The organism is Arthrobacter sp. NPDC058288 (assembly GCF_042880995.1).
In the GTDB taxonomy this organism is placed as follows: Bacteria; Actinomycetota; Actinomycetes; order Actinomycetales; family Micrococcaceae; genus Arthrobacter.
Map to the genome: position 1 here is coordinate 167,438 of NZ_JBHVYH010000006.1, position 56,721 is coordinate 224,158.

A 56,721-nucleotide genomic window follows, 5' to 3' on the forward strand; every position below is an offset into this window, starting at 1 on the left:
CGACGCCGCCCAGTAAGTGCTCGTGGACGGCCATTGAGCCCCCGCGCCTCATCCGATATCGTCAAGTCCACAGGACCGGCCCGGGGTCAGCTGGGCGTAGTCACCAGCCACCAGAGAGCAGCCTCCCGTGTCTACCGAGCACTCCTCAACACTCTCCGCCCAAGTGTCCGCCGCCGCGGTTGCCGACCAGCGTCCGCCGCTCGAACAGCGCCTTGATCCGCGGATCCGGAAGCTCGCAGTGGGCGTCTGGACGGCGGAGCTGATCGGGGACGAACTGGCAAACATCAGCTACGGGGGCCGTCCCGTGCTCCGTGCCATCAAGGCGGTGGTGCGGGACCACGAATGGCGCACCTTTGCGCCGTCGGTACGGGATGTTGCGGAACTGAAGGACGACGACGGCATCAGCCTGCGGATCCACGTTGACTACGCAGCACCCGGCACGGCGGAAGTCGCGGACACGCCCGGCGCTGGCCCGGCCTATGAAGGCATGCTGATGCTTCGGATTACGCCGGCCACGGTCGAAGTATCGTTCTCCGGACGGGCGAAAACCGCGTTCCGGCGCAACCGGATCGGCCTGGTTGTCCTCCATCCCACCAGTGAAGCCGGGCGGGACGTCAATGTGGTGTCGCCGGACGGCACCGCCACCAGCGGGGCCTTTCCCACGGATATCAGGCCGGACCTGGTCTTCACGGACATTTCTTCGCTGGAATGGGCCGACGCCGGCACTGCCTTTGACCTTGGCTTCTCCGGCGACATCTTCGAGACCGAGGACCAGCGGAACTGGAGCGACGGATCCTTCAAGACGTACAGCACACCGTCCGCCCTGCCCATCCCGGTGGACGTTGCCGCCGAGGACACCGTGCAGCAGTCGGTCAGCATCGAAGCCCTCAGTATCGAGACTCCGGACAACCCCTTCAGCGAAAGCCACGCACCGGCGGCCTTCACGGTGGGCGAGCCCGCGGGAACCGTTCCGGCGCTGGCCGCGTCCGTTGACTCAACGGAAGCGGACTCTACGCAGGCGGCCGCCGCAAACATCGGGCAGGGACCACAGCTTCCAGGCCTCGACGCCGTCCTGGTGGAACTCTACGAGCCACGGGAACTGTGGCCCGGCAAGCTTGCCGCCGCAGCCGGGGAGGCGGACCGCCACGGCGCTGCGCTGGACGTGCGGGTCGTGTCCGATTCCCCCGACGGCGTCGCGGACGCTCTTGGCGGCGCCCTGGGCGGCCAGCTGTCGCGGATTGTCCGGCTCGGACTGTTCCACCCCGGCACGCAGTGCACCGACCCGGCAGCGTTGGGCACTCTGAAGGCTTCCCTGAACGAGGCAGGCTTCAACGGGCAGCTTCTGGCCGGCACCCGCTCACATTTCACTGAACTCAACCGCTGGATTGCCGGCAGCGGTGACGGCAGCCCGGTTCCGCAAGACGCCGACGCGCTGACGTTCAGCCTCGCGCCCCAGGTCCACAGCACCGAGGTTCCCCACATTGTGGAGACTGTCCCTGTGCAGCGGCTCGCCGCGGCCAACGCCCTGAAACTCGGCGACGGGCGCCCGGTGCACGTCGGACCCATCACGCTGAAACCCAGGCTCCACGCCCCGGGCCGGGTGGCCGAGGGAGACGAGCTCCAGGACCACAGCTTCACCGCGGCCTGGACCCTCGCCAGCCTCGCTGCCCTTACTGTCGGGGGTGTGGCCTCCGTGACGTACTTCGAAGCCGGCCGGCCGCGCGGCATCATCGGGGCCGATGGCACGCTCAATCCGGCAGGGGAACTGCTGCAGAGGCTCGCTGCCTGCAAGGGCGCCCCGGTACTGGGCGCGGCCCCCGCACTGTCACACCGGCCGCACGGGCCGAACCCCGTAACGGTCTATCCGGTGCAGTCTGCCGCCGGCCTGCAACTGTTCCTCGGCAACCTCAGTCCGCACGAGGCCGCCGTTCGCGTCACGCTTCCCCTAGGAACTGCTTCGGCTGCGGCTGACGTGACGGTCATCGGGGCATCCGCGGGTGCCCGGGCGCAGGCGGCGCCGGCGGCGGAATCATCAGCGGACGACGGCGCCCTGGCGTTAAGGCTGGGACCGTGGGCCACCGCCGTCGTCACCTTCGGGGACTGACGGCAGGAGGCGCGCCTAACCCAGCAGCGTGTTGACCAGCCGCGCGGCCACCTTGGCCGTGCGCTGGTCGATGTCGAACTTCGGGTTCAGTTCGGCCACGTCCAGGTGCAGCAGTTTGCCACTGGCAGCCACCTGGCGGCACACGGCGCTGATCACGGGCAACGGAACCCCGAACGCGGCGGGCGCGCTGACTCCCGGGGCCACTGCGGCGGGCAGGACGTCCAGGTCGATGGTCAGGTAGAGCACGTCCACGGTGTCCAGGAAGCCGGCCACGAACTGCCGGGTGGCTTCCGCCGTGCAGTCCTCGTCGAGAAGGTACTTCACGCCCAGCCGTTCAGCGGTCTTGAACAGCACTCGGGTGTTGTTGGGCTCGGAGATCCCCACGACGGCGTAGTTCAGGGTGCGTTCGGCCGATTCCTCGGCCCGGGCCATCTGGAGGAAGGGTGTACCGGAGGACGGCTCGGATGCCTCGCGGAGGTCGAAGTGCGCGTCCAGGTTCAGCACGCCCAGCCGCTTCCCGCCACGCACGGCTTCGGAACCGGCCACGCCAAGGTAGCTGGCGAATGCGGTCTCGTGGCCGCCGCCCAGCAGCACGGTGAGGTTGCCGGCGTCGAGCATTTCCGAAACAGCAAGTCCGGCACGGGCCTGGCCGGCCTCCAGCGCGTTGTCCTTGACGGTCACATCGCCGGCGTCGAACACGTCGCGGGGGAGATGGAAGGCGAGTGGCCCCAGCGCAGCCCGGATGGCACCGGGGGCCGCGGCGGCGCCCACCCGGCCCTTGTTGCGCAGCACGCCGGCATCGCTGCTGAAACCGAGAATGACGGCGGGACGGCGGCCGGGTTCAAGGCTTTTCGGTTGCGGGGCGGCCATTTCGTGGCGATACGGCGTGACCGCCTGCCACCAGCGGCGGTGCTCGGCGCCGTCGCCGTCGAAACGGCCCCTCCAGGTGAGCGGCGGGATGTCGACTATGAGGGCTGTGTGAGGCATACTCCAAGCTCACCGCAGCGGAGCCCCGAAAACCAGCCCCGCCGCCGTCGGAGTGTCCCGGATCCCGGACACCATTGCCGCCGCAGCGCCGAGCCTTAGTGGATGCCGAGCGCCTGCTCGATGGGACCGATGCCGAAGAACAGCAGGAACGCGGCGGCAACGGCCCACATCAGCGGGTGGATGTCGCGAACGCGGCCCTGGAACGTGCGGATCAGCACGTACGCGATGAAGCCGGCGCCCAGGCCGTTGGCGATGGAGTAGGTGAACGGCATCAGGGTGAAGGTCAGGAACGCGGGAATCGCGATGCCCCAGTCCTGCCAGTCGATCTTGCCCACCTGGGACACCATCATGAAGCCCACCACCACGAGGGCGGGGGCCACGGCCTCGAACGGGACCAGGTTGATCAGCGGCGTGAAGAACATGGCCACGAGGAACAGCAGGCCGGTGACGATTGAGGCCAGGCCCGTGCGTGCGCCCTCGCCGATGCCCGCGCCGGATTCCACGTAGATCTGGTTGGAGGAAACGGAAGCGCCGCCGCCCACGATCGCGCCGAGGGCGTCCACCTGGAGCACGCGGTCCACATCGGGGATGTTGCCGTCCTTGTCCACCGTGCCGGCTTCGTTGGCCAGGCCCACCATGGTGCCCATGGCGTCGAAGAAGATGCTGAGCAGGATCACGAAGGCCAGCAGCGTTGCGGCTACGAAGCCGAGGTGTTCGAACGCGCCGATCGGGTTGGCCTTGCCGATCAGTGACAGGTCGGGAGCAGCCCACTCGGTGAACTTCGGAGCCACCAGGGACCAGCCCTGCGGGTTGAAGTTCTTGCCGTCGAAGCTGGGGCCGATATGCAGGGTGAACTCAAGGATGACCGACAGGATGGTGGAGGCGATGATGCCGATCAGGATGGCGCCCTTGACCTTGCGGACCAGCAGGCCGATGGTCAGGATGAGTCCGAAGACGAATACCAGGGTGGGCCAGCCCAGCAGCTTGCCGTCAAAGCCAAGGCCCACCGGGACAGTGGTGCCGGCGGCATCCGGAATACGCCGGACGAAGCCGGCGTTGACCAGCCCGATCAAGGCGATGAACAGGCCGATACCCACCACGATGGCCGTCTTGAGGCCATCCGGAACAGCCTTGAACACGGCGGTCCGGAAACCGGTGAGGACCAGGATCAGCATGGTGACGCCGGAGAGGACAACCAGGCCCATCATGTCCGGCCAGGTCAGGCCAGGATTCGTGGCGACAGTGACAGCCACGAAGGCGTTGACGCCCAGCCCGGTGGCCATGGCGAACGGGTGCTTTGCCCAGGCGCCCATGAGGATGGTCAGGATGCCCGCGGCAAAAGCGGTGACGGCGGCGACGGCCGGGAATCCCAGGGTTGTGCCGCTGGAGTCAGGTCCGGAGAGGATCAGGGGATTCAGCACCACGATGTAGCTCATGGCGAAGAACGTGGCAAAGCCTCCGCGGATCTCGCGGGAGAAGTTTGACCCCCTCTCGGAAATCTTGAAGTACCGGTCCAGTGCAGAGCCCTGCTTAAGCATTAGTCCTCCGGGGGAGAGTGTTGGGGATTACTTGAATCCTAGTAGGTTGCCGGGTTGCGACCCCGCGATTTCGCCTAGTCTGTAAGGAAGCCAACAACAGGAGTAGCCCCGTATGCGTTTCATCCGCCCCCTGCTGAGAGCCCTCATCGGGGCACTGCTTTTCACGGCCGCCGTGCTGGCCGCAGCGGCGCCCGCCTCGGCCCACGACGCCGCCGAGTCCAGCAGCCCGGCCCAGGGTTCCACCGTGGCCACTCCGCCGGAGAAGGTTTCCGTGACATTCAACAAGGACCCGCTGGCCCTCGGGTCACAGATCCAGGTGAAGGATGCCGCAGGCACGAACTGGGCAGAGGGCCCCGTGGAGATCGTGGACAACGTGGCGTCGCAGAAGCTCCGGCCCGGGGCCCCTGCCGGAGAGTTCACTGTGGTGTGGCGCGTGGTCAGCTCCGATTCGCATCCGATCGAGGGCACCTTCACCTTCACGGCCACCGCCGCTGCGCCGGGTTCCGGCGCCACCGGCTCAACGCCGGGCAGTTCGACGACGGCGGGGGAGGTCCCCACGGCCGGCACCGCGCAGCCCGGTACCACCAGTGCGCCTGTGCCGGCGCCTGACGCGTCCGAGCCGTTCCCCTGGAGCCTGGTGCTTTTCGCCGGAACGGCCCTGGGCATCCTCGTGGCGCTGGGCGTGCTGGCGAAACGGAACCTCAAGTCCGGTGACAGCGGGGCGGACGCCGGCGAGGAGCAATAGATCAGGAGGCGCCGGCGGGGGGCCGGGCTGTAGGGGATCGGGGCGGCTGCTAAGCCCGGTCAGGTCAGCAGGGCCGGGCCCGGCAGCGCGGCGAAGCTTCCGGTGAGCACTGACGGGACACTGTCCGGATAGACCTTGGCGGAAATAGCCTGCCCCACAACCTTGGCCTGGCGGAGCACTTCCTTGGGCGTAGGAGTGATGAGCTCCCCGACGCCCACGAGGTACATTCCGATGGCGCGCATGGCGGCCGCCAGGTTCTGCCCCAGCGCCAGCCCCAGGTCCGCGAGCATACGGCGCAGCTGGCTGTGCGCGCCCCGGGTCAGGACGATGTGGTGGGCCAGCAGGACTCCGTCCGGCGTATGGACCGCCCACTGGTGCGCGGGAGGCCCGGAGAGGCCGGTACCCAGCAGGTTCAGCTGGACGGCACGGGTGTTGTTGCGGATGTCCAGGTTATGGCTGCTGGCGTAGTTCCTGAGGTGCCGAAGGATTTCGTTCCGCTCCTGCAGCGTGGCTGAATTCGGCGCGTCACAGCGCGGCAGGGACACGGTATTGGCGGACTGGATTCCGCCCAGGGTTTCGAGCGCATCCACGGTGATGGAATCCACGCCGCGCCGCCGGAGCTCGCTGGCGATTGCCAGGCCCGGAAGCCCTGAGCCGATGATCACCGTAGTGGTCTGCTCGGTCCCACCATAAATTGGCATGCTCGACACTGCTCGTTCCTCCTCGAATGGTTCACTGTGCAGGCCTCGTTCCCCTGCACGCTCCGTAACCCCCAAAGTCCGGCCGCCGCGCGTGAAGCTGTCAGTGTGTTCTGAAACACATATCTCAGTTTCGCAACGCCTCGACAATACAGAACTTTTATAGCTCTGGATAGCCCTTGCCGGACATTGGCTACCCCCACAATCTCACACTTGTGATTCGGCTGATCGGAGGTGGGATCTCTATGTTTCCGCGAGGTAAAAAGTGGGAGCTGGCTCGGACGCAAACCGACTCTCCGGAAGCCGCCCGCGCACCCCGAAAGGTGTGCTTGCTTACTGTCCGGCAACCGAGAATAGTGGACATAAATAGCGGATTTTCGGCCAAAAGCAGGTCCTGGTTCCCGGTCCACGCGGCGGACGCCCACTTCTGGCAGAATAGCGGCAACATCAGGCAGTATCGCGAGGAGGCGGACCCCATGGGCCGAGATCAGGTGCACCCGTCAAGGGATGACGACGGCGGTTCTGCCGCCCCCGAGGGGATCGTGGTGGGCGTGGACGGTTCCGACCACAGCCAGTGCGCCCTCGTCTGGGCCGCCCGTGAAGCCGAGCGCCGGCATCGCCCCCTGCATATCGTGACTGCATACTCCGTGCCGATCTTCGCAGCGTCGGGCCTGGACGGCGGCTATGCCACCGTCGACGACTCGGTGATCCGCGAGGGTGCGGAGGCCATCCTCAAACAAGCCCTGGACAAGGTTGCCCCCTACGACATCGACGTTGACGCCTCAGTGGAGAACGGGGATGCCTCCGGCGTGCTGCTGGAAATGTCCGAGACAGCCGAGCTGTTGGTATTCGGCACGCGCGGCCGGGGCGGATTCGTCGGTAGGCTCCTTGGTTCGGTCAGTAGCGCGCTGCCCGCGCATGCGAAGTGCCCCACGGTTACCGTGCCGCTGATCTGCGCAGACCGCCTGGGCGAGACCACGGACGACAGGCACGTCAAGGCCGAACAGGCCAAGTCCGGCCACCAGCCGGTGGAACACGTTGTGGTGGTGGGCGTTGACGGTTCCGAACAGGCCCGGGTTGCCGTCCTCGAGGCCGCGGACCAGGCCCTCCGGCTCGGGGCGCCGCTTCGCATTGTGTGCGCCGTGCCGCAGTACAGCGGTTCACTGGCGTGGGTCCCGGCGCCCATGGACCGGGAGGCCCTGTTTGCCGACATCCGCGTCCAGCTCGATGCCGGGGTGGCCTGGCTGAAGAGCCACTATCCCAAGCTGACCGTGGAGACCCGGATCGTGGATGGTTCCCCCATCGACGTGCTGGTTGAAGCCAGCCGGCACGTGGAACTGGTGGTTGTGGGAACGCGCGGCCGCGGCGGCTTCACCGGAATGCTTCTGGGCTCGACGTCGGATGGAATCCTGCACCATGCCAAGGGGCCGGTCCTGGTGGTTCCGGACCGGGACGACCCCCGGCTCGCGGACCGGCCCAGCTTCGGTCCCATGCTCGGCGCGGCGTAACTCCATCGGCGCGGCGTAACTCCATCCCCACCGTCCAGTCGCTCCGGCCGGGGCATACCCCAGGAGGTCAGCGGTGAACCAGGCCAACATTCCGGACACGTCGGCGGACGGGCTGGTGCTGAACCTGGAGCACATCAACGTTGGAATGTTGCTGAGGGTGGGCGGCAAGGCCGCCAACCTGGGCGAAACGACGCGTGCCGGGCTGCCCGTTCCGCCGGGCTTCTGCCTGACCACGGACGCCTACCGGCGGGCGGTGGGTCCGGCAGGGCTCGAAGGCGTGCACGCTGCGTTGGCCGGCACCGAAGCCCACGAACTGGCGGCCCTCGGCGGGCTGGCGGCCCGGGCCCGGGAACTCATCCTGCGTGCGGACATTCCGCCGGAGATTGCTGATGCGGTCCGTGAGTCCTACGCCGCGATGGGGACGGACATCCCGGTGGCAGTCAGGTCCTCAGCGACGGCCGAGGACCTGCCCTTCGCGAGCTTCGCCGGGCAGCAGGACACGTACCTGAATGTGGTGGGCGCCGACGCTGTCCTCGCGGCTGTCCGGCAGTGCTGGGCGTCGCTCTGGACGGACCGCGCGGTGGCTTACCGGGCCACGCACAGGATCAGCCCGTCAACTGTGGCGCTCGCGGTGGTTGTCCAGCGCATGGTCGATGCCGCCGTGGCAGGTGTCCTCTTCACGGCGAACCCGGTGACGGGACGGCGCCATGAGGCCGTCATCGATGCCAGTCCAGGGCTGGGCGAGGCGGTGGTTTCCGGGGCGGTGAATCCGGACCACTTCGTGGTGGACTCGGCGAGCAGGGAGATCCTGGAGCGGCGGCCGGGGGATAAAGCAATCGCCATCCGGCCGCTCACCGGGGGCGGCACCGAGCGCATCACACGTGCCGCGGATTCTGCTCCTTCCCTGAGCGATGCCCAGCTCCGCGAACTGTCCGCACTGGGCGCCCGGGTGGAACGGCAGTACGGTGCGCCGCAGGACATCGAATGGGCCTTCGACGCCGCGGACAAGCTTTGGCTGGTGCAGTCCCGGCCCATCACCACGCTGTATCCGCTTCCGGACCCCCGCCCCGACCGGCCGGAGCCGGAGGGCACGCGCGTGTTCTTGTGCTTCAGCCTTGCCCAGGGGCTGACCCGCCCCCTCACCCCGATGGGGATGGCCGGCTTCAGCCTGATCGCATCCTCTGTTGCCCGTGCGGCCGGCTTCGACGTCCCCGAGCCGCGCAGCGGACCTGCACCTTTCCGGCCGGCAGGGCAGCGCCTTTTTGTTGACCTCACGCCGGTGGTCCGCAGCAGCGTAGGCCGTGCCATTGTGCCCCGCATCTTCGACATCATGGAGGCCAGGTCCGCCACGGTGCTCCGCGGTCTCTTCGCCGACCCGCGGTTCGCGGTGACCACCAGGTCCCCCCGGGCGATCCTGCAGCACGTGGTTCCAGTGGCGGCGAAAGCGAGGGTCCCGGAGTCGGTGTTCCGGGCGCTGCTTCGGCCTGAAGCGGCCCTCCGCCGCCTGGACGCCTTCGGCGCACGGCACCGGGCCGGCCTCGTGGTTCCGGCCACCGCCACCCCGGCGGAGAGGCTGAACCATGCCGAACGCATCCTCGGCCAGGGCCTCTTTCCTATCGTTCCGGCCGTGCTGCCGCTGCCGGCCCTGGGGTTCGCGCTCCTGGCGGTTGCCGGGAAGCTGGCCGGGCAGGGCCCGGAGTCCGGCAGGCTGCAGGCCGTGCTCCGCGGCCTGCCCAACAACGTGACCACGGAAATGGACCTTGCCCTCTGGCGGCTCGCCACGGACATCCGTGCCCACCCGGGTGCGGCCGCGATCTTTCGTGAGGCCTCCGCGATTGAGCTGGCGCAGCGGTACCGCGACGGCGGGCTTCCCGGCGTCGTGCAGTCCGGGCTGGCGGGATTCCTGGCACGGTACGGACACCGGGCCGTCGCGGAAATCGACCTCGGTATGCCGCGCTGGTCAGATGACCCCGCGCACATCCTCGGGGTCCTGGCGAACTACCTCAAACTTGACGATCCGGCACTGGCGCCGGACCGCCAGTTTGCCAAAGCCGCGGGCGAGGCGGACGCTCAGATCGAGCGGCTGGTGGCAATTGCGGGAAGCAAGGGCGGCCCGGCGGGAAGGCTGCGCGCCCGGATGGTGCGGGGCGCGCTGAAGCGGACCAGGCTGTTTGCGGGACTGCGCGAACTGCCGAAGTACCACGTTGTCGAAGGCCTGTCTTCTGTCCGCAAACAGCTCATGGCGGTGGGGGCGGAACTCGCCGCGTCCGGCAGCATCGCCGAAGCCGACGACATCTTTTTCCTCAACTTTGCCGAGGCGCACCGCGGCCTGGCCGGGGCTTCCCTGCGGGAGCTCGTGTCGGAGCGCCGGGAAGCCTACAACGCCGAGCTCTCCCGCCGCCGCATTCCCCGGGTGCTGCTTTCGGACGGAACGGAACCTGAGGCGCTGCAGGTTGCCGCGCCTGGCGCCGCCGATGGGGTGCTCTCCGGCACGCCGGCATCGGCGGGAACCGTTACCGCCAGGGCGCGCGTCATCCTGGATCCGCAGGGCGCCGCACTGGAACCCGGTGAAATCCTGGTGGCACCGTCAACCGATCCCGGGTGGACACCGTTGTTCCTCACCGCCGGCGGCCTCGTAATGGAAATGGGCGGCCCCAACTCCCACGGCGCGGTGGTGGCCCGGGAGTACGGAATTCCCGCCGTCGTGGGCGTCCCGGACGCCACTTCCGCCATCAGCACCGGCCAAGTGATAACGCTCGACGGCGGGGCCGGCACCGTCGCGCCGGCCGCGCGCTGACCGGCCCCGCTCACGGCAGGACGGGCAGCGCCCCAAGGGGGTGTAAGGGGCGGATCCGAAGCGTACTCTGGAATCAATAAGCTGCAATGTTGGAGCGGAGTTGTCATGACCAGAAAGTGGCTGCGGTGGATGCCTGCCGCCGCCGTGCCTGCTTTTATTGCCGCCGCCGCGCTGGCCGGGTCAGTGCCCGCAAGCGCAGGCGACCCCCTGCCCGCCAAGACGCCGGAAGAAGTCCTGGCGCTCGTAGCTCAGCACGCTGCTCCGTCCCTCTCCGGGACCTTGGAACAGACGTCCCAAATCGGCCTGCCCGAACTGCCCAAGACCGGACCGTCCACTGGAAACGATGCCGCCTCAGCCTTGGAACTCCTCAGTGGCCCGCACACCGCGCGGGTCTTCATGGATGGACCACGCAACGTCAGGGTCCAGGTGCTGGACCGCCTCGCTGAACGCAACGCCGTGCGTAACGGAGACCAGGTGTGGCTGTACAGCTCCAAGGACAACACCGCCACTCACCTGACCCTCCCCGCTGACGCTGGCCAGCACAAGGATTTCAGCCAGTTCAAGCATCCTGGTGCCGGCACCGACCGCGTGATGCCGACGCCTGAGGAGCTGGCCGTGCGGCTGCTTGCCGCCGCTGATCCCACGACTGAAATCGCAGTGCTTCCGGAGGTCACAGTTGCGGGCCGGGCGGCGTACAACCTGATGATCACGCCACGGACCGAAGGTACCCTGATCGGTTCGGTGGCCATCGCCGTTGACGGCCAGAGCGGCCTGCCGCTCAGCGTCGAACTGAAGGCCCGCGGCCAGGCAGAACCGGCCTTCAAGCTGGCGTTCACCAGCCTGTCATTCCAAACGCCGGACGCTTCGCTGTTCGCCTTCAGCCCGCCCCCGGGCGCCACTGTTAAGGAAATTGAGGTGCCGGCCCATGGAACGGAAAGCCGGCCCGGACACGCCACGGAAAGCGGCGCGGTTCCTGATGCGGCAGTTCCCGGTTCCAGGGATCCGGACACCGGGCACCCGAGGCCTACGGTGACCGGTACCGGCTGGGAGAGTGTGGTTGAATTCCCGGCCAGCCCGGGGTCAGCGGGGGCCGGGGCCATGGTGTCCAACGATCCTCTGCTTCAGCAGGCCACTGTTGCGGTGCCGGGCGGGCGGCTGTTCAGCACCGCCGTCGTGAATGTGCTGTTGACCGATGACGGGCGCGTCTTCGCCGGGTCTGTTCCCGCGGAGCGCCTGCTGACCGCTGCCGCCGCGAGGTGACAGCCGCTGGCCGGCGCGTCGATCTGGCCATAGAGACGCGCGGCCTCAGCAAACGGTTCGGCCATCAATTGGCCGTGGACGGCGTCAACCTGGCCGTGCCGAGGGGTTCCGTCTTCGGGTTCCTGGGACCGAATGGCTCCGGCAAGACCACCACCATTCGCATGATGCTGGGCCTCGCCGGAGCCACGGAAGGCACAGTCAGCGTCCTGGGGCTCGCGATGCCGGACCGTTTCCACGAGGTCCTGCCGCGCGTGGGAGCCCTGGTGGAAGGTCCCGCGTTCTACCCGTTCCTTTCCGGGGCGGCCAATCTTCGGCGCCTCGATGCCGCAGACCCATATGCGGCAGCCTCGACGCGGCGTGCCCGGGTGGAGGTCGCGCTGGAACGCGTGGGCCTGACGCACGCCGCCGGGAAGAAGGTCCGCGCGTATTCACTCGGCATGAAACAGCGGCTGGGCATCGCCAACGCGCTCCTCTCGCCCCGTGAACTGTTGGTGCTCGACGAACCCACCAACGGGCTGGACCCGCAGGGAACCCGCGAAGTGCGCTCCCTGGTGCGCTCCCTCGCGGCGGACGGTGCCACGGTCTTCGTCTCCAGCCACCTGCTGGCCGAAGTGGAGCAGATCTGCACCCACGCGGCGGTCATGAGTGCAGGGCGGTTGGTGGCACAGGGAACGCTCGCTGAACTCCGCGACCCGGGCAAGGCCCGGATCCGCCTGGTCACTCCCGACGCCGGCCTGGCCGAGGGTGTCTTCGCCAGCTTGGGAATGTTGCCGGCAGTGGGCCAGAGCAACGGGGCGCTGGTTTACGGCGCCGGCGGACAGTCGGGGGAGGTCGTGGAGCCTGAGGTCGTGGTGGCCGCCCTTGTGGTGGCGGGGGTGCGGGTGCGCGGCTTCGCTGTGGAACAGGGCAGCCTGGAAGACCGCTTTGTGGCGCTGACGGGGGAGGGGTTCGACATTGCCCAATAAAGATGTGGCCGCTATTGCCGTGACCGCCAGCGTGCCGGCCCCGGGGCCGGCACGGGCCAAGGCGTCCTCCGGATGGCCGCTGCTGGCCTCCGAGCTGAATGTTCTTTTCCGCCGGCGCCGCACCTGGGCCATGCTGCTGGCGCTCGCCGCTGTGCCGGTCCTGATGGCCGTCGCTGTCCGGGTTTCCTCGGCAGTCCCGCCCGGCCGCGGGCCTGCCTTCCTGGACAGGATCAGCCAGAACGGGCTGTTTGTGGGGGTGACGGCGCTGCTGGTGTGTGTGCCCCTATTCCTCCCTCTCACTGTGGGGGTGGTGGCCGGGGATACGATCGCGGGCGAGGCGGGCCTGGGGACATTGCGTTACCTCCTTGTGGCGCCGGCCGGCCGCGTGCGGTTGCTGCTGGTCAAGTATGCGGGAGCTGCCGCGTTCTGCATTGTCGCCCCGCTGGTGGTGGCGCTGGCTGGAGCGGGCATTGGAGCGGCGTTGTTTCCGATTGGACCGGTAACGCTGCTGTCAGGCGACGTGATCACCGCCCAGGAAGCTGTCCTCCGCCTGGTCCTCGTAGCCGCCTACCTCACCGTGTCGCTGCTGGGGTTGTCCGCCGTCGGGCTCTTCCTGTCCACGCTGACGGACGTACCGGTGGGTGCCATGGCTGCCACCATCGTGGCGTCCGTGGTGTCCCAGGTTGTGGGTGAGCTGCCCCAGCTGGAGTGGCTGCACCCTTGGTTGTTCACCCACTACTGGTTTGGTTTTGCGGACCTGCTCAGGCAGCCGATTCCCTGGGATTCCTTTGCAGGGAATGCGCTGCTGCAGGCCGGTTACATTGCCGTCTTCGGGGCGCTCGCATACGGCCGGTTCGTCACGAAGGACGTTCTGTCCTAGCCGCCGGAGCCGCTGGTCCTCACGGAGGTGGTCCTAGTACCGGCAGTGCTAGTAACGGGCCACGGTGGGGTGGAGTTGCATTCCGGCCATCCAGGCCAGGTCCGTCACCGTAATGCCGTCTTCCGGGTTGAGGGCCTGGACCACGCGGCCGCCGCCCAGGTAGATCCCCACATGATAGAAATCGGGGGCCGATCCCCAGACCAGGAGGTCACCGGGCTGCGCCTGGGAGAGCGGCACGTGCACGGGCGCCTGGGCGTACTGCTGGGCCGCCGTGCGCGGAAGGTATTTGCCGGCAGCGGCGAAAGCGTTCTGCACCAGCCCGGAACAGTCGAACCCGAGCGGACCGGAGCCGCCGTATTTGTAGAAATAGTGCGATCCCACTTTGCTGAGTGCCACCGAGATGGCGGTCTGGTTGGAGCCTCCGGGGGAGGGGGCCGGCGTCGGGGCCGGAGCCGGGGCCGGTGCGGGCGCGGGTGCCGGAACGGGCGGGGCGGGGGCCACCGGCTCGGGTTCCGCGGGGGCGGGGGCCACGGGGGCGGGGGCCACGGGTGCAGGCGGGGCGGGAGCGGGCGGGGCGGGAGTGTTCGGTGCGGCTGGCGCCGGCCCCGGAGACGCTGCGGCGGGTGCAGCCGGTGCAGCGGGCCTGTTCTGTGCAGCGGAGTTTTGCGTCGCAGCCTGGGAAGCCGCGGCGGCAGTGACGGCCGCCAGGCGTTCCTGGGCACGCTGGCGGTCCAGGGCATCGACCCGGGCGGATTCGAGCGCCACCGTAGTGTTTTTGAGGTTTGCCAGCTGGTCCACCAGCACGGTCCGCTGGGCCTTCGCCTCGGACACGGCCTTGGCCTGGGCGGCGTTGGCGCGTTCGGCATCAACCTTGCGGTCTTCGGCCGACCTGGCAGCGTCATCGGCGGCACGGTTGGCGTCCTCTGCCGCGGCGGTCAGGGACTTTGCTGCCGAGGCGGCGTTTTCGGCCGCCTCGAATGCCCGGCTGCGGCTTGCGGAGATGGCTTCGAGGGTGGCGGCCTGCTGCAGCACTTCGCCGTTTCCACTGACAAAAGTGCTTAGCGCCGGATTGAGGCCGCCGTTGCGGTACAGGTCCCCGGCCAGTTGCCCTACCTGCTTGCGGGTCTTTGCCTGTTCAGCTTCGGCGGAAGCTGCCCTCGCCGAGGCGAGCGTGGCTGCATCCCGACGGATCTCCAAGGTGACCAGGGCATCACCGTAGGCATTGTTGGCCTGCATGGCGGCGGCAAAGCTGGCTTCCTGCGCGGCGGCCGCGTCCGCCAGGATGCGGTCGATTTTGGTGACCTGGTCAGCCGTCGCGCTTTCGCTGGCTTTGGCCGCCGCGATCTCTTCGGGAGAGGGGATTTCCGGTGAGGCCGGAACGCTCACGGCGGGCACTGCGGTCCGCTGAAGTGGTGCGGCGCCCGCGGGCAGGGCGAGGGATCCGAGGAGTACGACGGCGGTGCACAGCACAGCCGCTTTGCGGCCGGATCCGGTCAAACCCATCAAGTAACCTCGCAACAGTCGGGCTGGAGTGAGCGAGGAGTTTGAATTTTCACAGGTGATTGTCACAAGTAAATGCCCCGCTGCGGAGACCCAGCACACCCGAGGCTACGTGGCCAATTGCAACTTTGGCAACACTAGTCACATCAATAACATAAACAACAACAATGTCATTTCGTCACATTGAGGGGCGGCGTGTCGGGAATCGGGCTGCGTCAGGGATCGCTTTTGTGGTGCCCGACTGCTCAGGCGTGCTGGTGCGCCTCGTGTTCGGAGTGGCTCTCGGGTTCCAGCTGGAACGTGCAGTGTTCCGTGTCGAAGTGTGAGCCCAGGCAGGTCGCGAGCTTGTCCAGCACCCGGTCTGCCCCGCGTGCGCTGAGAACGGCGTCCTCCACCACCACGTGGGCCGAGAAGACCGGCACGCCGGAGGTGATGGTCCAGATGTGGATATCGTGCACGGACACCACGCCCTGCACCGACAGGATGTGCTCGCGGATCATCTGCACTTCAACACCCTTGGGGGTGGCTTCCAGCAGCACGTCCACCACGTCGCGGAGCAGGTGCCACGCCCTGGGCAGGATCATCAGCGCGATCACCATGGAGGCAATGGTGTCCGCCGCCTGGAAACCGGTAAACATGATCACCACTGCTGCGGCTATGACAGCGAACGATCCCAGCAGGTCGCCGAGCACCTCAAGGTAGGCGCCACGCACATTGAGGCTTTCCTTCTGGGCGCCGCGCAGAATCAGCAGGGACACCAGGTTGGCCACGGCACCCAGGACGGCGGCGTAGAGCATCACGTCGGTCTGGACCTCCGGAGCCGACCCGATCCGCCGGATGGCTTCGGTGAAAATCACCACGGAAATAACGATCAGCACCAGGGCGTTGGCCAGGGCGGCCAGGACCTCGGCGCGCTGGTACCCGTAGGTGCGCTGGTCGCTCGCGGGCCGGGCGGCAATCCAGGCGGCCAGCAGGGCGATGAAGACGCCGGCGGCGTCGGACAGCATGTGGCCGGCGTCGGCGAGCAGGGCCAGCGAACCGGAAATGACGGCGCCGATGATCTGGATCAGGACCACTGCCAGGGTGATGCCGAGAACGGCAATCAGGCGCTTGCGGTGCTTGCCCGTGGCCGTGATGCCGTGAGAGTGGCTGTGGTCGTGTCCCATGCCTACAAGGCTAGCTAGTCCCAGCCGAGTTCGTGCAGCCGTTCGTCGCTAATGCCGAAGTGGTGGGCAATCTCATGCGTCACGGTGACGGCCACCTCCTGGATGACCTCTTCGCGGGAGGAACAGATTTCCAGGATGGGCTCGCGGTAGATGGTGATGCGGTCAGGGAGTGATCCGGCGTCCCACCAGGAGTCGCGCTCTGTCAGCGGAACGCCTTCGTAGAGTCCCAGCAGCACGGTGTCCGGGTCTTCGCCGGGTTGCGGAACGTAGTCGTCCTCGATGAACACGGCAACGTTGTCCATGGCCCGCGCCACTTCCGGCGGGATGCGTTCCAGGGCGTCGCTGACGGCCGACTCGAAATCTTCCTCGGTCATGGGGAACGGCTCGGCATTCTCCGCCCCGTCCGGGACGATCGGCAGGCCGGGCGGCAGATTGGCGGGCATACCAAGACTCTAGCGGGATTTGCGCCGCGTCAGCCCCACTCCCACCAGGCAGATCACGCCGCCCACAAGACCCCAAACAGTGGGCACTTCGCCGAGCACCAGCCAGGAAATGAGGATGGTGGTGCCGGGCACCAGATACGTGGTGGCAGCCAGCTTCCCGGCATCGATGAGGGACAGCGCGTACGCCCACGTGGTGAAGGCGATCGCCGTCGGGAAGATCCCCAGGTACACCAGCCCCAGGGTGGCCGGCAACGGGGCCTGCTGCAGCTCGCCCACCAGTTGGCCGCTGAAGGGCAGGCAGCAGACTGCACCCACCATGATGCCGAACCAGGTGGCCTGTGCAGCGGGGAACTTGCGCAGAACCGGCTTCTGGATGATCACGCTGACGGCGGCGAGCACAGCGGCCAGGAGGCAGAGCAGCACGCCGGCCACGTCCGCCGTCGAACGCTGTCCCGAACTGAGCGCGATCACCGCGACGCCGGTGAACGCTATCAGGCTGCCGATGATCAGCCAGCGCGGGAAACCTTCCTTGAGCAGAAGGCCCGCCATGACCGCCACCAGGATGGGGTTGACGTTGATCAGCAGGGCGGCAGTGCCGGCGTCCAGCAGATGCTCAGCGGCGTTGAGGGCCACGTTGTAGCCGCCGAACCACATGACGCCGTAGGCGAGGATGGGCCACCACTCCCGGCCCTGGGGCAGCGTCCGCAGCCTGGGCAGCACCACCAGGCCGAGGACGACGGCGGCAATCGCCAGCCGTCCCAGGGTCAGGGACCCGGGCGAGAAGCTTGGTCCCACGGCGCGGATGCCCACGAAGGCGGAGGCCCACAGGACCACGGTGACAGCGACGGCGACGACGCCCAGTTTGTTGACCGGCGTCTTGCCGGGAGAGGAATGCGGGACGGGCGCCTTGCCGTCTGTCGGGGGCTGCGGAGAGGGTGCTGGTGCGGCGTGCGGAGACCCTTCGTGGGGGCCTGCGGACGGCGTGGGGCCGGATTCGGCGGTGGTTGCCATGCTGCCAATCTAGCCCTTGCAGCCGCGGTGGGGCTGGCGGAAATCGGCCACGTCTAGTCGAGATCCTGCCAAAGTTTCCGCGTTGCCCGTGGCGCCAAATCCAAACGGGCGCGATCTAGACTCGAGCCAACATGTCGAAAATCCATCCCGTGGCCGGCAGGTCATGGATGCGGAAGGAGTTCCATGAATCCGATTACGCCCAGAATAGGCACCGTCTTCGTCCCGGTCAGCGACGTGGAAGCGGCAAAGGACTGGTACTGCCGGCTGCTGGGGGTAGCGGCCGACGGCGAAATCCTCTTTGGCCACCTCTATGTGCTGCCGGTCGAGGGCGCCGGACTCGTCCTGGACAGCAGAATCTATTCGCCGGACGTCGTGTTCAAGGTGCCCGCCTTCCATCTCGACACCCAAGACGTTCAGGCAGCCCACGCCTTTGCAGTTGAGCTTGGCGCCGATCCGGCGGACATCCAGCACGGGCAATGGTTCAATTTCCGGGATCCTGACGGCAATGCCCTGATGGTCTGCCAGTGCTAGCTTCCTGCTCGGCGGTGGAGTGCTTTCGGGTTTGTGGCGCTCACCTCAGCACGCGTGCAGCGTCCTGGATGGCGGCGGCCACGCCGTCCAGGACTGCCGAGCCATAACGCCACTGCTGCCAGTGCAGCGGCACATCGACGAAGGACTTGGAAGCCATCAGCCGCAGCGTGCCCTGGTCGAGGTCGTCGCCGATTTCCAGCTCGGGAAGCAGGCCCCACCCCATGCCCAGCCGGATCGCCTCGCCGAACTCGTGTGCCGCCGGCACGTAATGGCGGGGCGGTTGGAGGGATTTCCGGCTGAACCGCCGCAGGTAGCGGTCCTGGAGGTCGTCCTTGCGGTCGAAGATGATGACAGGAGCCCTGGACAGCGACTCCGCAGTCGCGCCGGCGTCGAACCACGATCCGGCGAAGGCCGGAGTGCAGACCGGGAGGTAGCGCATGACGCCGAGCCGGCGCGAAGTGCAGCCCGGGGCCGGCTTTTGGGTGGCCGTGATGGCCGCCGCCGCCGCTCCGCTGCGGAGGAGCTCCAGCGAATAGTCCTGATCCTCGCGCAGGACTTCCAGCTGCACCGTGCCGGCCACCGCGGCCAGCCCGGCCAACGCCCAGGTGTGCAGCGAGTCGCTGTTGATCACCAGCGTCAGGCGGGTGTCCGGGTGCGGGTTCCCCGGCTGCAGTTCATCGGCGAGGTCTGCCGAGAGCATTTCGAGCTGCCGGGCGAAGCGCACCACGGCCTGGCCGGACTCGGTCAGCTCGATGGGCCGCGTCCTTCTCAGCACGGGGCGGCCGACGGCGACCTCGAGTGCGCGGATGCGCTGGCTCACGGCTGAGGCAGTGACGGAAAGGTGGCTGGCCGCGGCGTCGAAACTCCCCTGCGCGACGATGGCCGCGAGAGTTCGGGCCTGATCCGGATGGATGTCGATCATTAGCTCATCTTATCTACTCGCAGAATCTTTAACTGGTTTCATGTCAATGATCCCCATACCGTTGAAAGCGTGATTCTTCCCGTGCTTTCAGGACTGGCCAGCGGCCTGTCACTCATCGTCGCCATCGGCGCCCAGAATGCCTTCGTCCTTCGCCAAGGCATCCAGCGCTCGCATGTGGCCCTCGTGATTGCGGTCTGCGCCGTTTCGGACCTGGTGCTGATTCTGCTGGGCGTGGCCGGCATCGGCGTCGTTATTGAACGCGCGCCGGCGGTCCTCGACGTGGTGCGCTGGGCGGGGGCCGCTTTCCTGGCGGTCTATGGAGCCCTTGCTGCCTGGCGCGCCATCCGCGGGCAGGCGCTTGGACAGCTGGAACCAGCTCGCGGTGTCAGCTGGGCAGCCGTCCTGGGTACAGGCCTCGCGTTCACGTGGCTGAACCCGCACGTCTACCTGGACACCGTGCTGCTGCTCGGGTCGCTAGCCAGTACGCACGGTCCGGACGGCCGGTGGTGGTTCGCCGCCGGCGCAGGCGCGGCCAGCATCGCCTGGTTCACGGCCCTGGGCGTCGGCGCACGGTTCCTGGCGCCGCTCTTCCGGCGACGAAGCTCGTGGCGCATCCTCGATGCCGCCATCGCCGCCGTCATGGTGACAATGGCCGTCCTGCTGGTCAGCTGAGTTCCGCCTGAACCGTCCGGGCCGGCCGTCACTTCCGGGCTGCTACGCTCCGCGTCCGGACCACTCCAGCAAGCGGTCCAGCGGCCACGTGTTGACGATCCGCTCGGCAGGCACGCCATTCGATGCCCCACGCGCTGCGCCGTACTGCAGGAAATCGAGCTGGCCCGGAGCATGGGCGTCGCTGTCGATGCTGAAGAGGCAGCCGGCGTCGAGGGCCAGCCTGATCAGCTCGTCCGGCGGATCCTGCCGCTCGGGACGGGAATTTATTTCGACGGCGACCCCCTGCTCGGCACACGCCGTGAACACCCGCTCGGCGTCGAACTCCGACTGGGGACGCGTTCCCCTCGATCCCTGCAGCAGCCGTCCGGTGCAGTGGCCCAGGACGTTCATGTGCGGATCGCTGACGGCAACCAACATCCGCGCGGTCATGGTGCGCCGGTCCGAACGGAGCTTGGAGTGGACGCTCGCCACCACGACGTCCAGGCGGTCCAGCATGTCCGGGGACTGGTCCAGTGCGCCGTCCTCCAGGATGTCCACCTCGATGCCGGCGAGCAGGCGGAAACCGTTGCTGCCGGCGTTCACTTCCGCAACGACGTCGAGCTGTTCCCGAAGCCGTTCGGCACTCAGGCCATTGGCGATCTTGAGGCTGGGGGAGTGGTCGGTCAGTGCCAGGTACTCCCGGCCCAAGGTGCGGGCGGCATCGGCCATGAGTTCTATCGGGGAGCCGCCGTCGGACCAGTCGCTGTGGCTGTGCAGGTCTCCGCGCAAGGCGGCGTGCAGTTCCGTGCCGCCTTCCGCGAGCGGCTGCTGGCCGCGTTGGCGCAGGCCCTCGAGGTAGTCGGGGACGCTGCCGTCCACCGCCTGCCTGATCACCTCGAAGGTCCGGTCCCCGATCCCCTTCATGCTCTTCAGGCGGCCGTTGCGCGCCCGGGCCGCGACCTCGCCGGGATCGAGAGCTCCGATGATCCCGGCAGCTTTCCGGAAGGCCTGGACTTTGAACGTGGGGGCCAGCTCGCGTTCCAGCCAGAAGGCGATCTCATTGAGGGCATCAACGGCATCCATCAGTCCATCTTGCACCCGCGGAATGCCGATTTTGGATATTCCCGGGGTCTGCCCTACACTTTTATAGTCCAGTTCGGAGCAACTCGAAAGGACAAAAACGAAAGGCTTCGGCCCTTTATTTTTGCCCTGATAGAGCCGGATTGAGTTCAGGCCCCCATCGTCTAGCGGCCTAGGACACCGCCCTTTCACGGCGGCGGCACGGGTTCGAATCCCGTTGGGGGTACGCAAGGAATGTGGTCAAACCGGACCAAAAAGTCTGGTAGGCTAAAGGCCTTGAAAAATTGCAGTAGCGATACTGCAGACAGCAAGAAAATAGCAAGGCCCTGTAGCGCAGTTGGTTAGCGCGCCGCCCTGTCACGGCGGAGGTCGCGGGTTCAAGTCCCGTCAGGGTCGCTCTGATTGCCAGAAGAAATTCCGGCCGTCAAGGTGACATGTCACCTAGGCTCTGTAGCTCAGTTGGTAGAGCGTTCGACTGAAAATCGAAAGGTCACCGGATCGACGCCGGTCGGAGCCACCACTGGGAAGCATCAGTTCTTCGGAACTGGTGCTTTTCTTCTTTAATCAGCCGCCCTGCCCCTCTTGGATCTGCCCGGGCAGGCCGCTCGGCCCTTCGTCATCCCTGACGGAGCCTGGCAGGCCCGCCCGCCGCTGCAGTTCTGACGCGCGAATGTCGCCGCGACGCGCAAATGTCCTGGCGCACCCGGTATTCGGGTGTCGTTGGGACATTTGCGCGTCGCCGGGCGGTTTGTGCGTCATGACTCTCCCGGCGGCGCCCCTTCGGCCATAGAGTCCGGCGCCAGAGGGGCCGTAACCGGCCCGGGGCGCGAGGCCAGGAAAATCCCCACGAAACCCGTTGACAGCATCCTAGTAACGCGCGTAACCTAAATCACACGCTCGAAGTAACGCGCGTTAGTAATGGGTTTCAACTGGCCAGGGTGGCCAGCGCTGGCAAGACTTTCGGAGCATTCAATGGCGAAGAGCACACAGGTAGCGGCGTCGCAGCCGGCCGCGCCGGTACGGACGGCCCCTGCTGTCTCCAAACCCGCCCCCGCACACCGGGGTGTCACCATGGCGGACGTGGCCAAGGCCGCCGGGGTGTCCCGCACCGCGGTGTCCTTCGTCCTGAGCAACCGCGAGAACGCCAGCATTTCGGAGGAGACCAAGCACCGCATCCTCGAAGCGGTCCAGACCCTGGGATACCGGCCCAACGCCGGTGCCCGGGCCCTCGCGTCGCAGCGCAGTGACTGGTATGGCATTGTCACGGAGATCGTCACGGCACCGTTCGCCGTCGACATCATCAAGGGCGCGCAGGACCAGGCCTGGCTGTCCCGCCGGTTCCTGCTCATCGCACCCTCCGACCAGGCCGATGCAACAGGACCGAACCGGGGCATGGAAGATGCAGCCGTTGAAAAGCTACTGGAACAGAGAGTGGAAGGACTTCTTTACGCGGCCACGTACCACCGGGCCGTGCACGTTCCTAAAAGCGCCAGCGAAGTGCCCACCGTCCTCATCAACTGCTTTGACGCGGACGGGAAGCTGCCCTCGATTGTCCCGGACGAGCGCGCCGGGGGCCGCGTCGCCGTCGAGCGTTTGCTGCAAGCCGGCCACTCCAGAATCGGTGTCATCAACCTGGACCCGGACATTCCCGCCGCCGTCGGCCGTTTGGAGGGGTGCCGCGAAGCACTCGCCAAAGCAGGGCTGGAACTAGATCCTGAACTCGTCGTCTCAGGACATGCGACGGCGGATGGCGGCTACGAGGCCGCCTGCGAAATTCTTGACAAATATCGGGCCGGGGCAGGCAGGCCAACTGCCCTGTTCTGCCTCAACGACCGGATGGCTATGGGCGCATACGACGCCATCAAGGAGCGCGGACTCGCCATCCCCCAAGACATCGCCGTGATCGGCTTCGACAACCAGGAACTCATCGCGGCCTACCTCAGGCCCAAGCTGACCACGGTTGCGTTGCCCTTCGAGGAGATGGGTGCGCTGGGTGTCCAGACACTCGCAAGCCTTACAGCCGGACAGCCGATCATTGCACATCAGCAAATGGTCGACTGTCCGCTGCTAGAACGCTATTCAGTCTGACGGCAAATCAACTACTGAACAGCAACCCCAACCACACCTTCAACAGCGAAGACGAGGAAAGAGATATCCATCATGACACAAGCACGATTCCTGAGGTCTGCCCGCATCGCAGCGGCCGGCCTGGCCATGGGCGCCCTGGTGCTCACGGGCTGCTCGGCCAACGCGGGCAACACCGGCTCCGCGAAGGCTGACGCCTCGGCCCAAAGCGCACTCCTGACCATCCCCCGCGAAGACATGGGCACGTTCGTCCGGAACTTCAACCCGTTCGCCCCCACCGTGGCACCCATGACGCAGCAGGCCATCTACGAATCCCTGCTCATCTACAACCCGGCCAACGGCGAAACCACCCCGTGGCTGGCCAGCGAATGGAAGGCAGCCGAGGACGGCAAGTCCATCACCTTCACCCTCCGCGACGGCGTGAAATGGTCCGACGGCCAGCCCCTGGTCCCGGCCGACGTTGTCACCACGTTCGCGCTGCAGAAGAAGATCAAGGGCGGCTACGACTACCTGGACACCGTCACGGCCGAAGGCGCCAACCAGGTCAAGTTCAGCTTCAAGACCGCCTGGTCCCCGGCGCTGTTCGACCTCGGCCAGCTGAGCATCCTGCCGGACCACGTCTGGTCCAAGATTGCCGACCCCGAAAAGGACGCCAACGAAAAGCCGGTGGGCACGGGCCCCTACACCGAAGTGGACACCTTCCAGGCCCAGTCCTTCGTGCTGAAGAAGAACCCCAACTACTGGCAGCCGGAAAAGCAGAAGATCGCCGGCATCAAGATGCTCGCCTTCGCCGGGAACGACGGCGCCAACCTCGCCGCCGCGAACGGTGACGTGGACTGGGCGCCCCAGTACATGCCCAACATCGAGAAGACCTTCATTTCCAAGGACCCGGACCACCGCAAGTACTGGTTCCCGCCCACGGGTTCCATGATCAGCTGGCAGCTCAACACCACCAAGGCCCCGTTCAACGACACGGACGTCCGCAAGGCCCTCAGCATGGCAGTGGACCGGGACCAGGTGACCAAGATCGGAATGAGCGGCTACACCAAGCCGGCGGACTGCACCGGACTTTCCGGCAACTACGAAACGTGGAAGAACAAAGAGGTCCAGGACAACTGCGAGTGGACCAAGCTCAACGTGGACGAGGCCAACAAGCTCCTGGACAAGGCCGGCTACGCCAAGGGCGCGGACGGCAAACGCACCCTGAAGGACGGCAAGCCGTTCGAGTTCAAGATCTCCGTGGGCGCGGCGTCCTCCGACTGGCTCTCCGTGGCCAACGTGATCGCACAGAACCTCGCCGAGGTGGGCGTCACGGCCAAGGTGGATTCCCCGGACTGGGCTGCCGTGGTGGCAGGCTACGAAACCGGTGACTTCGATTCCGGCATCGTGTGGAGCGCCAACGACCCCAGCCCGTACAAGTACTTCGCGGGCATCATGGGCACCAGCACGGTCAAGCCGGTGGGGGAGAAGGCCTTCGAGAACTACCACCGCTTCGGCGATCCGAAGGCCGATGCCCTGCTGACCGAGTTCGCGGCCGCCGCGGACGAGGACACGCAGCACAGGATCGCGGACAAGCTCCAGGAGGAGTACAGCGCGGTTGCCCCGACCGTCCCGCTGTTCGCCGGCCCGGAATGGGGCGCTTATAACAACACCCGGTTCACCGGCTGGCCCACGGAAGAGAACCCCTACGCCACCCTGTCAGTCCGCGCCCCCACCACCGTGCTGGTCCTGACGTCGCTGGAACCGGCCAAGTAAGGCCCCGGCCGGCTCCCGCCCGGCTTGACGGACCCTCCGGGGCCGCTCCAGGCCGCACGCCCGGCGCTGCTTCCAGCGCCGGGTGTGCGCCCTTCCCCATTACCTCCCCAAACCCGCAAGCTCGCTTGGGCCCTTCGGTAACGGGGCCCCATCTCTGCAATTCCCGAATGGAGGGAACCGTGCGCTTTATCCTGCGCCGCCTTGGTTTCTACCTGATCGCCTTCTGGGTGTCCATCACGTTGAATTTCCTGCTCCCGCGCTTTATGCCGGGGGACCCCGTATCCCGCATGTTTGCCCGCACCCAGGACCGCATGCAGCCCGAACAGATCGAGGCGCTGCGCAAGCTCCTCGGCGTCGACGACCGGCCCATCTGGCAACAGTACGTCGACTACCTGCACAACATGGTCACCGGCCAGATGGGCGTCTCCATCTCCCGTTTTCCAACGCCGGTCACGGAAGTGATTGCCTCACAGGTGGGCTGGACCCTGCTGATGGGCGGAACCGCACTGGTGATCGCCGCCGTCGTGGGTAACCTGCTGGGGATCCTGGCGGCCTGGCGGCGCGGCGGGGCCATTGACTCCGCGCTCCCTCCCGTGCTGATCTTCATCGGCTCCTTCCCGTACTTCTGGCTCGCCATGGGTGCCCTCTATTTGTTCGGCGTCACGCTGGGCTGGTTCCCCATCCGGCACGCGTTCAGCGACACCATTGAGCCCAGCTTCAGCTGGGAGTTCATGTCCGACGTCGGGATGCACTTGGTGCTGCCGGCCCTCACCATCGTGCTGGTTTCAGTGGGCGGCTGGATGCTCGGTATGCGCAACACCATGATCGCCACCAATGCCGAGGACTACATCACCATGGCCGAGGCCAAGGGCCTGCGTCCCGGCCGGATCATGTTCCGGTACGCCGCCCGCAATGCCATGCTCCCGTCCGTGACCAGCTTCGGCATGAGCCTGGGCTTCGTGGTGGGCGGTGCGCTGCTGACCGAGGTGGTGTTCGCCTACCCCGGTGTGGGATACCAGCTCCTCAATGCCGTGCAGGGGCTCGACTATCCGCTCATGCAGGGCCTCTTCCTGACCATCACCGCCGCCGTGCTGCTGGCCAACTTCCTGGTGGACATCCTCTACGTCCGCCTCGACCCGCGTGTCCGCGCCAACTAGGAAGGACGGACCATGACCACTTCGATAGCAACCACCGCCTCCACAATGCCGGGGGAGACCCTCGCCGGCGGCACCGGCACCGCCGCCGGAATGCCCGACGGCGGCACCGGACTTCCGCCCGGAGCTTCCGTCCGCAGGCCCAACCGCAGCCTCCTGCACGGCCTGCTAACCAACAAGAAGGCCATGACCGGCGCGGCCATCCTGTTCATTTTCATTGCCTTGGCGCTCCTGGCTCCGGTGCTGTACCCGGACAACCCCTCCAAGATCACCGGGATGGCCTCCCAGGAGCCCGACGCTGAGTTCTGGCTGGGCACCACGGCCAAGGGCCAGGACGTCCTGGCCCTGACCATCCACGGGGCGCGCAGCTCACTGCTGGTTGGCCTGACGGTGGGCTTTGCGTCCACGTTCATCGGCATCCTGGTGGGCCTTGCCTCCGCCTACTTCGGAAAGTTCATCGACGAAGCACTCTCCCTCACCACCAACATCTTCCTGCTCCTGCCGGGACTCCCGCTCCTGGTGATCCTGGCCGCGTTCCTCCCGCCGGGACTCGGCACGGTGATCCTGGTCCTGGTGGTCACCGGCTGGGCGGGCTCGGCACGGGTACTGCGCTCGCAGGCCCTGTCAATCCGGTCCAAGGACTTCGTGGCCGCTGCCGTGGTCACCGGCGAACGCCCGCTGCGGATCATGTTCCGCGAAATCCTGCCCAACATGGCCTCCATCGTGATGGGAACGCTTCTGGCCTGCATCATCTACGGCATCGGTGCGCAGGCCGGCCTTGAATTCCTGGGCCTGGGGGACGTCAGCACGGTCTCCTGGGGCAACAACCTCTACTGGGCCGGGAACGAGGGGGCACTGCTCACAGGCAGCTGGTGGGTGTTCGTGCCCTCCGGCCTGTGCATTGCGCTGGTGGCGTTCTCGCTGTCGTTGATCAATTACGCGGTGGACGAGGTTACAAACCCTCGGCTGAGGAAGATCCACAAGGCCAAGCCGGCCCGCAGGCCTGCACAATCCGGAAAGCGAGCATCGGCATGACCGTCTCCCAGACCTCCTTCGGGTCCGGTGAACCGGTCCTGGAAGTCAAGGACCTCACCGTGAAATACCGCGGCGACACCCGGTCCACCACCGCCGTCGACCGCGTCTCCTTCAGTATCGGCACGGGCGAAATCTTCGGCCTGGCCGGGGAATCCGGCTGCGGCAAATCCACCATCGCCAACGCCGTCATGCGGCTGCTGCGCGACCCGGCGGAGATCGCCGGCGGCAGCATCCGATTCGGCGGCAAGGACGTCCTGGCCATGGGGCCGGAAGAGCTGCGCCGCTTCCGCTGGCAGGACGTGGCCATGGTGTTCCAGTCGGCTATGAACTCGCTGAACCCGGTGATGACCATCGGGGACCAGATTGTGGATATCTACACCACCCACGCCGGCTACACCCGGAAGGAGTCGCTCCGGCGGGCAGCCGAACTGCTGGAACTCGTCCGGATCGATCCCGCCCGGCTGAAGTCCTACCCCCACCAGCTCTCCGGCGGGATGCGGCAGCGCGCCGTCATTGCCATGGCGGTGGCCCTCAAACCGTCCCTGCTGATCCTGGACGAGCCCACCACTGCCCTGGACGTGGTGGTGCAGCAGGAGATCATGGCGCAGATCAAGGAGCTGCAGCGCGAACTGGGCTTCTCCGTCCTGTTCATCACGCACGACATGTCCCTGATGGTGGAGCTCTCGCACCGGATGGCCGTGATGTACGGCGGCCGGATCGTGGAGACGGCCAAGGCCAAGGACATCCACGCCGCCCCGCGGCACCCCTACACGCAGGCCCTGATGGGCGCGTTCCCTCCGCTCACCGGCCCCCGGGTGCCGCTGACGGGCCTTGCCGACGGCGTGAAGTTCAGCAACATCGCCGATCTTGAGGAAGCGTCGCCCGGGCACTTCGTTTCGCCCCTGCGAGTCCTCCAAGGAGCACAGCCATGAGCACCCCCGTTTCAGCACAGCCGGCAACAGCACTCAATACGCCTGATTTCCCGAAGGGCCGGGTTCCCGCCCTCGAAGTGGAAGGCCTGGTCAAGGACTTCCACAGCGGAGGGCTGTTCTCCCGGGCCTCGGTGCGAGCCCTCGGCGGCGTGGACCTCGCCATCAGGAAAGGCGAGATCGTGGCCCTGGTGGGGGAGTCCGGATCCGGCAAGAGCACCCTCGCCCGCTGTATCGCGCGGCTGGAGAAGCCCACGGCTGGCCGGATCCGGCTTAATGGCACGGACGTGCTAAAACGTGACCGCTTCCAGGCATCCAGGGAATACCGGTCGCAGCTGCAGATGGTCTTCCAGGATCCCTTCGGCTCGCTCAACCCGGTCCACCGGATCGAACATTTCCTGACCCGCTCGCTGACCCTGCACGGCAAGGCCGGGACACCGGCCCAACTGCGAGGCCGCCTGGATGAGCTGATGACCACCGTGGGCCTCACCCCGGACATGCTCAACTCGTACCCGCATGAACTTTCCGGCGGCCAGCGGCAGCGCGTGGCCATCGCCCGGGCGCTCGCGGTGGAACCTGAGGTGATCCTCGCGGACGAACCCACGTCGATGCTGGACGTTTCCGTGCGGATCGGCATCCTCAACCTGATGCGGCAGCTGCGGGACAAGCAGGGCATCTCGATGCTCTACATCACCCACGACCTCGCCTCCGCCCGCTATCTGGCTGACCGGATCGCCGTGATGTTCGCGGGGGAGCTGGTGGAGGAAGGCGTATCGCTGGACGTGCTGGCCAACCCGGCCCACCCCTACACCCGGCTGCTGGTTTCGGCGGTGCCGGATCCGGCCCGCACCGGGTCCTACGATCCGCGGGAACGGGCGGCACTGCGCGCAGCGGTGATGGAATCGGCGTCGTGCGCGTTCGACGGCGACCCGGAGCAGCGCTGTTCCGCCACCGAACCCGTCCGGCACCGGGTGGGTGACCCCGCGAATGAGCACTGGGTGCGCTGCCACCTCTACCGGCCGCCGGCCACCGCGGCAAGCCACGCCCTTTCCGCCGAACCGGTCGAAAGCGCCGAACCCCTCCAAACTCCGGAAACGTCGCGAACCGACGGATCCCGCACAGAAAACAAGGCTTCCGCATGACCGAACTGATCCACCCGCTGGCCACTGTGCCGCAGGACGAACTCGTGGCACGGGCCGAGGCGGACCCGCTCCGCCCGCGCTTTCACTTCGTCTCGCCCGCCGGCTGGCTCAACGACCCCAACGGCGTGGGCCAGTGGAACGGCACCTACCACCTCTTCTACCAGTACAACCCGGAGGGCGCCTTCCACCACCGCATCCTGTGGGGGCACGCCACCAGCCCGGACCTGGTCAACTGGACGGACCAGCCCGTGGCGCTGGAGCCTTCCGGCGGGCCGGACACCGACGGCTGCTGGTCCGGTGTGCTGGTAAATGACGGCGGGACGCCCACCCTCGTGTATTCCGGCCGGCACGGCGCGAGCGAACTGCCCTGTGTGGCGGTGGGCTCGCCGGACCTCCTGAGCTGGACCAAAGCCCCGGAAAACCCCGTGATTCCGGCACCGCCGGCCGGTGTGGAGATCACCGCCTACCGCGACCACTGCGTCTGGCGGGAAGGCTCACGCTGGCGGCAGCTGGTGGGATCCGGCATCCGCGGGCGCGGCGGAACGGCGTTCCTCTATGAATCCGCGGACCTCCGCCGCTGGGACTACATCGGTCCGCTTGTCATCGGCGACGCGTCCTCGGGCGACCCGGCGGCCACTGACTGGCAGGGCACCATGTGGGAGTGCGTGGACCTGTTCCGCGCGGGCGGCGGGACGTTGGGCGGCGGGACTTTGGGCGCCGACGCGCCGGGGGCCGGCGCTCTGGCGGATGAGACGCAGGGCGACCCGGAGCCGGGCACGGACGTGCTCGTCTTTTCGGCCTGGCACGACGGCGATACCCGCCACCCGCTGTACTGGACCGGCCGCTACGCCGGCGATTCCTACTCGCCGCGCGATCTTCACCGGCTGGACTACGGCGGCCGCTACTTCTACGCCCCGCAGTCCTTCGCGGACGAGTCCGGGCGCCGGGTCATGTTCGGCTGGCTTCAGGAGGGCCGGACCGACTCGGCCATGGTGGAGGCCGGCTGGTCCGGCGTGATGAGCCTGCCGCGAGTGGCCACCCTGGATGCAGACGGTGCCCTGGCCTTCGCTCCCGTGCCGGAGGTGGAGCTGCTGCGGCGCGACCATGTCCGGATCGGGCCCCGCACGCTGGGTGTGGGCGAGGTCCTGGCCGGGGTGACCGGAAACCAGCTGGACCTGGAGCTGGACCTGGAACTGGAGCCCGGGAGCGTCTTCCGGCTCGGCGTGCTGGGCTCGGCCCCGGCAGGTTCGGGAGTGAGCCCCGACGGAATCCGGGCGGCGGCGGAGGAGGAGACGGTCATCGAGGTGGGCTATGAGGCAGGCAGCGACGGGTCCGCGCAGTCCTATGTGCTTCTGGACCGCGGGCACAGCAGCCTGGACCGGACGGTTGACGCCGAGGAAAAGTCCGGCCCGGTGCAGCTGCCCGGCGGCCGGCTGCGCCTCCGCGTGCTGGTGGACCGCTCGGCGCTGGAGATCTTCGCCAACGGCAAACCGCTCACGGCCCGGGCCTATCCGACGCTCGGCGGGGAAACCGTCCGACTGTCCGCCGCGGGTACAGTCCGGCTGCTGCAGCTGGACGCCTGGCGGATGGCAGGATTCTTCGCCGGCCCGCGCCGGCTGTTCCCTTAGCTGCCACCAACCCGTCGATTGCTCCCTAACCGCTCTTTTGGAGGCTCATAAAGGCGGTTACGGAGCAATCGATGCCCCCGTATCGGAGAATTTCCAAGATCAAAGGCGATCTGAATGTCCACAAGATTAGTTGCAGGTATTACCGCCGCCGCACTCGGCCTGGGTACGCTGGGGGCCGGCTCGCTCCTGGCCCCGGCCATGCTGGCCGCGCCCGCCCGGGCCGTTCCGGGCAGCCCTTTCCCGACGGGGCCGATCACGCTGGGCAGCAGCACCAGTCCCATGCCGGACGTGGTGGGCGTCAGCGGAAACTGGACCAGGCAGTCCGACGGCGGCCAGTCCGCCGTCGCGCCCCCGGGCCGCAACGCCGCCGCCATCAGCGAGCAGCGCGTCAGCGGCACCGCCCGGTACACGGCCGGCGTCTCAGTCGACCCCGGCAGCCCGTACGGGGTGGGTGCCCTGGTCTTCCGCAGCGCAGCCGACGCCAGCAGCGGCTACGCGGCCACCATCGATCCCAACCTGGACAGGGTCCGGCTGTTCGACCTGGCCACCGGCCAGGACGTGGCACCTCCGGCCGCAGTTCCGCTGGATACCGGACGGAGCTACTCCGTGGACGTCCACGTGGACGGGCCCCGGATCTATGTGGCGGTGGACGGAGTGCCGCGGATCGACGCCACAGACCAGCGCTACCAGGGCGGCCACGTTGGCTTCCACGCCTATAACGGCTCGGTGAACTTCAGCGAGCCCCGGGTCCGCGCCATCGATGCCAACGTCAGCGGCTGGCAGGCGGACGGCGCCGGCTGGGCCGCCAGCGCCACCGGCCTGCGGGGCGTTGCTCCGGCAGGAGCCAACCTCAGGGCTGTCGCCACGGGCCAGGCGCCGCAGGTTACGGACTTCACGGCCGATGTCCAGGTGACGTCGCCGTATGCCGTCGGCGCGCTCCTCTTTCGCACCAACACAGCCGGGACCACCGGGTACGCGGCCGAAGTGGATGCCAACGCCGGCCGGCTGCGGCTCTACCGGATCGAGGACAACGCCACCCTGGGCACCTTCGCGACCGGCATCACCGTCAACGCGGTCTACCGGCTGCGGGTGACGGCCGACGGCGGCCAGCTCGCCGTGCACTGGCAGACGGACCTGCTGGACCCCAACGGCTACGCCCCGGCAATCACGGCGACGGACACCGCCCACGGCTCCGGCCACGTCGGCCTCCTCGCCTTCAACGGCACGGCCTTGTTCCAGGGCATGACCCTCAAGGGCCTGGACACCTCCCTGCAGGGCTGGCACACCGCAGCGGGCAGCTGGGAACCGGACGTCCGCGGCCTGCGCGGAGCAACCGACGGCCTCGCCGCCGGAGCGGACGCCGCACGCTTCGTCCCGGCCGTGGCGTCCGACGTCGTCGCCTCCCTGGACCTGGACGTCGCCGCTCCGGCAACGGCCGCCGTCGTGGTCCGGAGCGCGCCCGACGGTACCGGCGGGACCGAACTCAGGGTGGACCCCGGAGCAGGAACAGTGCTGCTGAAGGACCGCACCACCGGGACCGTCCTTGCCAGCGGGGCCGTTCCGCCGGACAGTTTTGCCGCCGGCCAGCTCAACCGCGTCCAACTCACCGTCCGCGGCGGACAAGCCGCGGCGCTGATCAACGGCATCCAGGCAGTTGCCGGGCCGGCCGGGCAGGCGGAAGGCAGCGGATTCGGGCTGCGGGTCAGCGGGGGCGGCGCCTACTTCCAGAACGTCCGGGCGGACGACATCGCCAGCTACATGAACGGCCCCTACCAGCCCGGGTACCACTACAGCCAGAATTCCGGGAACAGTTCGGACCCCAACGGGCTGGTGTATTTCGACGGCGAATACCACCTCTTCCACCAGGACCGCGGCCGCTGGGCGCACGCCGTCAGCACCGACCTGCTGCACTGGAAACAGCTGCCCATTGCCCTGCCCCATTTGGCAGCAGGCGAGTCGTGGTCCGGGTCCGCGGTGGTGGACGCCAACGATTCCAGCGGATTGTTCGACGGCGGCCAGGGGCTTGTCGCGTTCTACACGAGCTTCAACCACGATGCCCCCAACGGCAACCAGTCCGTGCGCGCCGCCTACAGCAAGGACCACGGCCGCACCTGGTCAATCGTGCAGGCTGCGCCCGTGGTGGAAAACCCCGGCGGCCCTGCCGGCAGCTGGGACTTCCGGGACCCGAAGGTCACGTGGGACGCGGCGGGCGGCAAGTGGATCATGGTGGTGGCCGGCGGCGACCACCTGCGTTTCCACACGTCCACGGACCTGGTCCACTGGACCTTCACAAGCTCGTTCGGTTATGGCGACTGGGTCCGCGGCGGGGTCTGGGAATGTCCGGACTTCTTCGAGCTGCCGGTGGAAGGCCAGCCCGGCGTCAAACGCTGGGTGCTCTGGTGGAGCACTGGTGCCGTGAGGCCCACCAGCGGCTCCTCGGCGCAATACGTCACCGGATCATGGAACGGGACATCCTTCACCGCGGACACGGGGCCGGAGCAGGTGCTGCAGGCCGACTCCGGCCGAGACTACTACGCTGCCATGAGCTTCTTTGGCGCCCCGGACGGGCGGCGGATCATGCTGGGCTGGATGAGCAACTGGGACTATGCCTTCAGCCCGCCCACCGGCCGCTGGAACGGGCAGTTGAGTGTCCCCCGGCAGTTGAACCTGAAGGACCTTCCGGGCGCCGGGCTCCGGCTGACGCAGGAACCGGTGACCGAACTGGCCGCCCTGCGAACGGCCACGTGGCAGGCGTCCGAGGTGACGGTCACGCCCACGTCGGCCAATCCGCTGGCCGCTGCTTCCGGCCGGTCTTTTGAGCTGGAGGCCGAGGTGGCCATCCCGTCCTCCGGCGGTGCCTCAGGCTTCACCTTCGGGCTCCGCAAAGGCGCAACGGGCGGCGCTTCCGGAGGGGAAGTCCAGGAAACGCTGCTCCGCTACGCCGCCGGCACGGGATCATCCGCCACAGGCACCATGACGGTGGACCGCGGGCAATCCGGCCGGACGGACTTCACCCGGTATTTCGCGGGTGCCGCGGCGGACAATTCCAGCACGGCGTGGAGTTCCGAAACAGTGGCGCTGGCCGGAGGGGGGAGCGAGCGGCGGGTGAAGTTGCGGGCCCTGGTGGACTCCTCCTCTGTGGAGCTCTTCGGCGGGGACGGCACAGCAGCCATCACTTCCTTGGTCTTTCCGGGCCCGTCCTCCACCGGGTTGTCTTTCAGCGCCACCGGCGGGACGGCGCGGCTGGTGTCCGTCAAAGTACACCAACTGGCGGACACCGCCCGCCTCACTGCGGCGCCGCCGTCGCCCGCACTGCCCCCGGTGACCGGCACGGCCAGGCACAACCTGGGTTCCCATTCCGTGGTTCCCGGCGGCCGTTGGGAAAGCACGGGAGCGGGGCTGGCCGGCGCGTTCGACAAGGACTCCACCGCCCTGAGCAACGCCACGTACTCGGATGTCCGGGTGGCCGCGACCGTTCGTTTCGGCAGCGGGCCCTATGCAGGGGCCATGATCAACAGCCACCGGGTGCCGGAGCGGGGGTACGGCGGCGCGGGTTCGGTGCTGCTGCGGGCCTCGGCCGACGGCGCCACGGCGTACTACGTCAACCTGGACCCGAACTTGCGGCTGGCTCGGATCTTCAAGCTGCAGGACGGCGTCTTCAACCCCGCCGCCAGTGTCCTGGCCAGTGTTCCTGTGCTGCTCAGCCACGGCGTCAGTTACAGCCTGGAGGCCGCCGCGGCGGGGGAGCGGCTGACGGTGAAGCTCGACGGCGAAGAAATCCTCGCCGTCGAGGATGCCTCGTTGTCCTCCGGCAAGGTGGGGCTGAACGTGTTCGACGGCCGGGCAGCCTATCAGGATGTGCTGGTGACAGGCTCGGGATGAAGCCGGTCCGGTCCGTGGGAGAAGGTGAACTTCGGGTTGCTGCAGGGTGACATTTCACACTAAGTCTGATTTATGATGCAACATTTGACTGGGAAAACGAGATGTGGCACGCGCGCGCAATGGGCAATGTAAGCGCTTGCACAATTGGAGTGAAACTCGGTTTTTAGGGCCTTGAAACACGGTTTGATAAGCATGCTTCGACGTGCCAGCGTAGAGACCGGCGCAGGAAAGGAGTCCTTTCCGAATCGCCTCCAGGGGCCCTACCCAAGCCCCGTCCCCTCGACACAAAGGCGTCCTCGATGACGCCTGCCGTGTCATCGGGACAACCGGAGTTTCGGGGTATGAGGGCACACGCCCGTCTTCCACGAATGGTCTCAACTCCGCGAGAAGAGCAAAAATGCACAAGCACCCCAATACACACCGGATGCTGCGGTGGCGCCCCGCCGCCGCAGCACTGGCAACGGCCGTGGCGGCTTCCGCCTTCCTTGCCGTTCCGTCGGCCCAGGCCAACGAGCCTTCGGACCCGCCCGCCACCCAGCAAATGCCGGCACCCACCCCCGGCTTCCCGCTGCCCACCGATCACAGCCAGAAGGCCTACGATCCGGCGGCCGACTTCACCTCAAAGTGGACCCGCGCCGATGCCAAGCAGATCATGGCGCAGAGCGACTCCACCGTGGCCCCCGGACAGAACTCCATGAGCCCGGATGTCACCATGCCGGAAATCCCCGAGGATTTCCCCGCGATGAACGACGACGTCTGGGTCTGGGACACGTGGTCCCTGACCGACGAAAACGCCAACCAGATCAGCTACAAGGGCTGGGATGTCATCTTCTCCCTGGTTGCCGACCGGCACGCCGGTTACGGTTTTGACCAGCGCCACTGGAACGCCCGGATCGGCTACTTCTTCCGCAAGACCAATGCCGACCCGGCGAAGGACAAGTGGAACTACGGCGGACACGTCTTCGCTGACGGTGCTTCCATCGGCAACACCGAATGGTCCGGCTCCACCCGCCTGATGCAGGGCGATCAGGTCAACGTGTTCTACACCGCCACCACGTTCTACGACGTTGCCGAGCGCAACGCGGGCGGCGGCGGCATCGCCCCGGACGCGGCCATTGCCAAGGCGCTGGGCAAAATCCACGCCGACAAGAACGGCGTCACGTTCGACGGCTTCAAGCACACCAAGCTGCTTGAGCCGGACGGCAAGATGTACCAGAACAAGGCACAGAACCCGGGCTTCGCTTTCCGCGACCCCTACACATTCGCGGACCCGGCCCACCCGGGCAAGACCTTCATGGTCTTCGAAGGCAACACCGGCGGTAAGCGCGGCGAATACGAGTGCAAGCCCGAGGACCTCGGCTACAAGTCCGGCGACCCGAACGCCGAAAGCGTCAACGAGGTCAACAGCAGCGGTGCCTACTACCAGACGGCCAACGTGGGGCTGGCAGTGGCGGACAACAAGGACCTGACCAAGTGGTCCTTCCTGCCGCCGATCCTCTCGGCCAACTGCGTCAACGACCAGACCGAGCGTCCGCAGATCTTCATCCAGAATGAAGGCGGCAAGAACAAGTACTACCTGTTCACCATCAGCCACCAGTTCACCTACGCGGCCGGCATGCGCGGCCCCGACGGCGTCTACGGCTTCGTCGGCGACGGCGTCCGATCCGACTACCAGCCGATGAACAACAGCGGCCTGGCCCTGGGCTCGCCCACGGACCTGAACCTTCCGTCCGAGTCCCCGGAGGCACCCACCCCGAACCAGAACGGCCGCCAGTTCCAGGCCTACTCGCACTACGTGCAGCCGGGCGGCCTGGTGCAGTCCTTCATCGACAACGTGAACGGCGTTCGCGGCGGCTCGCTTTCACCCACCGTGAAGATCAACTTCCGTGACGGTGTGTCCCAGGTTGACCGCACCTTCGGCAAGAACGGCCTCGGCCCGTTCGGCTACCTGCCCACCAACCTGAAGGTTGGCGGCGAGGGCCTTTACAAGTAACCCGCAGCGGAGAACATAACACCCGCCGCAGCCAGCAGGGACGTCCGGATCTCATCCGGGCGTCCCTGCGGTTTTTTATCCCTATATATACGGACAAGATGCGGACGCCCGGCTGCGGTCAAGGGAAGCCGCCGTGCCGCCCGCTTGGGATCCCGGCAGCCATCCGGGCTAGACTCGCACGCCGGGGACAGAACGCCATTGCCGCTCGAGCCTCAAGGACATCGGGCGGCGCAATCTCGACCAGAAATGTGACCTTTGAAAAACCTTTCACGCCCACTGACCGCAGCAGCCCTCTTCGCCGCACTGGCACTTACCGCATGCTCCGCTCCGGAAGCCGGCAGCGCGCCGTCGTCGTCCGCTCCCGCAACGTCCGCGGCAACCGCGACGCCGAGTCCCAGCAAGAGTTCCGGCCCGTATGGGGACTTCCCTTCCGCGGCGGAGGCGTGCACCACCATCTCCCAGCAGGCCACCGGCGCCTCGCTGTTCCCGCTTTCGGCTGCCCAGGGCAAAAAAGCGGAGCTGGAGCAGCTCAAGGCTGAGCTCAGTGAAACCGCCGAACGGGTTCCGGACGAGCTCAAGGCCGACTTCGCCAACCTCAATGCTGTGGCTGTCGCCGGGCTGAGCGACCAGACCGTCTACTCCAGCGGAAAGTTCGACGCCGCCATGACCCCGGTTACGGCCTGGCTCGCCGCCAACTGCAAATAGCTGATTTCGGCTTGGCGATTTTCACCGGCGTCCGGCCCGTTGTCGCGGCCAAGGGATAGGGTGGTGTTCAAGAGAAGGGGAGTGCCTGATGGAATACCAGAACCCACATCCCGCGCCGGGGGCCCACGCTGATCCAGTCGTTGCCCTGCCAGCCGGGACCGGACGGACCGTCATTTCCGAAACGGCTGTTGCCAAGGTTGCAGGCATCGCCGCCCGCGCCGTTCCGGGGGTCTATTCGCTGGGCACCGGCCCGTCCCGTGCCCTGGGTGCAATCCGGGACGCTGTCGGGAGCTCGGACCACGCGGCCGGCGTCCACGCGGAAGTCGGCGAGACGCAGGTGGCAGTGGACATCAACCTCGTGGCCGTCTACGGCACGCCGCTGCATTCCCTGGCGGACCAGGTGCGCGCCGCCGTCTATGCCGCCGTGGAGGAGCTTGTCGGCCTGCAGGTCATCGAGGTCAACGTGGAGATCAATGACGTCTACGTAGCGGGGCCGGCAAAGCCCGGCATGCCCGTGGAAGCCCGGACTGAGAGGGAGGCCATCCAGTGAACCTGACCGTGGTGGGAATAGCAGTGGGGGGCTTCGTGGCCTTTATGTCCTTCCAATTCGGCGTCTGGGGCTTCCTCGTCTCGCTGCTGTTCATGGGGATCGGTGCCCTTCTTGGCCGTGCCGCGGAAGGGAAACTTGACCTGCGCAGCGTGTTCGATGCCATCACGGGCCGGCGCTCATCCTCATGAGCAGCACGGCCGGAACCGTGGCCGGCGGCTCCGTGATGGCCGGTCACAACCGCATCAGCACGCAGGCGCTCACCAGTCTTGCGCGGGCAGCTGCGGCTGAAGCGCTGGGCGTCCCGGCTCACGACGTCCGGGCTGACTGGTCCGACGACGACGGCCTGCTGGCGCTGTCCCTCGTCCTTCCCATCAGGATCCCCCCGCTGACCACGGTCCTGCGCGACCCCGGCCGCGTCGCCGGTTTCGGCGGGTCCATCCGGGAACGCGCCGTCGCGGCCAGGTCCGTGATCCTGCACCGGGTTGCGGAACTCAGCGGCGCTCAGCTGAGCCGGGTGGACATCCGGATCAGCGGCGCCGCCATCAGCGAAGGGGGAAGGGTCCAGTGAACAACGCCACCGACGTCCGCTCAAAGGGCAGCCACGCAGCGGGAAATGGTGCCTCCGGCAGGAGCTCGGGCGTCTCCGCCGCCGGAGAACCGGATCCCCGGGGCGCCGGTATGCGCCGGATCCTGGACCGCGAAACGCGTTCCTCGCGTGCCGCAGTGTCCGGGATCGCCGCGGTGCTGGTGGTCGTACTTTGCGGTTACGGGCTCCTTGAAGCTGCGGTGCGCGCAGTCGGGCAGCCGCCGTGGCTCATCGATCCGCAGACCGCCGCGGAACGCATCATTGCGCTTCCCCAGGGGATGCCGCCGCTGCTCCTCGGCGTCATCGGAGCCGTGACGGCGATGGCGGGGCTGTTCTTCCTGCTCAACGCCATCCTGCCGGGCCGCCGGGCACGGCATTTGCTCCCGGACGCGCGGGCCGGAGTTGTTGTTGATGACGAAGTGATCGCTTCGGCGCTGGCGCGCCGGGCCCGGCTGGCAGCGAACGTTACGCAGGAACAGGTGATGGTGGTGGTGTCTCAGCGCCAGGTGACCGTCAACGTGCGGCCCACTTCCGGGGTGCCGGTGAGCGAGAACGCTGTGCTGGCCGCCGTGCTCGAGGAACTCCGGGACATGGCTCCGGAACGGATGCCCGAAGTGCGCGTCAACGTGGCAACCTCGGGGGTGATCGGGGCATGAACAACACCCCCCGGACCCTGAACCGGATCCTGATCGGAATCCTGGGCGTGAAGCTGCTGGTCATCGGGCTGCTGCTGGTCCTGCTCGCCACCGTTCCGGCAGTGGCTTCGTGGTGGCAGCAATGGTCCGCCGGCGTGTGGAGCGGCATCAGCCAGCTCCTCCAGCGAACAGGCATTCCCGGCCGCCAGGAAAGCTGGCTGTGGGCTGTGATCGCGCTACTGCTGGCAGTGGTGACCGCCCTTATGGTCGCCTGGGTGGCCCAGCAGGGCAAGGGCCGTGCCAACCTGATTGTTGCCGAGGACGACGCCGAGGATTTCCCGGGCAACGTGCGGATCGGCGGCGGTGTTGCCGAGCAAGCCCTGCGCGCGGCCTTGGCCGAGCGGCAGGACCTGGCCGGCGCCACTGTGGCCACCTACGAGATCCGCGGCGAGCCAGCGCTGAAGATCCGTCTGCAGCCCCGCCAGGGCGTGGCGCCGCACCTCCTCGCAGCCGAAGTCTCGGCCCTCGTGGAGGCGCTGGACGCCGTCGTGGGCAAGCGCATCCCGGTGCTCATCCACATCGGCTCCGGCGCCCGTTCCCGCTTCGGCCGTGCGGAACGCGTCCGCTAGATCGCCACGAGGTAGGCGGCCGAGTTCGGCGCAAGTTTCCGCACGCCGCCCTGGTCGGTGCCTGGGTCCGCCGCCGAATCGGCCGAACCGGATTCCGCCGGGCCGCCCGTCACCGCCTCCTCGGCGCTGGCCAGTCCAACCCGGTAGCCCTCCGGCAAGGTGGCGGGGGCAAGGCCCATGTTGGCGATCACCAGGATGTCCCCGTTGTGGAAGGCGAGCAACCCGTCCTCGGGTGCGTGCACGTCGGCCCATTGGAAGCTCCCGGCGCCCAGCCGGTGTTCCTTGCGCAGGGCCAGCGCTGAACGGTACAGCTCCAGGGTGGAACCGCCGACGCCGTCCTGCCGGTCGGCGGCCAGCTCGCCGAAGGACTCCGGCTGGGGGAGCCAGGGAGCGGCCGGCGCGTTGCCGGTGAACGCTGACGCAAAGCCGTAACCGGGCTCGGCGGCTTTCCACGGCAGCGGTACCCGGCAGCCGTCGCGGCCCCGCTCGATGCCGTTCGTCCGGAAGAAGGTGGGGTCCTGGCGGGCCTCGGCGGGAACCGTGGTGTGCTCCGGGAGGCCCAGTTCTTCTCCCTGGTACAGGTACGCCGAGCCGGGGAGGGCGAGGGCAACCATGGTGGCTGCCCGGGCACGGGCGAGGCCAAGCCCGGCGTCAGGCTGTTCATCCTCGGCAGCAATGCCCTTCGGGAACGTGGTCGGGTCCTTCAGTCCAAAGCGGGTGGTGTGCCGGACGGTGTCGTGGTTGCTGAGAACCCATGTGGTGGTGGCACCCACCGTGGCGGCAGCCCGCAGTGAGGCCTCAATGGCCGCTGCCGTCCGCCCGGCATCCCAGCCGGCCAGCAGGAAGTCGAAGTTGAACGCCTGCTGCATTTCATCGGGGCGGACGTACCGGGCCAGCCGCTCGGCCGGCTCCACCCAGGCTTCGGCCACCATCATGCGGTCGCCGTCATATTCGGCCAGCACCCGGTGCCAGTCCCGGTAGATCTCGTGAACGCCGTCCTGGTCAAAGAACGGCGACGGCGGGTAGAGCGGCGAGACCGCCTGGTGTTCGTCGTCGGCGGCTGTTGCCGCGGCGGCGTCCGTGGCGGCTGCAGGGTGTGCGCGGTGCGGTTCTTCGGCTTCGGTATGGCCGCCATGGGCGTCGCCGGGAAGATCGGTTGCTCCTTCCACCATGGCTGCGGAGCCTTCCCAGTCCGGTAGCCCGGCCTCCTTGACCATCCCGTGGGCCACATCCACGCGGAAGCCGTCCACGCCGCGGTCCAGCCAGAACCGCAGCACCGAGCGCATTTCCTCCTTAACCTCGGCGTTGTCCCAGTTCAGGTCGGGCTGCTTGGTGTCAAAGAGGTGCAGGTACCATTCGCCGGGCGCGCCGTCGGCTTCCGTGACGCGGGTCCAGGCCGGTCCGCCAAAAATGGACTTCCAGTTGTTCGGCGCCAGGTCCCCCTTCCCGGAACCGGGGACGGAATCCTTGCCGGGCCGGAACATGTAACGGTCCCGCTCGCGGGAACCCGGCGGTGCCGCGAGGGCCTCCTGGAACCAGGCGTGTTCGTCCGAGGTGTGGTTGGGCACCAGGTCAACGATGACCTTCAGCCCCAGTCCGTGAGCTTTCTGCAACATGTCGTCGAAGTCCGCCAGGGTACCGAAGAGCGGGTCCACTTCGCGGTAGTCGGCCACGTCGTAACCGGCGTCGGCCTGGGGCGATTTATAGAAGGGGGACAGCCAGACGGCGTCCACGCCGAGCCTGTGCAGGTGGTCCAAATGAGCCGTCACTCCGCGGAGGTCGCCCATCCCGTCTCCGTTGGCATCGGCGAAGGACCGCGGGTAAACCTGGTACACGACGGCGCTGGCCCACCACGCCGAGATCGAGGAGCCGTCAGTCGGGACTGGGCTGTGTGCCACAGATATCCTTTCCATAAAGTTCGGTGTAAACGCTTGCATTTCTCACCGCAACGTTACTAGTGTGATGGGCACCACTTCAACCGCACCGCCGATTTTGCTCGACACTCAGCGAGGAGTCTCTACATATGAAATCCCCTAACTTCCTTTTGCCGGCAGCTACTGCCGGCGTTTTGGCGTTAACCCTTTCCGCCTGTGGTGGCGGAGGCGGCACCACGGGCGGGGGTGGTGGCGGCGACGCTGAACAAGGCCTCGACGGCCGCGGCCCCATCACCTACGTTCAGGGCAAGGACAACAGCAACGTTGTCCGTCCCCTCATTGAGAAATGGAACGCTGCACACCCGAACGAGAAGGTCACGTTCAAGGAGCAGACCGACTCCGCCGACCAGCAGCACGACGACCTGGTCCAGAATTACCAGGCAAAGAACCCCAACTATGACGTTGCCAGCGTCGACGTTGTGTGGACGGCTGAATTCGCCGCCAAGGGCTGGCTCCAGCCGCTGAAGGACAAGATGGCGGTAGACACCAAGGGCATGCTGGACCCCACCATTGAGGCCGGCTCGTACAAGGGCACCCTCTACGCAGCACCTGTGTCTTCCGATGGCGGCATCCTCTACTACCGCAAGGACCTCGTCCCCACTCCGCCCAAGACCTGGGACGAGATGATGCAGATGTGCTCCATCGCCAAGGCCAACAACATCGGCTGCTACGCGGGCCAGTTCAAGAAGTACGAAGGCCTCACCGTCAACGCTTCCGAGGCCATCAACTCCTTCGGCGGTTCCGTGCTGGACAAGGACGGCAAGCCGAGCCTGAACACTCCGGAAGCCAAGGTTGGCCTCGAGAACCTGGCGAAGGCCTACGCGGACGGCAACATCCCGAAGGAAGCCATCACCTACCAGGAAGAGGAAGGACGCCAGGCGTTCCAGGACGGGAAACTCCTCTTCCACCGCAACTGGCCGTACGTGTACAACCTGGCCACCACTGAAGCATCATCCAAGGTCAAGGATGTCCTGGGCATGACCGCCCTGCCCGGTAAGGACGGCCCCGGTGCCTCCTCGCTGGGTGGACACAGCGCGGCCGTGAGCGTGTACTCCAAGAACAAGGCCACTGCCCTGGACTTCGTGAAGTTCCTGACGAACGCAGAGCAGCAGAAGTTCTTCGCCACCAAGGGTTCGCTGGCCCCCGTGCTCGGTGACCTCTACGAGGACAAAGAGCTCGTGGCCAAGCTGCCGTACCTGCCGGTCCTGAAGACGTCCATCGAAAACGCGGTACCGCGCCCCGTGACGCCGTTCTACCCTGCAGTGACCAAAGCCATCCAGGAAAACGCCTACCCTGCCATCAAGGGGGAGAAGTCCGTGGAATCCGCACTGTCTGACATGCAAAAGTCCATCGAATCAGCTAGCGCGGGACAGTAGCCCCTCATGGCTACCGAATTGGGCCCGACGCCGGTAAAAAAGCCGGCGTCGGGCAGTCCCGAGATCCACCACGCACCCAAGGGGGTGGGGGAAGACAACCGGATCGCCAGCCAGGGGAGGTGGGCATCGTGGCTGTTGGCCCCCACCATCATCGCGCTGGCGGTCGTGATCGTTTACCCGATCATCAGCGCACTCGTTATGTCCTTCCAGAAGGACGCCGGCCTGGATCCCGTCACCGGGCTTTTCACCGCCGGCGGCCCGGCAGGCGTCCAGAACTACGTGAACTGGCTTGCCCAGCAGTGCTCCGCTCCCGGCGGCGGCACAGTCGCCTGCCCGTCCGGAACACTCGGCGCCCAGTTCTGGTCCGCGACGGCCACCACGTTCTTCTTCACCGTGGTGACCGTGACCTTGGAAACCGTCCTCGGTTTCTGGATGGCCCTCATCATGGCCAGGACCTTCCGGGGACGCAGCCTGGTCCGTGCAGCAGTCCTGGTCCCGTGGGCCATTCCCACCGCCGTGACTGCCAAGCTGTGGCTGTTCATCTTCGCTTTCGAGGGCATCGCGAACAAGCTGTTCAACACCACCATCCTGTGGACCGGCAGTGAGTGGCCGGCCAAGTGGGCAGTGATCATCGCCGACGTCTGGAAGACTACGCCGTTCATGGCACTCCTCATCCTCGCCGGCCTGCAGATGATCCCTGCAGAGGTGTATGAGGCTGCCAAGGTTGACGGTGCCAGCACCTGGCAGCGGTTCCGCATGATCACCCTGCCGCTGGTGAAGCCGGCGCTGATGGTGGCCATCCTGTTCCGTACCTTGGACGCACTCCGCATGTTCGACCTCCCGTACATCCTGACGGGCGGTGCCAACAACACCACCACGCTGTCCATCCTGGTGATCAACCAGATCAGGCAAGGGTTCAACGCGGCGGCAGCTTTGTCCACCATCACGTTCATTATCATCTTCCTTGTCGCGTTCATCTTTGTGCGCTTCCTGGGAGCAAACGTTGTGGAACAAAGCGGAGCCACCGGTAAGAAGGGGAAGAAATGAGCGCCGGGACAGCCGCGACTGCCCTGAGGGCAGAGCAGGACAGGGGCAGGAAGACAGCCCAGAACCGGGAAAAACTGGCGCAGGGGCGTACCTACATCAGCGCCGCGGTGATCCTCATCTGGTGCCTGGCACCGGCGTATTGGATGGTGGTGACAGCTTTCCGCGATGTGGACTTCACCTACGACACCTCGATACTGCCGACGCACATCACGCTCGACAACTTCAACACCGCCTTCGATACCTCCTTTGGCAACAGGTTTGGGCAGGCACTGCTCAACAGTGTTTTCATCGGCGTCGTCGTCACAGTGGTGTCGTTGCTTATCGGTGTCTTCGCGGCGTATGCCCTGGCGCGACTGAACTTCCGGTTCAAATATCTGGTGCTGGGCTTCATCCTGGGCGCATCGATGTTCCCGGGCGTCGCCCTCATCACTCCGCTGTTCCAGCTCTTCACCAACATTGGCTGGATGGGCACGTACCAGGCGCTGATCATCCCGAACATCTCCTTCGTGCTCCCTCTGACCGTGTACACGATGACCTCCTTCTTCCGCGAAATGCCATGGGAGCTTGAGGAATCGGCGCGGGTGGACGGCTGCACCCAGGGGCAGGCATTCCGAAAGGTGATCCTGCCGCTGGCGGCACCGGCCATCTTCACCACGGCCATCCTGGCGTTCATTTCCTCGTGGAATGAATTCCTGATTGCCAGCCAGCTGTCCAGCGACGCGACCCAGCCGGTAACGGTTGCCATCGCAAGCTTCGCCGGCGCACAACCGAACCAGATTCCGTACACGGCCATCATGGCCGCCGGAACCATTGTCACCATTCCTTTGGTGATCCTGGTCCTGGTCTTCCAGCGCAAGATTGTTGCCGGCCTTACCGCCGGTGCCGTCAAGTGATGGGTTCGGCTGCGGGAGGGGAGCAGAACCACGGACGGGTCCGCAGTGAACACCGGCGGGCCCGGTCCGGGGAGGACTTCGACATCATCATCGGATTCCTTGGGTTCTGGGCCGTTGTCCTGGTGGTGGTCACCGTCTGGATGGAGGTGACCGCCCAGCCCGCGGTCGGATGGGCGCTGGGACTGCTGGGCGTGCTTCTAGCCCTCTACGGCATGGTGCGGCTCCGCCGGCGCCTGCCCGCAAGGACCGCTACGCGTAAGAAATAGGAGCTGATCAAGAGCTCAAGGCTGGGCGGATTAGACTGGCTTGTTGCCGCAGGGAAAGCACAGGTAGCAAGAATCTGCGAACAGCAAGCAAGGGGAAACTGTGGCACGCACAACGGACAGGGCTCAACGGGGCGGCCATTCCGGCGTCAGCATTGAGGACGTCGCAGCCGCAGCGGGGGTTTCTACTGCCACAGTCTCGCGCGCAGTCCGCGGCCTGCCCAGGGTTTCGCCGGCCACCCGGGAAAAGATTCTTGAGGTGGCCGGCGCCTTGGGCTATGTGGCTTCATCATCCGCCTCGGGCCTGGCCACGGGAAGGACCAAGACCATCGGAGTGCTGGCACCCTTCGTCAGCCGCTGGTTCTTCTCCAAAGCGATCGAGGGCGCGGACCGTGAACTGCACGCGCGCCAGTACAACCTCTCGCTGTTCAACCTGGGCGGCCACGGCAGCAACCGTGAACGGCTCTTCAGCAAGACCATGGTCTACAAGCAGATCGATGCCCTCCTGGTGCTGTGTATGGCTCTGACCCACGAGGAAATAGAGCATCTACAGAAGATCGACATCCCTCTGGTGGTGGTGGGCGGCCACGTGGAAGAGTGCCCCTACATCGGCATTGATGACTACGCCGCGGCATCCACCGCCGTCCGGCACCTGATCAGCCTCGGCCACAAGGACATCGCACTTCTTCACGGCGACGACGAAACCGACCTCAACTTTGATGTTCCCCGCGTGCGCATCAAGGCTTTCCAGGACGTCATGGCAGGATCCGGGCTGGCTGTCCGCCCGGAATGGGATGAATGGGGCGACTTCACGGTCCGTAGCGGGCAGGATGCATTCACCCGGATGTGGGCCGGGCCAGGTCCAAAGCCCACTGCGATCTTCTGCGCATCGGACGAGATGGCCATGGGCGTCATTTTCGAAGCCAACAAGATGGGTGTCCGCGTGCCGGAGGAACTGTCCGTCATCGGGATCGATGACCACGATTTTTCGGATGCCATGGGACTGACCACCGTGCGGCAGCGGCCTGACGAGCAGGCTGAACTCGGCACCAAGATGCTGCTGGATGAACTGGACGGCGCTGTCGGTGCGGTCCACTCGGAAGTTGCACCGCACCAGCTCATCGTCAGAAGGACGACGGCGCCGCCACCGTCCCGCAGCCAGGCTTAGTTCCGGCGGCTTAGCGCGGACGGTTTAGGATGCCCGCGCCAGTTGCCTGATCGGTATCCAGCGCGAGGCCAGCCGGCGGTAGGCCGCCGCCGCCCCGGTCATGTCTCCTTCGGCCAGGCATTCGATGCCCAGCCTCACGTCCATGGGTGAATCGTCCGGATACACCTTGTCCGCGACGGCACCGTAGTCCAGCTCCACCACTGACCCGGGGTGGAAAAGTTCCAGCCACTCGGTGAGCTGGGTCATGTCGTCCAGCATGTCCAGGTCAGGGGCGGCCAAAGCCAGGTTGGCCACGGCGTAGCGGACGCGTTCCAGGGCCTCGCCGATAGGCGCCCACACACGGACCGTAATGATCCGCCCGCCGGACTCCACCACGTCCTGGGGATCGGATTCCTTGAAGAGCGAGAACCAGCTGAAGGGTATGCCCCAGGTGGAAGCACGGGTGTGGACGCGGCTGGTTCCTTCGCGGGCCTTCACCAGGTCGATCCGCTCCTGGTGCTTGTCCCGCTGTTCCTCGGGAATCAGCAGCTCCGCGAGTGGCCCGTGGATGCCCTCCATCAGGGCGTTGGCGGCGAGGCCGGCGCGCAGCACCAGCTGGCTGGGGCAGTAAAGCAATGCCCGGTCCGCACTCTCGGCGCCGGCAGCGGCGCCACCCGGCGTCCCGTCGTCGGACGTTCCGGTCTCTTCGGGGCCGCCGGAGGGCTTCTGCGTGTGCGGCCGCTCTGGTTCCGGGGGAGCCGGAATGACCCGGACCAAGTCGGTGCGGCCGGTGGGGAAGGGGTCGCCGCCGGGCCGCGTGATCCGGCCGAGGGACGCCTGCAGTTCGGCGTTTTCCACGGCTGCGCGGGACGCCGACCTGGCGCCTGCCGCCCGGAGCGCGGCGCGCTGCTCTTCGGGGAACGCGGAGAGCGGCTCATAGATCCGCAGGGCGGAGGAGAAGGGCAGTCCCGCCTGGCCCCGGTAGATGTTGCCCGTCATAGCGGCCCCATCAGTCGGCCAGCTCCACAATGACCGGCGCGTGGTCCGAGGCGCCCTTGCCCTTGCGTTCCTCGCGGTCGATCGATGCGCCCGTTACGCGGGCGGCGAGGGCGGGGGAAGCGAGGACGAAGTCGATCCGCATGCCTTCCTTCTTGGGGAAGCGGAGCTGGGTGTAGTCCCAGTAGGTGTAGACCCCCGGGCCGGGAGCATGCGGGCGGACCACGTCCTGGAAACCTGCGGCCTCGAAGGCGTGGAAAGCGGCGCGCTCGGGTTCGCTGACGTGGGTCATGGCGTTGGCGCGGAAGAAGTCGATGTCCCAGACGTCGTCGTCCTGCGGGGCGATGTTCCAGTCGCCCATCAACGCAATCTGCGCCTCGGGATTTTCAGTGACCCAGGCCTGGGCGTGGGTCTTCAGCATGTCCAGCCAGCTGAGCTTGTAGGGCATGTGCTCGTCGTCGAGGGCCCGGCCGTTGGGAACGTAAAGGCTCCAGACCCGGACACCGCCGCACGTGGCACCGATAGCGCGGGCCTCCTGGATGGGATCCTTGCCGTTCTTGCCGAATACCGGCTGGTCCACGAAGGAGCGTTCCACATCTTCGAGGCCGACGCGGGAGACGATGGCCACGCCGTTCCACTGGTTCACGCCGAAGTGGGCCACCTCGTAGCCCATGCGTTCGAAAAGTTCCCAGGGGAAATTGTCGTCCTTGCACTTGGTTTCCTGGATAGCCAGGACGTCACAGTCGCTGCGCTCGAGCCAGGCTTCCACGCGGTCGGCTCGGGCACGGAGGGAGTTCACATTCCAGGTAGCAATCTTCACAGTCCCTAACTTACCGAACTTGGGGGCCGGGGATCTGTCCAGCGCAGCTGTTTGCCGCCGTCGTGACCCTATTTCGCCCGGAACGGGACCAGACACGCGGGGCGGGCGGCGGGTATGCGAACAGAAGTGGGCAAAGAAGGTCACGACGGCGGCGGGACACCAACGCACGACGGCGGCGTCACTCACCCGGGTGCCGCGCGGCCGCAGCCCGCAGTCTGGAATTTAGTAGGAAGTCCGAGTATATTCAGCAGCAAGGATGATGTAGGTCACATGCAAAGGAGCATTCCGCCATGGTTCGCGAGCTATCCCATTACATAGACGGACAGCGGGTGGATGGCACCTCAGGGCGCTTCGCCGACGTCTACGATCCCTGCACCGGCGAGGTCCAGGCCAAGGTGCCGTTGGCCGGCGCCGACGAAGTGCGCAACGTGGTTGCCAGCGCGGAGAAAGCCCAGCTTGAGTGGGGCGCCATGAATCCCCAGCGCCGCGGCCGGATCCTGCTGAAGTTCGTCGACCTGGTGAACGAGCACCTGGACGAACTGGCCGCGCTGCTCTCCTCCGAACACGGCAAGACGCTCCTGGACGCCAAGGGGGACATCCAGCGCGGCATTGAGGTGGTGGAATTCTCCGCCGGCGCCCCTCACCTGCTCAAAGGCGAGTTTTCGGACAATGCCGGGACCGGAATCGACGTGCACTCGCTGCGCCAGCCGCTCGGCGTGGTGGCCGGAATTACGCCCTTCAACTTCCCCGCCATGATTCCGCTGTGGAAGTCCGGACCTGCCCTGGCCGCGGGCAATGCATTCATCCTCAAGCCTTCGGAGCGGGATCCGTCCGTGCCGCTGCGCCTCGCGGAACTCTTCACCGAGGCAGGTGTCCCGGACGGCGTGTTCAACGTGGTCAACGGTGACAAGGAGGCAGTGGACGCGCTGCTCGAGGACGATCGGGTCAAGGCGATCGGCTTCGTGGGTTCCACCCCGATTGCCCAGTACATCTATGCCACCGCAGCCGCCCACGGAAAGCGTGCACAGTGCTTCGGCGGGGCCAAGAACCACATGGTGATCATGCCGGATGCGGACCTGGACATGGCCGTCGATGCCCTGATGGGCGCGGGCTACGGCTCCGCGGGGGAACGGTGCATGGCCATCTCCGTGGCGGTCCCGGTGGGCAAGGAGACGGCCGATGCCCTGGTGTCCAAGCTGGAGGAGCGGGTCAAGCACCTCAAAGTGGGGCACAGCCTGGCCAAGGACTCGGACTTCGGGCCGGTGGTGGCGGCATCCGCCAAGGAGCGGATCGAAGGCTACATCCAGTCCGGCGTGGACCAGGGCGCCACCCTCGTGGCGGACGGCCGCGGCCTCACCGTGGACGGCTACGACGGCGGGTTCTGGGTAGGCCCCACCCTCTTCGACAACGTCACCAAGGACATGAAGATCTACAAGGAGGAGATCTTCGGCCCGGTGCTCAGCGTCCTCCGCGCAGCCGACTACGACGAAGCCCTCCGGCTCTGCAGCGAACACGAATTCGGCAACGGGGTGGCCATCTTCACGCGCGACGGCGACGCCGCGCGCGACTTCGCCAGCCGCGTCCAGGTGGGTATGGTGGGCATCAACGTGCCCATCCCGGTGCCCATTGCCTACTACACGTTCGGCGGCTGGAAGGCCTCCGGCTTCGGGGACCTGAACCAGCACGGGGCCGACGCGTTCCGTTTCTACACCAAGACCAAGACCGTGACCACCCGCTGGCCTTCCGGCATCCGCCAGGGCGCCAGCTTCGTGATGCCGGAAGGCAGCTGATGACCGAAGAAACCACAGCAGCAAAGTCCGCAGCCGGCGCCGCTGATGAAGTCCTGTTTGAGCGGCGCGGCCACCTCGGCGTTATCACCCTCAATCGCCCCAAGGCCGTCAACGCGCTGACGCTGGGGATGGTGGGCGCCATGCTGGAGCAACTGGCCGCCTGGGCGGAGGACCACCGCGTTGCAACCGTCCTGGTGCACGGCGCCGGAGACCGCGGCCTCTGCGCCGGCGGCGACATCGTGGCGATTTACCAGGACATGCTGGCGGGAGGGAAGGAAGCGGCCGGCTTCTGGCAGAACGAATACCGGCTGAATTCCCTCATCGCCGGCTACCCCAAGCCGTATGTGGCTTTCATGGACGGACTGGTGCTCGGCGGCGGCGTGGGCGTCTCGGCGCACGGTTCCGTGCGGATAGTCACCGAGCGCACCCGCACGGGAATGCCGGAGACCACCATTGGATTTGTGCCCGACGTCGGCGGCACCTTGCTGCTGTCCCGCTCGCCGGGGGAGGCGGGCACCCATGCGGCCTTGACGGGCGCCCACCTGAGCGGCGCGGATGCCCTCTTCCTGGGCCTGGCGGACCACTTCGTGGCGTCCGGGAACCTTCCCGCGCTGGCAGCGGCGCTGGAAACCGAACCGGCGGACGCCGCCGTCGAACGCTTCGTGGAGAAGCCGCCCGCCTCGGTGCTGGCCGGGCAGCGGGACTGGATCGACGCCTGCTACGCCAGCGACGACGCGGAGGACATCCTCCGCAGGCTCCGCAGTTTCGACGGCGAAGCCGCCAGCGAGGCGGCGGACAGCATCGAGGCGAAGTCGCCCACCGCCGTGAAGGTGGCACTGGAATCGCTCCGCCGCGTGCGGACGATGACGCTGGAGGAGGCACTGGCGCAGGAATACCGCGTCGGTCTGCGGTTCCTGGCCGGTGCCGATTTCCGCGAAGGCATTCGTGCGCAGGTGGTGGACAAGGACCGGAACCCGCACTGGAAGCCGGCCAGCCTGCACGAGGTCTCCGCGGCCGACGTCGAGAGGTTCTTCGAGCCGCTGGGGGACCGGGAACTCAACCTGCATTCAAAGGAGGCGCGCAATGTCTGATGCAACAGGATCCGGGAAGAAGGAACACATCGCGTTCCTCGGGCTGGGACACATGGGCGGGCCCATGGCCGCCAACCTGGTCAAGGCCGGGTACACGGTGGCGGGATTCGACGTGGTGCCGGCAGCGCTGGACTCGGCCCGCGAGCACGGCGTACCCACGGCGGCGACCCCCGCCGAAGCCGTTGCCGGAGCCGACGTGGTGCTCACTATGTTCCCCAGCGGACAGCACGTCCTGGACGCCTACCGCGGGACGGACGGGCGGCCGGGGCTGCTGGACGTGGCCGGGCCGGACACCATGTTCCTGGACTGCTCCACCATCAACGTTGAGGAGGCCCGCGCAGCGTCGGCGCTCGCGGTTGCCGCCGGGCACCGGGCCGTCGATGCCCCCGTCTCCGGCGGCGTGGTGGGGGCCGAAGCCGGCACCCTGACCTTCATGGTGGGCGCACTGCCGGAGGACTTCGAATCCGTCCGGCCGCTGCTGGAAGTGATGGGCAAGCGGGTGGTCCACTGCGGCGGCCACGGCGCTGGCCAGGCCGCCAAGGTCTGCAACAACCTGATTTTGGGCATCTCCATGATCGCGGTGAGCGAAGCATTCGTGCTCGGCGAAAAGCTGGGGCTGACCCACCAGGCGCTGTTCGATGTTGCGTCCGCGGCGTCGGGGCAGTGCTGGGCGCTCACCACCAACTGCCCGGTTCCGGGGCCGGTGCCCACCAGTCCGGCCAACCGCGACTACCAGCCTGGCTTCGCCGGGGCGCTGATGGCGAAGGACCTCAAGCTGGCCCTCAACGCGCTCCAAAGCACCGGGGTAGCCGCCCGGATGGGGCCGCTGGCGTCGGAGATCTACGATACGTTTGCGGCTGAGGGCGGCGCGGGCCGGGACTTCTCCGGCATCATCACGGACATCCGTGACAAGTCCGCGCACTAGGCAGCTTTTGAAACAGAGCCACATTTGAAGCAGAACCACGCGAGGAGTCAGGCATGACGGAACAGTACGGGAACATTCTGGTGGAACAGCGCGGACGCGTGGGGCTGGTGACGCTCAACCGGCCGGAAGCACTGAATGCGCTGAACAAGGCCACCATGGACGAACTCGTTGCTGCCGTCACGGCCATGGACTCGGATCCCGGTGTGGGTGCCGTGGTAGTCACCGGGTCCGGCAAGGCGTTTGCCGCCGGCGCGGACATCAAGGAGATGGCGGCCCAGGGCTACATGGACATGTACGCCGCGGACTGGTTCCGCGGCTGGGAGGATTTCACGCGGCTCCGCATTCCGGTGGTGGCAGCAGTCTCGGGCTTCGCCCTGGGCGGCGGCTGCGAGCTGGCCATGATGTGCGATTTCATCATCGCCGGGGACAACGCCAAGTTCGGCCAGCCGGAGATCAACCTGGGCGTCCTGCCGGGCATGGGCGGATCGCAGCGCCTCACGCGGGCCGTGGGCAAGGCCAAGGCCATGGACCTGATCCTCACCGGGCGGTTCATGGATGCGGAGGAGGCCGAGCGTGCCGGCCTGGTGTCCAGGGTGGTTCCGGCAGCCGACGTGGTGGAAGAGGCCGTGAAAGCGGCAGAGGTGATCGCTTCCAAGTCCAAGTCGGCGGCGATGCTGGCCAAGGAAGCCGTCAACGCCGCCTTTGAAACCGGCCTGGCCCAAGGGGTGCTTTTCGAACGGCGCCTCTTCCACTCACTGTTCGCCACCGATGACCAGAAGGAAGGCATGGCCGCCTTCACGGAGAAGCGCCAGCCCGAGTTCAAGCACCGCTAGGGGCCGGCACCAGTCCCGCAAGGAAGCGCCGTGCTGGCTATGCCGGCACTCGAGGCGTGTGCCGTCAGCGCAGCTTCCAGTTCCTCGGCTGTCGGCGGACTCGCGCCCGCCCGGCCCACGGTGATGGCCGCAGCCAGCGCTGCTGTATGGCCAATGGTTGTGAGCTGTGAGAACGCCAGGCCGTCGGTCCCGACGGTGAGCAGCCCGTAGATGAGTGCCGCCATGTACGAGTCGCCAGCGCCGATGGTGTCTTCAACCACGCACTTGATGGCCGGGATGAACAGCTTGGCGGTTCGGGTCGCCATCAGGGACCCGTCAGGGCCGAGGGTCATGGCGACCATATCCGCTCCCAGCTTGAGAACCCGGGAGGCAACGTCATCGAAACTGTGCCCGGGGTAGAGCCACGAGGCGTCCTCATTGCTGAGTTTGACCACGTTCGTCAAAGGAACCAGGTCTTCGAACATCGAGCGGGCCTCAGCCTGGGTGCCCAGGAGTTCCGGCCGGATGTTGGGGTCGTACGTGATCATGCATTCCGTGCGTGACTGTTCCAGGAGTGCCCTCACCGCCGTTGCTCCAGGAGCCAGAAAGGTTGCTATGGAGCCCGTATGGAGAATTCGGGGGATGACGATTGGCGTGGCTGTGGGAAGTTCCCAGCTAATGTCGAAGTCGTACCGGGCCGACCCCTCGGCGGTGAGAGTGGCAGTGGCTGTGGCGGTGCGCCCGGGATGCCGGGAGCCGGGCAGGACCCGGACACCGGCGCGGGCGAGGTGATTTTCAACCACGGAACCGCGCCGGTCCCCGCCAATGGACGTCAAGAGCGTGGTGTCCACGCCCAGGCGCCCGAGGCCGTAGGCGACGTTTGCCGGCGATCCGCCGGGATGTTCCGTCGTCCCGCTGGTAGTGGTGACGATGTCCACCAGGGACTCGCCCACCACCAGGACGTCCGACGGAGATGGGGCGGCGTGATTGTTGGGATGCACGGTCATGCCAGGTCCGTAAGCTGCAGGGAAGCCTCCGCCGTGCCCCCGTTGGAGAACACTGTGATGCCGGTGTTTGAAGGGTCCGGGAATATTAGTTCAGTAAGTGTCACGAGTCCGCCCTGCGCGAAAACTTCGACCGAGCAGTGGTCCACGAAGATCCGCAGGGAGTAGGTCCCATCGTCTGCCAGAAGCGGTGCCGTGCTGATGGACGGGAAGGCCTCGTGGAAGCCAGTGTCGCCGGAGTTGGTTCGGTCCACCATGAGTTGTCCGGTGCCGGGGCGGATGCTGACCCGGGTCCCCGATGAACCGTTCCCGGCTCCCCGAACCACCAGGCCGAACTCGCTGGCTGTCCCCGCCGTAAAGGTGGCCTCGATCAGCTGGACCGGCGTGCCGCCGTCGACCTTTACGCTGCCGTTCAGGGACAGGCGCTGGGTCGGTCCGGATACAGAACCCTCGGTGCATTCCGGCGCTGGCTGCTGGACGAGCCGGGGTTCACCGCGAACCGAGGAGAGGGACACTTCGCGCACCAGGCTCATGGGGCTCCGCCAGGGCGAAGTGGGGATGTGGTTGGCATACTGCCAGTTGTTCATCCAGCCGATCATCAGCCGGCGTCCGCCGGGGACATTGCTGAAGGACACGGCCGCGTAGTAGTCCCGGCCCCAATCGAGCCAGTGGTAGTCAACCACGCGCTCCGGGTCCTGCATGCCCTCCGTGACGGTCGTCCCGGAGGTGAACGTCACGCCGTCGAACTCTCCCACGAAGTACTGCCCTGCTGATCCTCCGTTGGGTCCGCCGGGGTTCATGTTCACGCTCAGGACCCACCTGGTGTTTCCTGCATCTCCGTCCACGGGCAGTTCAAAAAGGTCCGGGCACTCCCAGATGCCGCCGGTGCCGTTGGCCGGGCCGAAAGTGCTGAGGTATTCCCAGTTCCTAAGGTCGTCGGAGCGGTAGAGCAGCACGGCGTAGTCGTGGGCTTCGACAGCGGCCATCACCCAGTAGCTTCCGGCGGGGCCGTCGTAGCGGAAGACCTTGGGGTCGCGGAATTCCGGCGAGTTCCTGGTGAGGACCGGGTTGCCGGAGTACTTGGTCCAGGTGTATCCGCCGTCGGTGCTCCACGCGATGGACTGGGCCTGCATGCCCTCGTGGGCTGAGCCGGCTTTGTAGGCGCTGGTGTAGACGGCTACCAGCGGGGAGGTTCCGGACGTGCCGAAGCCGGCAGTGTTGTGCTGGTCCACCACGATGCTGCCCGAGAAGATTTCCTCAGTTTCGTCGCAGGGGATGGCCACCGGCTGCTCGTTCCAGTTCACCAGGTCGGTGGATGTGGCGTGACCCCAGGACATGTTGCTGTGGACGTTTCCGAAGGGGTTGTTCTGGTAGTACAGGTGATAAATGCCGTCATGGAAGACCAAGCCGTTGGGGTCGTTGAGCCAGGTGTCCTTGCAGGCGTAGTGCATCGCCGGCCGGTAGGCCCCAAGGGTGGGCGTGGCGGTGTTCATGGATCAGGGTCTCGTTTCGTGGAGCTGCCGCGGGAAGTGTGGGGGCCCGGGCAGGCTGATGGAGCCGCCGGGCACGGAAGTCCGTGCCCGGCGGCTGGGATGCGGGAAGGTCAGGAGTTCTTCTGGTACCTGTCGAAGGCCTGCTGGTAGACGTCCACCATCTTTTCCAGGCCGATGTTCTTCAGCTGCGAGACGTATCCGTCCCACTCCGCCTCGATGCCGCCGGAGACGATCCATTTCGCCGTGGTCTGCTTGACGATAGCGGCCACGTCTGTCTCGATGGTGCTGATCTGCTGCACTTCCTCGTTGGACAGTGCCACCGGGGGGTAGCCGTCGTTGGCTGCGAAAGGCTTGTAGTTCTCCTCGACGGTCTTCTGCCGCTCGGCCGCGCGCGGCTCGGGTGCCACGACCTTCTCGAAGTTCTCCGCGGTGTTGGCCTTCGGGCCGCCCGGGGCAACCTTCTGGCGGCGTTCGCCTTCACTGGTTCCCGCGGCCGCGGGGATCTGGGTCAGCAGCCCGGTGGCGGGGTCCTTCTGCAGGGTTTCACCGATGGGGCCCCAGTTGGCCTGGGCGGACTGGATGGGATCGTACAGGTTGTCTGCCCAGCGGATGGTGGCGGCAGGGTATTTGTTGGTTCGGGTCACAGCGAAGGCGCCGCGGGCGATTTCCTGGTTGTTGGACTGGCTGGCGAGCCGCTTGCCGTCCACGCCCTCAAGTACGGGGAGCAGTTTGTAGTCGCCGGCGCGGTCGGCGCCGACCATTTCCTTGACTTCCCACCAGACGAAGGAGCCCAGGTTTTCGGTGCCGGCCTTGCCCTTGGCCAGGTAGGCTTTGTCATCCTGGGAGAACGATTCGGGATCGATCAGGCCCTCCTGATACCAGGCATGCAGGGTCTGGAGAGCCTTCTTGTAGCCGTCCTGGGTGGCGGTGTAGACGACCTTGCCGTCCTGGACGATCCTGTGGTCCATGTTGTCCGGGACTCCGCCCAAAGCGGCGATGAGGTCAACAATGTCACCGCACCAGGAGCCGGGCATGAAGCTCAACGGGATGGTCTTGCCGGTGCCTGAGGCGTCCTTGGTCTTGAAGGCGACCAGGGCATCATGCAGTTCGTCCACGGTCCTGGGCATCGGGATGCCCAGCTTGTTCAGCCACGCGGTGTTGATCGCCATCTCGTTGGGGAACTGGACGAGTCCCAGTTCTTCGATCGAGGGCAGGGAGTAAATGTGCCCGTCGGAGGAGGTGATGGCCGCTTTGATGTCCGGCCGGTCGGCGAGCAGCTTGGACAGATTGGGGGCATTCTTCTGAATGAGGTCTTCAAGTGGGATCAGTGTTCCGCTGGCCGAGTAGGTGGCGATTTCCGCGTCGGTGAGCCCGCTGTTGAAGAAGGCATCGGGCAGGTCGCCGCTGGCCAGGATGAGGTTCTTCTTTTCCTTGAACACCGTCTCCGGGAGGTTCTCCCAGTCGATGTGGATGTTGGTGTCCTTTTCCCACTGCTGCACCAGGGACATGGTGTTGTAATCAGGGGCGAGCGCTGACTTGGTTCCGGAGAACTTGAGCGTCAGCGTGTCCTTGACGATCGGGAAGCCGGTCTCCTGGAAGCCGAACTCCGCGGAAGAGTCTTTGACGGCAGCGGAAC

General features: G+C 66.6%; 49 protein-coding genes and 3 tRNA genes (2 of these 52 only partly in view). 37 read left to right on the forward strand and 15 right to left on the reverse strand.

Annotated features, from left to right (window positions below):
- On the forward strand, nt 1–16 hold the end of the coding sequence (locus ACFVWT_RS16275; protein ID WP_390249583.1) for a FadR/GntR family transcriptional regulator. Its footprint begins 728 nt before the window's first position; only the last 16 of its 744 coding nucleotides appear in the window; its start codon lies beyond the left edge, outside the window; it ends in the stop codon at nt 14–16.
- A gap of 111 nt (nt 17–127) precedes the next feature.
- The gene (locus tag ACFVWT_RS16280) at nt 128–2,104 is read left to right on the forward strand and encodes a hypothetical protein (protein WP_390249585.1); all 1,977 of its coding nucleotides are present in this window, start codon (nt 128–130) and stop codon (nt 2,102–2,104) included.
- A 15-nt stretch (nt 2,105–2,119) separates the two neighbouring features.
- Here the strand turns inward: ACFVWT_RS16280 and hutG are convergent, their stop codons facing one another.
- Together hutG and ACFVWT_RS16290 are read right to left on the reverse strand one after the other, a co-directional pair.
- Nucleotides 2,120–3,091 (reverse strand): formimidoylglutamase, encoded by a 972-nt coding sequence (hutG, locus tag ACFVWT_RS16285; protein ID WP_390249587.1) that lies wholly within the window; start codon nt 3,089–3,091, stop codon nt 2,120–2,122.
- Between the two features lie 95 nt (nt 3,092–3,186).
- Nucleotides 3,187–4,629, reverse strand: coding sequence for an NCS2 family permease (locus ACFVWT_RS16290; protein ID WP_390249589.1), 1,443 nt, complete (start codon nt 4,627–4,629; stop codon nt 3,187–3,189).
- Nucleotides 4,630–4,741: 112 nt separating this feature from the next.
- Between ACFVWT_RS16290 and ACFVWT_RS16295 the strand changes: the two genes are divergently transcribed.
- Entirely contained in the window at nt 4,742–5,374 is a 633-nt protein-coding gene (locus ACFVWT_RS16295) for a copper resistance protein CopC (protein ID WP_390249591.1), read from the forward strand.
- A 59-nt stretch (nt 5,375–5,433) separates the two neighbouring features.
- Here the strand turns inward: ACFVWT_RS16295 and ACFVWT_RS16300 are convergent, their stop codons facing one another.
- Nucleotides 5,434–6,075 carry an NAD(P)-binding protein gene (locus tag ACFVWT_RS16300; protein WP_390249823.1) on the reverse strand — a complete coding sequence of 214 codons (642 nt, stop codon included), beginning with the start codon at nt 6,073–6,075 and terminating at the stop codon, nt 5,434–5,436.
- A gap of 473 nt (nt 6,076–6,548) precedes the next feature.
- On the opposite strand from ACFVWT_RS16300, the gene ACFVWT_RS16305 reads away from it, so the two are divergent.
- From ACFVWT_RS16305 to ACFVWT_RS16325, 5 genes are all read left to right on the forward strand, one after another.
- A complete protein-coding gene (locus ACFVWT_RS16305) occupies nt 6,549–7,580 on the forward strand; it encodes a universal stress protein (RefSeq protein ID WP_390249593.1) in 1,032 nt (343 codons plus the stop codon).
- Nucleotides 7,581–7,653: 73 nt separating this feature from the next.
- Complete coding sequence (locus tag ACFVWT_RS16310) at nt 7,654–10,377, forward strand: PEP/pyruvate-binding domain-containing protein (RefSeq protein ID WP_390249595.1); 2,724 nt, start codon at nt 7,654–7,656, stop codon at nt 10,375–10,377.
- Between the two features lie 105 nt (nt 10,378–10,482).
- The gene (locus tag ACFVWT_RS16315) at nt 10,483–11,637 is read left to right on the forward strand and encodes an outer membrane lipoprotein carrier protein LolA (RefSeq protein ID WP_390249597.1); all 1,155 of its coding nucleotides are present in this window, start codon (nt 10,483–10,485) and stop codon (nt 11,635–11,637) included.
- On the forward strand, nt 11,634–12,602 hold the full coding sequence (locus ACFVWT_RS16320; protein ID WP_390249599.1) for an ABC transporter ATP-binding protein: 969 nt from the start codon (nt 11,634–11,636) through the stop codon (nt 12,600–12,602). Before ACFVWT_RS16315 ends, ACFVWT_RS16320 begins: the two co-directional genes overlap by 4 nt.
- A 19-nt stretch (nt 12,603–12,621) precedes the next feature.
- Nucleotides 12,622–13,482 carry an ABC transporter permease gene (locus ACFVWT_RS16325; RefSeq protein WP_390249825.1) on the forward strand — a complete coding sequence of 287 codons (861 nt, stop codon included), beginning with the start codon at nt 12,622–12,624 and terminating at the stop codon, nt 13,480–13,482.
- A gap of 48 nt (nt 13,483–13,530) precedes the next feature.
- Here ACFVWT_RS16325 and ACFVWT_RS16330 read toward each other — a convergent pair whose 3' ends face one another.
- From ACFVWT_RS16330 to ACFVWT_RS16345, 4 genes are all read right to left on the reverse strand, one after another.
- Complete coding sequence (locus ACFVWT_RS16330; RefSeq protein ID WP_390249601.1) at nt 13,531–14,985, reverse strand: C40 family peptidase; 1,455 nt, start codon at nt 14,983–14,985, stop codon at nt 13,531–13,533.
- 242 nt (nt 14,986–15,227) lie between these two features.
- Nucleotides 15,228–16,148: a cation diffusion facilitator family transporter gene (locus ACFVWT_RS16335; RefSeq protein ID WP_390249603.1), complete on the reverse strand. Its 921-nt coding sequence runs from the start codon at nt 16,146–16,148 to the stop codon at nt 15,228–15,230.
- Between the two features lie 14 nt (nt 16,149–16,162).
- The gene (locus ACFVWT_RS16340; protein WP_390249605.1) at nt 16,163–16,591 is read right to left on the reverse strand and encodes a metallopeptidase family protein; all 429 of its coding nucleotides are present in this window, start codon (nt 16,589–16,591) and stop codon (nt 16,163–16,165) included.
- Nucleotides 16,592–16,600: 9 nt separating this feature from the next.
- A complete protein-coding gene (locus ACFVWT_RS16345) occupies nt 16,601–17,602 on the reverse strand; it encodes a DMT family transporter (protein ID WP_390249607.1) in 1,002 nt (333 codons plus the stop codon).
- A 183-nt stretch (nt 17,603–17,785) separates the two neighbouring features.
- On the opposite strand from ACFVWT_RS16345, the gene ACFVWT_RS16350 reads away from it, so the two are divergent.
- Complete coding sequence (locus ACFVWT_RS16350) at nt 17,786–18,133, forward strand: VOC family protein (protein ID WP_390249609.1); 348 nt, start codon at nt 17,786–17,788, stop codon at nt 18,131–18,133.
- 40 nt (nt 18,134–18,173) lie between these two features.
- On the opposite strand, the gene ACFVWT_RS16355 is transcribed toward ACFVWT_RS16350, so the two are convergent.
- On the reverse strand, nt 18,174–19,055 hold the full coding sequence (locus tag ACFVWT_RS16355) for an ArgP/LysG family DNA-binding transcriptional regulator (RefSeq protein WP_390249611.1): 882 nt from the start codon (nt 19,053–19,055) through the stop codon (nt 18,174–18,176).
- Between the two features lie 69 nt (nt 19,056–19,124).
- Here ACFVWT_RS16355 and ACFVWT_RS16360 point away from each other — a divergent pair, with 69 nt between their 5' ends.
- Nucleotides 19,125–19,727: a LysE/ArgO family amino acid transporter gene (locus ACFVWT_RS16360; RefSeq protein ID WP_390249613.1), complete on the forward strand. Its 603-nt coding sequence runs from the start codon at nt 19,125–19,127 to the stop codon at nt 19,725–19,727.
- A gap of 42 nt (nt 19,728–19,769) precedes the next feature.
- Here ACFVWT_RS16360 and ACFVWT_RS16365 read toward each other — a convergent pair whose 3' ends face one another.
- On the reverse strand, nt 19,770–20,789 hold the full coding sequence (locus ACFVWT_RS16365) for a PHP domain-containing protein (protein WP_390249615.1): 1,020 nt from the start codon (nt 20,787–20,789) through the stop codon (nt 19,770–19,772).
- Between the two features lie 150 nt (nt 20,790–20,939).
- On the opposite strand from ACFVWT_RS16365, the gene ACFVWT_RS16370 reads away from it, so the two are divergent.
- The 18 genes from ACFVWT_RS16370 to ACFVWT_RS16455 all read left to right on the forward strand — a co-directional run bounded on the left by ACFVWT_RS16370 (nt 20,940) and on the right by ACFVWT_RS16455 (nt 39,494).
- Nucleotides 20,940–21,012, forward strand: a tRNA-Glu gene (locus tag ACFVWT_RS16370).
- 96 nt (nt 21,013–21,108) lie between these two features.
- Nucleotides 21,109–21,182 (forward strand) — tRNA-Asp (locus tag ACFVWT_RS16375).
- Between the two features lie 48 nt (nt 21,183–21,230).
- A tRNA-Phe gene (locus ACFVWT_RS16380) sits at nt 21,231–21,306 on the forward strand.
- A gap of 452 nt (nt 21,307–21,758) precedes the next feature.
- The gene (locus ACFVWT_RS16385) at nt 21,759–22,874 is read left to right on the forward strand and encodes a LacI family DNA-binding transcriptional regulator (RefSeq protein ID WP_390249617.1); all 1,116 of its coding nucleotides are present in this window, start codon (nt 21,759–21,761) and stop codon (nt 22,872–22,874) included.
- 72 nt (nt 22,875–22,946) lie between these two features.
- On the forward strand, nt 22,947–24,626 hold the full coding sequence (locus ACFVWT_RS16390; RefSeq protein WP_390249619.1) for an ABC transporter substrate-binding protein: 1,680 nt from the start codon (nt 22,947–22,949) through the stop codon (nt 24,624–24,626).
- A gap of 179 nt (nt 24,627–24,805) precedes the next feature.
- The gene (locus ACFVWT_RS16395) at nt 24,806–25,783 is read left to right on the forward strand and encodes an ABC transporter permease (protein WP_390249621.1); all 978 of its coding nucleotides are present in this window, start codon (nt 24,806–24,808) and stop codon (nt 25,781–25,783) included.
- 90 nt (nt 25,784–25,873) lie between these two features.
- Complete coding sequence (locus tag ACFVWT_RS16400) at nt 25,874–26,815, forward strand: ABC transporter permease (protein WP_390249827.1); 942 nt, start codon at nt 25,874–25,876, stop codon at nt 26,813–26,815.
- Nucleotides 26,812–27,747 carry an ABC transporter ATP-binding protein gene (locus tag ACFVWT_RS16405; RefSeq protein WP_390249623.1) on the forward strand — a complete coding sequence of 312 codons (936 nt, stop codon included), beginning with the start codon at nt 26,812–26,814 and terminating at the stop codon, nt 27,745–27,747. The genes ACFVWT_RS16400 and ACFVWT_RS16405 overlap by 4 nt, the downstream gene beginning before the upstream one ends.
- Nucleotides 27,744–28,886, forward strand: a complete 1,143-nt coding sequence (locus ACFVWT_RS16410; RefSeq protein WP_390249625.1) for an ABC transporter ATP-binding protein — start codon at nt 27,744–27,746, stop codon at nt 28,884–28,886. Before ACFVWT_RS16405 ends, ACFVWT_RS16410 begins: the two co-directional genes overlap by 4 nt.
- Nucleotides 28,883–30,514, forward strand: a complete 1,632-nt coding sequence (locus ACFVWT_RS16415; protein WP_390249627.1) for a glycoside hydrolase family 32 protein — start codon at nt 28,883–28,885, stop codon at nt 30,512–30,514. Before ACFVWT_RS16410 ends, ACFVWT_RS16415 begins: the two co-directional genes overlap by 4 nt.
- A 114-nt stretch (nt 30,515–30,628) precedes the next feature.
- Nucleotides 30,629–34,396, forward strand: coding sequence for a GH32 C-terminal domain-containing protein (locus ACFVWT_RS16420; RefSeq protein WP_390249629.1), 3,768 nt, complete (start codon nt 30,629–30,631; stop codon nt 34,394–34,396).
- Nucleotides 34,397–34,793: 397 nt separating this feature from the next.
- Entirely contained in the window at nt 34,794–36,389 is a 1,596-nt protein-coding gene (locus ACFVWT_RS16425) for a glycoside hydrolase family 68 protein (RefSeq protein ID WP_390249631.1), read from the forward strand.
- A 255-nt stretch (nt 36,390–36,644) separates the two neighbouring features.
- The gene (locus tag ACFVWT_RS16430) at nt 36,645–37,094 is read left to right on the forward strand and encodes a hypothetical protein (RefSeq protein WP_390249633.1); all 450 of its coding nucleotides are present in this window, start codon (nt 36,645–36,647) and stop codon (nt 37,092–37,094) included.
- Between the two features lie 88 nt (nt 37,095–37,182).
- Nucleotides 37,183–37,644: an Asp23/Gls24 family envelope stress response protein gene (locus ACFVWT_RS16435; protein WP_390249635.1), complete on the forward strand. Its 462-nt coding sequence runs from the start codon at nt 37,183–37,185 to the stop codon at nt 37,642–37,644.
- Entirely contained in the window at nt 37,641–37,832 is a 192-nt protein-coding gene (locus ACFVWT_RS16440) for a hypothetical protein (RefSeq protein ID WP_390249637.1), read from the forward strand. Before ACFVWT_RS16435 ends, ACFVWT_RS16440 begins: the two co-directional genes overlap by 4 nt.
- The gene (locus tag ACFVWT_RS16445; protein WP_390249639.1) at nt 37,829–38,212 is read left to right on the forward strand and encodes a hypothetical protein; all 384 of its coding nucleotides are present in this window, start codon (nt 37,829–37,831) and stop codon (nt 38,210–38,212) included. The genes ACFVWT_RS16440 and ACFVWT_RS16445 overlap by 4 nt, the downstream gene beginning before the upstream one ends.
- A complete protein-coding gene (locus ACFVWT_RS16450; RefSeq protein WP_390249641.1) occupies nt 38,209–38,886 on the forward strand; it encodes a hypothetical protein in 678 nt (225 codons plus the stop codon). Before ACFVWT_RS16445 ends, ACFVWT_RS16450 begins: the two co-directional genes overlap by 4 nt.
- Nucleotides 38,883–39,494: a hypothetical protein gene (locus ACFVWT_RS16455; RefSeq protein ID WP_390249643.1), complete on the forward strand. Its 612-nt coding sequence runs from the start codon at nt 38,883–38,885 to the stop codon at nt 39,492–39,494. Before ACFVWT_RS16450 ends, ACFVWT_RS16455 begins: the two co-directional genes overlap by 4 nt.
- Here the strand turns inward: ACFVWT_RS16455 and ACFVWT_RS16460 are convergent.
- The gene (locus tag ACFVWT_RS16460; RefSeq protein WP_390249645.1) at nt 39,491–41,407 is read right to left on the reverse strand and encodes an alpha-amylase family glycosyl hydrolase; all 1,917 of its coding nucleotides are present in this window, start codon (nt 41,405–41,407) and stop codon (nt 39,491–39,493) included. The two genes, ACFVWT_RS16455 and ACFVWT_RS16460, sit on opposite strands and share 4 nt — an antisense overlap.
- 110 nt (nt 41,408–41,517) lie before the next feature.
- Between ACFVWT_RS16460 and ACFVWT_RS16465 the strand changes: the two genes are divergently transcribed.
- The 5 genes from ACFVWT_RS16465 (at nt 41,518) to ACFVWT_RS16485 (ending at nt 46,175) form a co-directional block, all read left to right on the forward strand.
- Nucleotides 41,518–42,804 carry an ABC transporter substrate-binding protein gene (locus ACFVWT_RS16465; RefSeq protein WP_390249647.1) on the forward strand — a complete coding sequence of 429 codons (1,287 nt, stop codon included), beginning with the start codon at nt 41,518–41,520 and terminating at the stop codon, nt 42,802–42,804.
- Nucleotides 42,805–42,810: 6 nt separating this feature from the next.
- A complete protein-coding gene (locus ACFVWT_RS16470; RefSeq protein WP_390249649.1) occupies nt 42,811–43,851 on the forward strand; it encodes a carbohydrate ABC transporter permease in 1,041 nt (346 codons plus the stop codon).
- On the forward strand, nt 43,848–44,744 hold the full coding sequence (locus ACFVWT_RS16475; RefSeq protein WP_390249651.1) for a carbohydrate ABC transporter permease: 897 nt from the start codon (nt 43,848–43,850) through the stop codon (nt 44,742–44,744). The genes ACFVWT_RS16470 and ACFVWT_RS16475 overlap by 4 nt, the downstream gene beginning before the upstream one ends.
- Nucleotides 44,744–45,010, forward strand: a complete 267-nt coding sequence (locus tag ACFVWT_RS16480) for a hypothetical protein (RefSeq protein ID WP_390249653.1) — start codon at nt 44,744–44,746, stop codon at nt 45,008–45,010. Before ACFVWT_RS16475 ends, ACFVWT_RS16480 begins: the two co-directional genes overlap by 1 nt.
- Before the next feature lie 100 nt (nt 45,011–45,110).
- Nucleotides 45,111–46,175 (forward strand): LacI family DNA-binding transcriptional regulator, encoded by a 1,065-nt coding sequence (locus tag ACFVWT_RS16485; RefSeq protein ID WP_390249655.1) that lies wholly within the window; start codon nt 45,111–45,113, stop codon nt 46,173–46,175.
- Nucleotides 46,176–46,199: 24 nt separating this feature from the next.
- On the opposite strand, the gene ACFVWT_RS16490 is transcribed toward ACFVWT_RS16485, so the two are convergent.
- A complete protein-coding gene (locus ACFVWT_RS16490; protein WP_390249657.1) occupies nt 46,200–47,153 on the reverse strand; it encodes a hypothetical protein in 954 nt (317 codons plus the stop codon).
- Between the two features lie 10 nt (nt 47,154–47,163).
- Nucleotides 47,164–47,970: an exodeoxyribonuclease III gene (locus ACFVWT_RS16495; RefSeq protein WP_390249659.1), complete on the reverse strand. Its 807-nt coding sequence runs from the start codon at nt 47,968–47,970 to the stop codon at nt 47,164–47,166.
- Nucleotides 47,971–48,260: 290 nt separating this feature from the next.
- Between ACFVWT_RS16495 and ACFVWT_RS16500 the strand changes: the two genes are divergently transcribed.
- From ACFVWT_RS16500 to ACFVWT_RS16515, 4 genes are read left to right on the forward strand one after another with little or no spacing between them, the layout of a single operon-like run.
- A complete protein-coding gene (locus tag ACFVWT_RS16500) occupies nt 48,261–49,760 on the forward strand; it encodes a CoA-acylating methylmalonate-semialdehyde dehydrogenase (RefSeq protein WP_390249661.1) in 1,500 nt (499 codons plus the stop codon).
- Nucleotides 49,760–50,851, forward strand: a complete 1,092-nt coding sequence (locus ACFVWT_RS16505; RefSeq protein ID WP_390249664.1) for an enoyl-CoA hydratase/isomerase family protein — start codon at nt 49,760–49,762, stop codon at nt 50,849–50,851. Before ACFVWT_RS16500 ends, ACFVWT_RS16505 begins: the two co-directional genes overlap by 1 nt.
- Complete coding sequence (gene mmsB, locus ACFVWT_RS16510; RefSeq protein ID WP_390249666.1) at nt 50,844–51,776, forward strand: 3-hydroxyisobutyrate dehydrogenase; 933 nt, start codon at nt 50,844–50,846, stop codon at nt 51,774–51,776. Before ACFVWT_RS16505 ends, mmsB begins: the two co-directional genes overlap by 8 nt.
- Nucleotides 51,777–51,829: 53 nt before the next feature.
- On the forward strand, nt 51,830–52,609 hold the full coding sequence (locus ACFVWT_RS16515) for an enoyl-CoA hydratase (RefSeq protein WP_390249668.1): 780 nt from the start codon (nt 51,830–51,832) through the stop codon (nt 52,607–52,609).
- Here ACFVWT_RS16515 and ACFVWT_RS16520 read toward each other — a convergent pair.
- The 3 genes from ACFVWT_RS16520 to ACFVWT_RS16530 all read right to left on the reverse strand — a co-directional run.
- Nucleotides 52,606–53,595 carry a PfkB family carbohydrate kinase gene (locus ACFVWT_RS16520; protein ID WP_390249670.1) on the reverse strand — a complete coding sequence of 330 codons (990 nt, stop codon included), beginning with the start codon at nt 53,593–53,595 and terminating at the stop codon, nt 52,606–52,608. The two genes, ACFVWT_RS16515 and ACFVWT_RS16520, sit on opposite strands and share 4 nt — an antisense overlap.
- Complete coding sequence (locus ACFVWT_RS16525; protein ID WP_390249672.1) at nt 53,592–55,085, reverse strand: glycoside hydrolase family 32 protein; 1,494 nt, start codon at nt 55,083–55,085, stop codon at nt 53,592–53,594. The genes ACFVWT_RS16520 and ACFVWT_RS16525 overlap by 4 nt, the downstream gene beginning before the upstream one ends.
- 110 nt (nt 55,086–55,195) lie before the next feature.
- Nucleotides 55,196–56,721, reverse strand: partial view of an ABC transporter substrate-binding protein gene (locus ACFVWT_RS16530; protein ID WP_390249674.1) — the 3' portion only. It continues 85 nt past the right edge of the window; only the last 1,526 of its 1,611 coding nucleotides appear in the window; the start codon falls outside the window, past its right edge — the gene reads right to left on this strand; the stop codon is at nt 55,196–55,198.

Coding starts and splice junctions, on each gene's coding strand:
- ACFVWT_RS16520 (WP_390249670.1), bottom strand. CDS start 53,595: ATGACCGTGCATCCCAACAATCACGCCGCCCCATCTCCGTCGGACGTC.
- ACFVWT_RS16330 (WP_390249601.1), bottom strand. CDS start 14,985: ATGGGTTTGACCGGATCCGGCCGCAAAGCGGCTGTGCTGTGCACCGCC.
- ACFVWT_RS16405 (WP_390249623.1), top strand. CDS start 26,812: ATGACCGTCTCCCAGACCTCCTTCGGGTCCGGTGAACCGGTCCTGGAA.
- ACFVWT_RS16410 (WP_390249625.1), top strand. CDS start 27,744: ATGAGCACCCCCGTTTCAGCACAGCCGGCAACAGCACTCAATACGCCT.
- ACFVWT_RS16470 (WP_390249649.1), top strand. CDS start 42,811: ATGGCTACCGAATTGGGCCCGACGCCGGTAAAAAAGCCGGCGTCGGGC.
- ACFVWT_RS16515 (WP_390249668.1), top strand. CDS start 51,830: ATGACGGAACAGTACGGGAACATTCTGGTGGAACAGCGCGGACGCGTG.
- ACFVWT_RS16460 (WP_390249645.1), bottom strand. CDS start 41,407: ATGGAAAGGATATCTGTGGCACACAGCCCAGTCCCGACTGACGGCTCC.
- ACFVWT_RS16315 (WP_390249597.1), top strand. CDS start 10,483: ATGACCAGAAAGTGGCTGCGGTGGATGCCTGCCGCCGCCGTGCCTGCT.
- ACFVWT_RS16420 (WP_390249629.1), top strand. CDS start 30,629: ATGTCCACAAGATTAGTTGCAGGTATTACCGCCGCCGCACTCGGCCTG.
- ACFVWT_RS16290 (WP_390249589.1), bottom strand. CDS start 4,629: ATGCTTAAGCAGGGCTCTGCACTGGACCGGTACTTCAAGATTTCCGAG.
- ACFVWT_RS16445 (WP_390249639.1), top strand. CDS start 37,829: ATGAGCAGCACGGCCGGAACCGTGGCCGGCGGCTCCGTGATGGCCGGT.
- ACFVWT_RS16525 (WP_390249672.1), bottom strand. CDS start 55,085: ATGAACACCGCCACGCCCACCCTTGGGGCCTACCGGCCGGCGATGCAC.
- ACFVWT_RS16335 (WP_390249603.1), bottom strand. CDS start 16,148: ATGGGACACGACCACAGCCACTCTCACGGCATCACGGCCACGGGCAAG.
- ACFVWT_RS16295 (WP_390249591.1), top strand. CDS start 4,742: ATGCGTTTCATCCGCCCCCTGCTGAGAGCCCTCATCGGGGCACTGCTT.
- ACFVWT_RS16300 (WP_390249823.1), bottom strand. CDS start 6,075: ATGCCAATTTATGGTGGGACCGAGCAGACCACTACGGTGATCATCGGC.
- ACFVWT_RS16435 (WP_390249635.1), top strand. CDS start 37,183: ATGGAATACCAGAACCCACATCCCGCGCCGGGGGCCCACGCTGATCCA.
- ACFVWT_RS16305 (WP_390249593.1), top strand. CDS start 6,549: ATGGGCCGAGATCAGGTGCACCCGTCAAGGGATGACGACGGCGGTTCT.
- ACFVWT_RS16465 (WP_390249647.1), top strand. CDS start 41,518: ATGAAATCCCCTAACTTCCTTTTGCCGGCAGCTACTGCCGGCGTTTTG.
- ACFVWT_RS16455 (WP_390249643.1), top strand. CDS start 38,883: ATGAACAACACCCCCCGGACCCTGAACCGGATCCTGATCGGAATCCTG.
- ACFVWT_RS16385 (WP_390249617.1), top strand. CDS start 21,759: ATGGCGAAGAGCACACAGGTAGCGGCGTCGCAGCCGGCCGCGCCGGTA.
- ACFVWT_RS16475 (WP_390249651.1), top strand. CDS start 43,848: ATGAGCGCCGGGACAGCCGCGACTGCCCTGAGGGCAGAGCAGGACAGG.
- ACFVWT_RS16490 (WP_390249657.1), bottom strand. CDS start 47,153: ATGACGGGCAACATCTACCGGGGCCAGGCGGGACTGCCCTTCTCCTCC.
- ACFVWT_RS16400 (WP_390249827.1), top strand. CDS start 25,874: ATGCCCGACGGCGGCACCGGACTTCCGCCCGGAGCTTCCGTCCGCAGG.
- ACFVWT_RS16505 (WP_390249664.1), top strand. CDS start 49,760: ATGACCGAAGAAACCACAGCAGCAAAGTCCGCAGCCGGCGCCGCTGAT.
- ACFVWT_RS16355 (WP_390249611.1), bottom strand. CDS start 19,055: ATGATCGACATCCATCCGGATCAGGCCCGAACTCTCGCGGCCATCGTC.
- ACFVWT_RS16425 (WP_390249631.1), top strand. CDS start 34,794: ATGCACAAGCACCCCAATACACACCGGATGCTGCGGTGGCGCCCCGCC.
- ACFVWT_RS16415 (WP_390249627.1), top strand. CDS start 28,883: ATGACCGAACTGATCCACCCGCTGGCCACTGTGCCGCAGGACGAACTC.
- ACFVWT_RS16500 (WP_390249661.1), top strand. CDS start 48,261: ATGGTTCGCGAGCTATCCCATTACATAGACGGACAGCGGGTGGATGGC.
- ACFVWT_RS16345 (WP_390249607.1), bottom strand. CDS start 17,602: ATGGCAACCACCGCCGAATCCGGCCCCACGCCGTCCGCAGGCCCCCAC.
- ACFVWT_RS16340 (WP_390249605.1), bottom strand. CDS start 16,591: ATGCCCGCCAATCTGCCGCCCGGCCTGCCGATCGTCCCGGACGGGGCG.
- ACFVWT_RS16365 (WP_390249615.1), bottom strand. CDS start 20,789: ATGGATGCCGTTGATGCCCTCAATGAGATCGCCTTCTGGCTGGAACGC.
- ACFVWT_RS16350 (WP_390249609.1), top strand. CDS start 17,786: ATGAATCCGATTACGCCCAGAATAGGCACCGTCTTCGTCCCGGTCAGC.
- mmsB (WP_390249666.1), top strand. CDS start 50,844: ATGTCTGATGCAACAGGATCCGGGAAGAAGGAACACATCGCGTTCCTC.
- ACFVWT_RS16390 (WP_390249619.1), top strand. CDS start 22,947: ATGACACAAGCACGATTCCTGAGGTCTGCCCGCATCGCAGCGGCCGGC.
- ACFVWT_RS16480 (WP_390249653.1), top strand. CDS start 44,744: ATGGGTTCGGCTGCGGGAGGGGAGCAGAACCACGGACGGGTCCGCAGT.
- hutG (WP_390249587.1), bottom strand. CDS start 3,091: ATGCCTCACACAGCCCTCATAGTCGACATCCCGCCGCTCACCTGGAGG.